General features: G+C 58.0%; 49 protein-coding genes (2 of these 49 cut by a window edge). 35 read left to right on the top strand and 14 right to left on the bottom strand.

All coding sequences use genetic code 11. The features are described 5' to 3' along the window. Positions 1–483, top strand: partial view of a phosphatidylglycerophosphatase C gene (gene yfhb / locus FJW00_RS03765; RefSeq protein ID WP_009088677.1) — the 3' portion only. It extends 156 nt beyond the left edge of the window; the window shows 483 of its 639 coding nt (coding positions 157–639); its start codon lies beyond the left edge, outside the window; the stop codon is at positions 481–483. 52 nt (positions 484–535) lie between these two features. Continuing rightward, a complete protein-coding gene (gene tadA, locus FJW00_RS03760) occupies positions 536–1,027 on the top strand; it encodes a tRNA adenosine(34) deaminase TadA (RefSeq protein ID WP_009088680.1) in 492 nt (163 codons plus the stop codon). On the opposite strand, the gene mltF is transcribed toward tadA, so the two are convergent. After that, complete coding sequence (gene mltF / locus FJW00_RS03755; RefSeq protein ID WP_009088682.1) at positions 1,024–2,490, bottom strand: membrane-bound lytic murein transglycosylase MltF; 1,467 nt, start codon at positions 2,488–2,490, stop codon at positions 1,024–1,026. The two genes, tadA and mltF, sit on opposite strands and share 4 nt — an antisense overlap. A gap of 268 nt (positions 2,491–2,758) precedes the next feature. Here mltF and purL point away from each other — a divergent pair, with 268 nt between their 5' ends. The 6 genes from purL to glnB all read left to right on the top strand — a co-directional run bounded on the left by purL (position 2,759) and on the right by glnB (position 11,162). Next, complete coding sequence (purL, locus tag FJW00_RS03750) at positions 2,759–6,646, top strand: phosphoribosylformylglycinamidine synthase (protein ID WP_058958394.1); 3,888 nt, start codon at positions 2,759–2,761, stop codon at positions 6,644–6,646. Between the two features lie 86 nt (positions 6,647–6,732). After that, on the top strand, positions 6,733–6,990 hold the full coding sequence (locus FJW00_RS03745) for a hypothetical protein (RefSeq protein WP_140923086.1): 258 nt from the start codon (positions 6,733–6,735) through the stop codon (positions 6,988–6,990). Between the two features lie 216 nt (positions 6,991–7,206). Beyond that, on the top strand, positions 7,207–8,634 hold the full coding sequence (locus tag FJW00_RS03740) for a sensor histidine kinase (RefSeq protein WP_009088686.1): 1,428 nt from the start codon (positions 7,207–7,209) through the stop codon (positions 8,632–8,634). Positions 8,635–8,637: 3 nt separating this feature from the next. Then, entirely contained in the window at positions 8,638–9,306 is a 669-nt protein-coding gene (gene qseG, locus FJW00_RS03735; protein WP_009088688.1) for a two-component system QseEF-associated lipoprotein QseG, read from the top strand. Next, entirely contained in the window at positions 9,306–10,640 is a 1,335-nt protein-coding gene (gene glrR / locus FJW00_RS03730) for a two-component system response regulator GlrR (RefSeq protein WP_009088690.1), read from the top strand. The genes qseG and glrR overlap by 1 nt, the downstream gene beginning before the upstream one ends. A 183-nt stretch (positions 10,641–10,823) precedes the next feature. Beyond that, the gene (gene glnB, locus FJW00_RS03725; protein WP_003848647.1) at positions 10,824–11,162 is read left to right on the top strand and encodes a nitrogen regulatory protein P-II; all 339 of its coding nucleotides are present in this window, start codon (positions 10,824–10,826) and stop codon (positions 11,160–11,162) included. 93 nt (positions 11,163–11,255) lie between these two features. On the opposite strand, the gene hmpA is transcribed toward glnB, so the two are convergent. After that, positions 11,256–12,440 (bottom strand): NO-inducible flavohemoprotein, encoded by a 1,185-nt coding sequence (gene hmpA / locus FJW00_RS03720; protein WP_140923085.1) that lies wholly within the window; start codon positions 12,438–12,440, stop codon positions 11,256–11,258. A 324-nt stretch (positions 12,441–12,764) separates the two neighbouring features. On the opposite strand from hmpA, the gene glyA reads away from it, so the two are divergent. Next, a complete protein-coding gene (gene glyA, locus FJW00_RS03715) occupies positions 12,765–14,018 on the top strand; it encodes a serine hydroxymethyltransferase (RefSeq protein ID WP_140923084.1) in 1,254 nt (417 codons plus the stop codon). A gap of 128 nt (positions 14,019–14,146) precedes the next feature. Continuing rightward, complete coding sequence (locus tag FJW00_RS03710) at positions 14,147–15,295, top strand: 3-phenylpropionate MFS transporter (RefSeq protein WP_009088697.1); 1,149 nt, start codon at positions 14,147–14,149, stop codon at positions 15,293–15,295. Here the strand turns inward: FJW00_RS03710 and csiE are convergent. Further along, positions 15,277–16,545: a stationary phase inducible protein CsiE gene (gene csiE / locus FJW00_RS03705; protein ID WP_009088698.1), complete on the bottom strand. Its 1,269-nt coding sequence runs from the start codon at positions 16,543–16,545 to the stop codon at positions 15,277–15,279. The two genes, FJW00_RS03710 and csiE, sit on opposite strands and share 19 nt — an antisense overlap. A 155-nt stretch (positions 16,546–16,700) precedes the next feature. On the opposite strand from csiE, the gene FJW00_RS03700 reads away from it, so the two are divergent. The 3 genes from FJW00_RS03700 to FJW00_RS03690 all read left to right on the top strand — a co-directional run bounded on the left by FJW00_RS03700 (position 16,701) and on the right by FJW00_RS03690 (position 19,515). Beyond that, complete coding sequence (locus FJW00_RS03700; RefSeq protein ID WP_009088701.1) at positions 16,701–17,327, top strand: DUF1007 family protein; 627 nt, start codon at positions 16,701–16,703, stop codon at positions 17,325–17,327. Continuing rightward, the gene (locus tag FJW00_RS03695) at positions 17,318–18,298 is read left to right on the top strand and encodes a nickel/cobalt transporter (RefSeq protein ID WP_046102374.1); all 981 of its coding nucleotides are present in this window, start codon (positions 17,318–17,320) and stop codon (positions 18,296–18,298) included. The genes FJW00_RS03700 and FJW00_RS03695 overlap by 10 nt, the downstream gene beginning before the upstream one ends. Before the next feature lie 203 nt (positions 18,299–18,501). Then, positions 18,502–19,515, top strand: a complete 1,014-nt coding sequence (locus tag FJW00_RS03690) for a TIGR04086 family membrane protein (RefSeq protein ID WP_140923083.1) — start codon at positions 18,502–18,504, stop codon at positions 19,513–19,515. Positions 19,516–19,574: 59 nt separating this feature from the next. Here FJW00_RS03690 and suhB read toward each other — a convergent pair whose 3' ends face one another. Further along, the gene (gene suhB, locus FJW00_RS03685; protein WP_009088706.1) at positions 19,575–20,378 is read right to left on the bottom strand and encodes an inositol-1-monophosphatase; all 804 of its coding nucleotides are present in this window, start codon (positions 20,376–20,378) and stop codon (positions 19,575–19,577) included. A 132-nt stretch (positions 20,379–20,510) separates the two neighbouring features. On the opposite strand from suhB, the gene trmJ reads away from it, so the two are divergent. The 5 genes from trmJ (at position 20,511) to sseB (ending at position 25,399) form a co-directional block, all read left to right on the top strand. Next, entirely contained in the window at positions 20,511–21,248 is a 738-nt protein-coding gene (trmJ, locus tag FJW00_RS03680; protein WP_140923082.1) for a tRNA (cytosine(32)/uridine(32)-2'-O)-methyltransferase TrmJ, read from the top strand. 145 nt (positions 21,249–21,393) lie between these two features. Next, positions 21,394–21,891 (top strand): Fe-S cluster assembly transcriptional regulator IscR, encoded by a 498-nt coding sequence (gene iscR / locus FJW00_RS03675; RefSeq protein WP_009088710.1) that lies wholly within the window; start codon positions 21,394–21,396, stop codon positions 21,889–21,891. Positions 21,892–21,979: 88 nt separating this feature from the next. After that, on the top strand, positions 21,980–23,140 hold the full coding sequence (locus FJW00_RS03670) for an IscS subfamily cysteine desulfurase (RefSeq protein ID WP_140923081.1): 1,161 nt from the start codon (positions 21,980–21,982) through the stop codon (positions 23,138–23,140). Between the two features lie 161 nt (positions 23,141–23,301). After that, positions 23,302–24,588, top strand: a complete 1,287-nt coding sequence (gene pepB / locus FJW00_RS03665) for an aminopeptidase PepB (protein WP_140029711.1) — start codon at positions 23,302–23,304, stop codon at positions 24,586–24,588. 46 nt (positions 24,589–24,634) lie between these two features. Further along, the gene (gene sseB / locus FJW00_RS03660; protein ID WP_009088716.1) at positions 24,635–25,399 is read left to right on the top strand and encodes an enhanced serine sensitivity protein SseB; all 765 of its coding nucleotides are present in this window, start codon (positions 24,635–24,637) and stop codon (positions 25,397–25,399) included. 38 nt (positions 25,400–25,437) lie between these two features. On the opposite strand, the gene sseA is transcribed toward sseB, so the two are convergent. Beyond that, positions 25,438–26,280 carry a 3-mercaptopyruvate sulfurtransferase gene (gene sseA, locus FJW00_RS03655; RefSeq protein ID WP_140923080.1) on the bottom strand — a complete coding sequence of 281 codons (843 nt, stop codon included), beginning with the start codon at positions 26,278–26,280 and terminating at the stop codon, positions 25,438–25,440. Positions 26,281–26,598: 318 nt separating this feature from the next. Here sseA and ndk point away from each other — a divergent pair, with 318 nt between their 5' ends. The 11 genes from ndk to FJW00_RS03600 all read left to right on the top strand — a co-directional run bounded on the left by ndk (position 26,599) and on the right by FJW00_RS03600 (position 39,289). Then, positions 26,599–27,030 carry a nucleoside-diphosphate kinase gene (gene ndk / locus FJW00_RS03650; RefSeq protein WP_003848684.1) on the top strand — a complete coding sequence of 144 codons (432 nt, stop codon included), beginning with the start codon at positions 26,599–26,601 and terminating at the stop codon, positions 27,028–27,030. Positions 27,031–27,216: 186 nt separating this feature from the next. Beyond that, entirely contained in the window at positions 27,217–28,386 is a 1,170-nt protein-coding gene (rlmN, locus tag FJW00_RS03645) for a dual-specificity RNA methyltransferase RlmN (RefSeq protein WP_009088720.1), read from the top strand. Positions 28,387–28,466: 80 nt separating this feature from the next. Then, entirely contained in the window at positions 28,467–29,201 is a 735-nt protein-coding gene (gene pilW, locus FJW00_RS03640; protein WP_058957401.1) for a type IV pilus biogenesis/stability protein PilW, read from the top strand. Next, complete coding sequence (gene rodZ, locus FJW00_RS03635; RefSeq protein WP_009088726.1) at positions 29,191–30,204, top strand: cytoskeleton protein RodZ; 1,014 nt, start codon at positions 29,191–29,193, stop codon at positions 30,202–30,204. The genes pilW and rodZ overlap by 11 nt, the downstream gene beginning before the upstream one ends. 37 nt (positions 30,205–30,241) lie before the next feature. Then, positions 30,242–31,363 carry a flavodoxin-dependent (E)-4-hydroxy-3-methylbut-2-enyl-diphosphate synthase gene (ispG, locus tag FJW00_RS03630; protein ID WP_009088728.1) on the top strand — a complete coding sequence of 374 codons (1,122 nt, stop codon included), beginning with the start codon at positions 30,242–30,244 and terminating at the stop codon, positions 31,361–31,363. 105 nt (positions 31,364–31,468) lie between these two features. Continuing rightward, complete coding sequence (gene hisS / locus FJW00_RS03625; protein ID WP_046102368.1) at positions 31,469–32,746, top strand: histidine--tRNA ligase; 1,278 nt, start codon at positions 31,469–31,471, stop codon at positions 32,744–32,746. 33 nt (positions 32,747–32,779) lie between these two features. Continuing rightward, the gene (locus FJW00_RS03620; RefSeq protein ID WP_009088731.1) at positions 32,780–33,397 is read left to right on the top strand and encodes a YfgM family protein; all 618 of its coding nucleotides are present in this window, start codon (positions 32,780–32,782) and stop codon (positions 33,395–33,397) included. A gap of 19 nt (positions 33,398–33,416) precedes the next feature. Then, positions 33,417–34,598, top strand: coding sequence for an outer membrane protein assembly factor BamB (gene bamB / locus FJW00_RS03615; protein WP_140923079.1), 1,182 nt, complete (start codon positions 33,417–33,419; stop codon positions 34,596–34,598). Positions 34,599–34,772: 174 nt separating this feature from the next. Beyond that, a complete protein-coding gene (gene der, locus FJW00_RS03610; protein WP_046102366.1) occupies positions 34,773–36,263 on the top strand; it encodes a ribosome biogenesis GTPase Der in 1,491 nt (496 codons plus the stop codon). Positions 36,264–36,324: 61 nt separating this feature from the next. After that, complete coding sequence (locus tag FJW00_RS03605; RefSeq protein ID WP_009088737.1) at positions 36,325–36,546, top strand: zinc ribbon domain-containing protein; 222 nt, start codon at positions 36,325–36,327, stop codon at positions 36,544–36,546. A 301-nt stretch (positions 36,547–36,847) separates the two neighbouring features. Next, the gene (locus FJW00_RS03600) at positions 36,848–39,289 is read left to right on the top strand and encodes a glucose/quinate/shikimate family membrane-bound PQQ-dependent dehydrogenase (protein ID WP_140923078.1); all 2,442 of its coding nucleotides are present in this window, start codon (positions 36,848–36,850) and stop codon (positions 39,287–39,289) included. A 270-nt stretch (positions 39,290–39,559) separates the two neighbouring features. On the opposite strand, the gene FJW00_RS03595 is transcribed toward FJW00_RS03600, so the two are convergent. From FJW00_RS03595 to xseA, 3 genes are all read right to left on the bottom strand, one after another. Further along, entirely contained in the window at positions 39,560–39,892 is a 333-nt protein-coding gene (locus tag FJW00_RS03595; RefSeq protein ID WP_140923077.1) for a protealysin inhibitor emfourin, read from the bottom strand. Continuing rightward, positions 39,889–40,902: a M4 family metallopeptidase gene (locus FJW00_RS03590; protein ID WP_009088742.1), complete on the bottom strand. Its 1,014-nt coding sequence runs from the start codon at positions 40,900–40,902 to the stop codon at positions 39,889–39,891. Before FJW00_RS03590 ends, FJW00_RS03595 begins: the two co-directional genes overlap by 4 nt. Before the next feature lie 261 nt (positions 40,903–41,163). Further along, a complete protein-coding gene (xseA, locus tag FJW00_RS03585; RefSeq protein ID WP_140923076.1) occupies positions 41,164–42,537 on the bottom strand; it encodes an exodeoxyribonuclease VII large subunit in 1,374 nt (457 codons plus the stop codon). A gap of 168 nt (positions 42,538–42,705) precedes the next feature. On the opposite strand from xseA, the gene guaB reads away from it, so the two are divergent. The 3 genes from guaB (at position 42,706) to FJW00_RS03570 (ending at position 46,904) form a co-directional block, all read left to right on the top strand. Further along, entirely contained in the window at positions 42,706–44,172 is a 1,467-nt protein-coding gene (gene guaB / locus FJW00_RS03580) for an IMP dehydrogenase (protein ID WP_009088747.1), read from the top strand. A gap of 68 nt (positions 44,173–44,240) precedes the next feature. Continuing rightward, positions 44,241–45,821 (top strand): glutamine-hydrolyzing GMP synthase, encoded by a 1,581-nt coding sequence (guaA, locus tag FJW00_RS03575; RefSeq protein ID WP_009088749.1) that lies wholly within the window; start codon positions 44,241–44,243, stop codon positions 45,819–45,821. Between the two features lie 309 nt (positions 45,822–46,130). Beyond that, on the top strand, positions 46,131–46,904 hold the full coding sequence (locus FJW00_RS03570) for a DUF3750 domain-containing protein (protein WP_140923075.1): 774 nt from the start codon (positions 46,131–46,133) through the stop codon (positions 46,902–46,904). Between the two features lie 32 nt (positions 46,905–46,936). On the opposite strand, the gene FJW00_RS03565 is transcribed toward FJW00_RS03570, so the two are convergent. Beyond that, positions 46,937–47,116 carry a GDFGVC terminal motif YodC-like protein gene (locus FJW00_RS03565; RefSeq protein WP_140923074.1) on the bottom strand — a complete coding sequence of 60 codons (180 nt, stop codon included), beginning with the start codon at positions 47,114–47,116 and terminating at the stop codon, positions 46,937–46,939. 202 nt (positions 47,117–47,318) lie between these two features. Here FJW00_RS03565 and FJW00_RS03560 point away from each other — a divergent pair, with 202 nt between their 5' ends. Then, positions 47,319–47,816, top strand: coding sequence for a helix-turn-helix transcriptional regulator (locus tag FJW00_RS03560; protein WP_140923073.1), 498 nt, complete (start codon positions 47,319–47,321; stop codon positions 47,814–47,816). 3 nt (positions 47,817–47,819) lie between these two features. Here the strand turns inward: FJW00_RS03560 and mgtE are convergent, their stop codons facing one another. From mgtE to ppk1, 5 genes are all read right to left on the bottom strand, one after another. Continuing rightward, positions 47,820–49,253 carry a magnesium transporter gene (gene mgtE / locus FJW00_RS03555; protein WP_140923072.1) on the bottom strand — a complete coding sequence of 478 codons (1,434 nt, stop codon included), beginning with the start codon at positions 49,251–49,253 and terminating at the stop codon, positions 47,820–47,822. A gap of 123 nt (positions 49,254–49,376) precedes the next feature. Next, the gene (locus tag FJW00_RS03550; RefSeq protein WP_033736145.1) at positions 49,377–49,562 is read right to left on the bottom strand and encodes a YfgG family protein; all 186 of its coding nucleotides are present in this window, start codon (positions 49,560–49,562) and stop codon (positions 49,377–49,379) included. Positions 49,563–49,663: 101 nt separating this feature from the next. After that, the gene (gene tehB, locus FJW00_RS03545; RefSeq protein WP_140923071.1) at positions 49,664–50,278 is read right to left on the bottom strand and encodes a tellurite resistance methyltransferase TehB; all 615 of its coding nucleotides are present in this window, start codon (positions 50,276–50,278) and stop codon (positions 49,664–49,666) included. A gap of 41 nt (positions 50,279–50,319) precedes the next feature. Beyond that, the gene (gene ppx / locus FJW00_RS03540) at positions 50,320–51,846 is read right to left on the bottom strand and encodes an exopolyphosphatase (protein WP_009088767.1); all 1,527 of its coding nucleotides are present in this window, start codon (positions 51,844–51,846) and stop codon (positions 50,320–50,322) included. A gap of 5 nt (positions 51,847–51,851) precedes the next feature. Further along, on the bottom strand, positions 51,852–53,912 hold the full coding sequence (gene ppk1, locus FJW00_RS03535; protein ID WP_046102362.1) for a polyphosphate kinase 1: 2,061 nt from the start codon (positions 53,910–53,912) through the stop codon (positions 51,852–51,854). A 150-nt stretch (positions 53,913–54,062) separates the two neighbouring features. Here ppk1 and FJW00_RS03530 point away from each other — a divergent pair, with 150 nt between their 5' ends. After that, positions 54,063–56,150: an ABC transporter permease subunit gene (locus FJW00_RS03530; RefSeq protein ID WP_009088769.1), complete on the top strand. Its 2,088-nt coding sequence runs from the start codon at positions 54,063–54,065 to the stop codon at positions 56,148–56,150. Beyond that, on the top strand, positions 56,147–57,671 hold the 5' portion of the coding sequence (gene pstA / locus FJW00_RS03525; RefSeq protein ID WP_140923070.1) for a phosphate ABC transporter permease PstA. Its footprint extends 110 nt past the window's final position; only the first 1,525 of its 1,635 coding nucleotides appear in the window; its start codon is at positions 56,147–56,149; its stop codon lies beyond the right edge, outside the window. The genes FJW00_RS03530 and pstA overlap by 4 nt, the downstream gene beginning before the upstream one ends.

The following is a 57,671-nucleotide window of genomic DNA, read 5'->3' as shown; positions in this document are numbered from 1 at the left end:
CTGCTGTTTAAAGGCCGGGCGGCCCGCTGGCCCATGAGCCTGCTGCTCTGGTCGATTACCTTTGGCCGTTCAGAGCAGACATTGCTGCGTCTTGAGGCGGAGTTTGCCCGGTGGTTTCGCCAGCGGGTTACCGCCTTTCCGGTGGTGCAGCAGCGCCTGACCGACTACCTCGGCAGTGATGATGCCGACGTCTGGCTGATCACCGGATCGCCTCAGTCGCTGGTGGAGCAGGTCTACTATGACTCCGCCTTTCTGCCGCGCGTGAAGCTGATTGCCAGTCAGATGCGGCGCGGCTGGGGGGGACGGGTGCTGGCCATGCGCTGCCTCGGCCATGAGAAAGTCGCCCAGCTCGAAGAGAAAATCGGCACGCCGTTGCAGCTCTACAGCGGCTACAGCGACAGCAAACAGGATAACCCGCTGCTGTTTTTCTGCCAGCATCGCTGGCGCGTGACACCGGCAGGTGAGCTGCAACAGCTGGAATAAGTTTCGGCACCCGTTATAATGCGCCGCTTTTCTGTCGCCCGGAGTGGTCTGCATGAAACAACAAGATGAATACTGGATGCGCCATGCGCTCAGCCTGGCACGCCGGGCCTGGGAGCAGGGCGAAGTGCCGGTGGGGGCGGTGCTGGTGCAGAATGACCGGGTGATCGGCGAAGGCTGGAACCGGCCCATTGGCCAGCACGATCCCACCGCCCATGCGGAGATCATGGCTCTGCGTCAGGGCGGCAAGGTGCTGGAAAATTACCGTCTGCTGGAAACCACCCTCTATGTGACGCTGGAACCCTGCGTCATGTGCGCCGGGGCGATGGTGCACAGCCGGATCACCCGGCTGGTCTATGGCGCGCACGATCTGAAAAGCGGGGCGGCGGGTTCGCTGCTGGATGTGCTGGGTCACCCCGGTATGAACCATCAGGTTGAGTTAGCGAGCGGCGTGCTGGCGGAGGAGTGTGCTGCGATGCTGAGCGACTTCTTTCGTATGCGGCGCGAAGAGAAAAAAGCGTTGCGTCAGGCGCAACGCCAGAGTTAGTTCATGGCGATCTTCGGTTCCACCGCCGGATAGCCTTTGGCCAGTTCGGCCTCGGCTGCTGCCTCCGCCGCCTGGCGTGCCAGGCGCTTCTCCTGCTCCTGCAGATAGCCCACCAGACTGATCTGATACTTGCGGATGTTCTCCACATAGTTATAGGCCTCATGCCCGCGCGCATAGCCGTAGGTCGTCTGGGCGTAGTAGCGTTTCTGGCTCAGCATCGGTAACCGCAGCTTCACATCTGCCCAGCTGTCCGGATTGCCACCCTGACGGGCCGTGAGTTTCCGCACATCCAGCATATGGGCGTAGCCCATGTTGTAGGCGGCCAGCGCAAACCAGATGCGCTCATCTTCCGGGATGGTCTGTGGCACTTTCGACATCATATCCTGCAGATACTGACTGCCACCGCGAATGCTCTGTTCAGGGTCGGTGCGGTCGCCCACATCCAGGCTCTCTGCGGTATTGCGCGTCAGCATCATCATGCCGCGCACGCCGGTAGGGGAGGTGGCCTGAGGATTCCAGTGTGACTCCTGATAGGAGATCGCCGCCAGCAGCCGCCAGTCAATGCTGGTGGCGTACTTCTCAAACAGCGGCTTGATGTCGGGCAGCGTGTTGTCGATCGCGCGCAGGAAGGTGCGGGTATCGACATAATCGAAGGTGCCGACGTGGCCGAGATACTTCTCCTCCAGTCGCGCCATCGCGCCTTCTTCACCCATGCCATTAAAGAAGTCGAGCATCGCGGCATTCAGGCTGTCATCGTCGCTGTGCCGCACATACCAGGTGACCGGCTCCTCATCAGTCACGTCGAACGCCACCGCCAGCTGCGGGTAGATACGCTGCAGCAGGGCGATGGTGACGGAGTCACCAATGGTGTAGTCGAGCTTGCCGTCTGCCACCGCTTCCAGCAGGGCTTTCGGGCTCTGGTCAGTGGAGATGGCCCAGTCCAGATCGGGGAACTGATTGGAACGGGCACTCTTCAGCGTGGAGAGGTAAGCCGAACCGGACGCGACCGTTAACCGCCCCTTTAAGTCACCGAGGTTTTTGGGGCGAGGCTTATCCACGCGGTAGACCAGCTGCTGCGATACGTTGTAGTAACCCGGCCCGGTCTGATAACGGGTCAGGCGTTCGCTGTTGTAATTCAGGCCAGCGGCCAGCAAATCGGCTTTGCCATCATCCAGGTCATCGAACAGATCGCTCAGGTTAGGGCGCACCGTGACCTTGAGCTTGACGCCCAGATAATCAGCAAAACGTTTTGCCAGCTCATAATCCATACCGGCCGGAGATTGATTGACGGTGTAGTAAGTCAGGGGGGAATTGATGGTGCTGACGCGCAGCACTCCCCGTGATTTAATCTGTGAAATCGTGTCCTGCCCACCCCCATACCAGGGAATGGATGGCCACAGCGCTAACGCTAACAGCACGGCAACCAGACCGATAAACAGATAATTAAATTTTAGGCGTTTCAAATAGTTATCTCTCGCTGGCTCTAAGGCCTCTGTCTTTTAAAGGCAGTATTTGTCTTCTTTGAACTCCCAGAGCGAGGGGCATTTTGCGCAACAAAATGACGCTGAGCAACTTTTATAGCAGCTTTTGCGCAAATTTCAGGCAAATCCGTGTCGCCAAAAATTGTGCGCAAACGGTTTCGTCGCGAAGGCGCTTTCTCTATAATACGCCCCGTTTTCCCTGTTGCGCCCAATCAAGCGTCGCCCGGCGCCCTGACGAGAGACTTATGTAATGGAAATTCTGCGTGGTTCGCCCGCCCTGTCGGCATTTCGTGTAAACAAACTGCTGACCCGCTTTCAGGACGCTCATCTGCCGGTGAGTGATATTTACGCCGAGTACATCCATTTTGCTGATGTCAGCACGCCGTTAAGCGCAGACGAACAGAGCCGTCTGCAGCGCCTGCTGAAATATGGTCCCTCTCTTGCTGAACATGCCCCGCAGGGCCGTCTGCTGCTGGTGACCCCGCGTCCCGGTACGATTTCGCCCTGGTCATCCAAAGCCACCGACATCGCCCACAACTGCGGCCTGCCGCAGGTTCGCCGCCTCGAACGCGGCCTGGCCTTTTATGTGCAGGCCCCGCAGCTGACCGAAACGCAGTGGCAGGCGCTGAGCACGCTGCTGCATGACCGGATGATGGAAACGGTCTTCAGCGATCTGGCGCAGGCTGAGCAATTATTCGCGCACCATACGCCGCAGCCAGTGAAGAGTGTCGATCTGCTGGGTGAGGGCCGTCAGGCGCTGGTTCAGGCGAACACCACGCTGGGTCTGGCGCTGGCGGATGATGAAATCGACTACCTGGTGACGGCCTTTACCGCGCTGGGGCGCAACCCCAACGATATCGAACTTTATATGTTTGCTCAGGCGAACTCTGAGCACTGCCGCCACAAGATCTTCAACGCCGACTGGATTATCGACGGTGAGAAACAGCCGAAATCGCTGTTTAAGATGATCAAAAACACGATGGAGCAGACGCCGGACTACGTGCTCTCTGCGTATAAAGATAACGCTGCCGTGATGGAAGGTTCCGAAGTGGGCCGCTTCTTCGCTGACGCCGGAGAGAGCGAATACCGCTGGCATCAGGAAGCGGCGCACATCCTGATGAAGGTGGAAACACACAACCACCCGACGGCCATCTCACCGTGGCCAGGCGCAGCGACCGGTTCCGGTGGCGAAATCCGTGATGAAGGCGCAACCGGACGCGGCTCCAAGCCGAAAGCGGGCCTGGTCGGCTTCTCCGTTTCTAACCTGCGCATCCCGGGCTTTGAGCAGCCGTGGGAAGAGGACTTCGGTAAACCGGCTCGCATCGTCAGCGCGCTGGAGATCATGACCGACGGTCCTCTGGGCGGGGCGGCGTTTAACAACGAATTTGGTCGTCCGGCTCTGAATGGCTACTTCCGTACCTACGAAGAGCAGGTCACCAGCCACAACGGCACCGAACTGCGCGGCTATCACAAGCCGATTATGCTGGCAGGCGGCATCGGTAATATCCGTGCCGACCATGTGCAGAAAGGCGAAATTAGCGTCGGTGCCAAACTGGTGGTGCTGGGCGGCCCGGCCATGAACATCGGGCTGGGCGGCGGTGCCGCGTCATCAATGGCCTCGGGCCAATCTGATGCTGACCTCGACTTCGCCTCCGTTCAGCGCGATAACCCGGAGATGGAGCGCCGCTGCCAGGAAGTGATCGACCGCTGCTGGCAGCTGGGCGATGAGAACCCGATTCTGTTTATCCACGACGTGGGCGCGGGTGGCCTCTCCAATGCGATGCCAGAGCTGGTCAGCGACGGCGGCCGCGGCGGCCGCTTTAATCTGCGTGACATCCTGAGCGATGAGCCGGGTATGAGCCCGCTGGAAGTGTGGTGCAACGAATCACAGGAACGTTATGTGATGGCGGTGGCCCCGGATCAGCTGGCGCAGTTTGAAGCGATCTGCCAGCGCGAACGCGCCCCGTTTGCGGTGATTGGTGAAGCGACCGAAGAGCTGCACCTGAGCCTGGAAGATTCGCATTTTAATAATAAGCCGATCGACATGCCGCTTGACGTTCTGCTCGGCAAAACGCCGAAGATGACGCGGGATGTGGTGACGCAGCAGGCGCAGGGCAACGCGCTGCAGCGTGACGGCATTACCCTGGTTGATGCGGTCAATCGTGTCCTGCATCTGCCAGCCGTGGCGGAAAAAACCTTCCTGATCACCATCGGTGACCGCAGCGTGACCGGCATGGTGGCGCGCGATCAGATGGTCGGACCGTGGCAGATCCCGGTCGCCAACTGTGCCGTGACCACCGCCAGCCTCGACAGCTATCACGGTGAAGCCTTTGCCCTCGGCGAACGTTCGCCGGTTGCACTGCTCGACTTCGCCGCCTCGGGCCGCCTGGCCGTGGGTGAAGCGCTGACCAACCTGGCGGCAACCCAGATTGGCTCGCTGAAGCGCGTGAAGCTTTCGGCAAACTGGATGTCTGCAGCCGGTCATCCGGGTGAAGATGCCGGTTTATATGCGGCGGTGAAAGCGGTCGGCGAAGAGCTCTGTCCGGCGCTGGGGATCACTATCCCGGTCGGTAAAGATTCGATGTCGATGAAAACCCGCTGGCAGGAAGGCACCGAACAGCGTGAGATGACCTCTCCGCTGTCGCTGGTAATTACCGCGTTTGCCCGGGTCGAAGATGTGCGCCGCACCGTTACGCCGCAGTTGCAGGCCGACCGGGATAACCTGCTGCTGCTGATCGATCTCGGCAATGGGGCAAATACCCTCGGCGCAACCGCGCTGTCTCAGGTCTATCGTCAGCTTGGCGACAAGCCTGCGGACGTGCGCGATGCCACTCAGCTGGCAGGCTTCTTTAACGCCATTCAGGCGCTGGTGGCTGAGCAGAAACTGCTGGCTTACCACGACCGTTCAGACGGGGGCCTGCTGGTGACCCTGGCCGAGATGGCCTTTGCCGGTCACTGCGGCATCGACGTTGACATCGCCGCGCTGGGTAACGATGCGCTGGCCGCACTGTTTACCGAAGAGCTGGGCGCCGTGATCCAGATTAACGCCGCCGATCGTGCTGCGGTGGAGCAGATCCTTGCCGATCACGGCCTTGCCGCCTCAACGCATCTGCTGGGCAGCGCGCAACCGGGCGACCGCTTCGTGATCCGTGCCGGTGAGAGTGCCGTCTACAGCGAAAGCCGGACCACGCTGCGGACCTGGTGGGCAGAAACCACCTGGCAGATGCAGCGCCTGCGTGACAACCCGGCATGCGCCGATCAGGAGCATGAGGCGAAGAAAAACGACAGCGACCCAGGCCTGAACGTTAATCTGACCTTCGATCCGCAGGAAGATGTGGCGGCACCGATGATCGCCACGGGTGCGCGTCCACGGGTCGCCGTGCTGCGTGAGCAGGGGGTCAACTCCCATGTGGAAATGGCTGCGGCTTTCGACCGGGCCGGATTCACCGCCATTGATGTGCACATGAGCGACCTGCTGGCCGGTCGTCGCGGTCTGGAAGAGTTCCAGGCGCTGGTTGCCTGTGGTGGCTTCTCCTACGGTGACGTGCTGGGCGCTGGCGAGGGCTGGGCGAAATCGATTCTGTTCAACCCGCGCGTGCGTGATGAGTTCGAAACCTTCTTCCACCGTCCGCAGACCCTGGCGCTGGGCGTCTGTAACGGATGCCAGATGATGTCGAATCTGCGTGAGCTGATCCCGGGCAGCGATCTCTGGCCGCGCTTTGTGCGTAACCAGTCTGAGCGCTTCGAAGCCCGCTTCAGCCTGGTCGAAGTGGCCGCCAGTCCGTCACTGCTGCTGGACGGCATGGCCGGCTCGCACATGCCTATCGCGGTTTCCCACGGTGAAGGCTTCGTTGAGGTGCGTGATGCGGCGCATCTGGCCGCGCTGGAATCGAAAGGTCTGGTGGCGCTGCGCTTCGTGGATAACTTCGGCAAGGTGACCGAAACCTATCCGGCTAACCCGAACGGCTCGCCAAACGGTATCACGGCCGTGACGAACGAAAGTGGTCGCGTCACCATCATGATGCCGCATCCGGAGCGCGTATTCCGTACCGTCAGCAACTCCTGGCATCCGGCAGAGTGGGGCGAAGACAGCCCGTGGATGCGTATTTTCCGCAACGCGCGCAGACAGCTGGGTTAATTTCATCCGCTGCATTAAAGAGGAGGCCTCCGGGCCTCCTCTTTTTTTGCCCCCTGTTGGCAAAAGGCGACAGAGCGATAAGGGCAATGTCGCTTTCTGGTGACATCTATCCTGCTGATTTTATTAGATTGCTTAACAGAGGTGATTTTGTGTCGCTTTCGGACGACACTCCGCCCCTGTCATCATCAGACTTTTCGCACGGGGAGGCGGGCCAGGGCAGGCAATATGCTGAAAAATATAATCATTTATTTTCTGGCACGGAACTTGCTATAATCCTGCAGCTGCTCATTCACCTGTTTATGATTGCCCCGCCTGGCGGAAAAGAGCTCATAAAGCCCGAATGACGCACCAAACGGAGCCTGCCGTCCAACTGACCGATAATCGCTTGCGTTATCAAACACCGGACGTAACGTTGAGTAAGGCTCCACCCATTCTTACACGAGGCATTGCGCGTCGTGTCCACGGCAGGCCACTGAGCCTGCCGTTTTCTTTTCTTCCTCTTTCTTCCGTCAGCAGAGTCCGCTAGCATCCTGTCAGCACTCTTTTAAGGAAGCGGCCGCGTGAAAAAATGGCGTTTATTTCCCCGTTCTCTGCGTCAGCTGGTGCTGATGGCTTTCGTGCTGGTGTTGCTGCCTTTACTGGTGCTGGCCTGGCAGGCGTGGGAAAGTCTCTCTGCGCTAAGCGAGCAGGCCGCTGACACCAACCGCAATACGTTTACCGATGTTCGCCGCAGTGAGGCGATGGCGCGCACGGCGGTGGAGCTGGAGCGAAGCTATCGTCAGTATTGCGTGCTGGACGATGCCTCACTGGCCCGCCTCTATCAGACCCAGCACACCCGCTACAGTCAGATGCTGAGTTCGCACAGCGCCAGCCTGCCGGAACTGCCCGTCTTTCAGACGCTGCAGGCCACCCTGCCGCTGCTGACGCCACTGAAATGTGATAATGGCAATCCGGTGCCGGTTGCCGCAGAGGCGCTGGATCGCTTTTCAGCCACCAACGCGCAGATGGTGCAGGACACGCGTGAAGTGGTGTTTGCGCGCGGCTTACAGCTGCAGCGCGAAATTGCCGATCGTGGCCAGTTTTTCGGCTGGCAGGCGCTGATTCTGTTTATCATCAGCCTCGCGCTGATGACGCTGTTCACCGGCATGATTATCGGACCGGTCAAGCGTATCGAGCGGATGATCAACCGGCTGGGGGAAGGGCGGGAGCTGGGGAACAGCGTGAAGTTTCGTGGCCCGCGCGAGCTGCGGTCGCTGGGACAGCGCATCGTCTGGCTGAGCGAACGGCTGGCCTGGCTGGAAACGCAGCGCCATGAATTTCTGCGCCATATCTCTCATGAACTGAAAACGCCGCTGGCCAGCCTGCGCGAAGGCACGGAGCTGCTGGCGGATGAGGTGGCTGGCTCGCTGAATGCCGATCAGAAAGAGGTGGTCGCTATCCTCGACGGCAGCAGTCGCCATCTGCAGCGCCTGATTGAACAGCTGCTTGATTACAACCGCAAACTGGCCGATGGCCCGATTCGGCTGGAGCCGGTCAGCGTAGTGGATGCGGTCGGGTCGGTGGTGAACGCGCATGCACTCTCGGCCCATGCCAGAATGATGCAGACGGTGGTCGACCTTAAAGTCAGCCACTGTCTTGCTGAACCCACGCTTCTGGTGCGGGTCATCGATAACCTCTACTCGAACGCCGTGAACTACGGCAGCGAATCCGGTACCATCTGGCTGCGCAGTCAGCAGCAGGGGGATCGGATCTGGATTGATGTCGCCAACAGCGGCACGCCGATCCCGCCGGAGGAGCAGGCCATGATTTTTGAGCCGTTCTATCAGGGCAGCCAGCAGCGTAAAGGGCCGGTCAAGGGCAGCGGACTGGGTCTGAGCATTGCCAAAGATTGCCTGCGCCGGATGCAGGGCGACCTGACGCTGGTTGCCTGCGAACAGGCGGATGTCTGTTTTCGAATTGAACTGAACACCACAGCCGGGAACGTCTGACTGATGAAATATTTACCCGCTTTGCTGCTGAGCACGCTGGCGACGCTGCTGCTCAGCGGATGCACCACCGCACCGGCCACCTCCTCTCTGCCGTCTGGTCATCAGGTGGCGGAGCCGGAGGTGACGGTCGCTGACTACCTGGCGACCCGCTGTAACGATCTGTGGCCGATAGAGAAGAGCGCGGCGCTGAGCAATCCCCTCTACTGGATGCGGGCGATTGACTGCGCGGAACGCCTCTCTCCCGCCGAAGCGAGAGCCGAAGCCCACCGCTGGCCGGCAGAGAGCTGGTCGCGCGCGTTCAAGCAGGGCGTGCTGATGGCCAATGGCAACGTGACCCCCGTAGAGCGCCGTGACTATGTGGCAACCCTGGATCGCTACAACAGTGATTTTCCGCCGTCCGTGCGCCCGCTGATTCAGCTGTGGCGCAGTAACCAGACCGCGCAGCTTGACCTGAGCGAAGCGCGCACCCGCTATGCGCATCTGCAACAGAGCAGCGACCTTCAGCAGGAGACGCTCCGCCAGCAGATGGTTAAACAGCAGCAGCAGCTCAGCGATACCCAGCATAAGCTGGAGCGGCTGACGGACATTGAGCGTCAGCTCTCCTCGCGCAAAGCCCCGGATGTCTCTGAAAACGGCCATGGCACCGCGCTGCCACAGGATGAGGAGCAATAATGGTCAGACAAGCGGCAAAACTGCTGCTGGTGGATGACGATCCCAGCCTGCTGAAGCTGCTGGGCATGCGTCTGAGCAGCGAAGGCTATCAGGTCACCACCGCAGCCAGTGGACCAGAGGCGCTGCGCCTGCTGCAGAAAGAGAAGATTGAGCTGGTGATCAGCGATCTGCGTATGGATGAGATGGATGGCCTGGCGCTGTTTGGCGAGATTCAGAAACGCCATACCGGTCTGCCGGTGATTATCCTGACCGCACATGGATCGATTCCGGATGCGGTTTCCGCTACGCAGCAGGGAGTATTCAGCTTCCTGACCAAGCCGGTCGATCGCGATGCGCTCTATAAAGCGATTGATGAGGCGCTGGCTCAGCAGGCGCCGGTCAGTGATGACCGCTGGCGGGAGGCGATTGTGACCCGCAGCCCGCTGATGTTAAGGCTGCTGGAGCAGGCCCACATGGTGGCGCAGTCGGACGTCAGCGTGCTGATTAACGGACAGAGCGGCACCGGTAAAGAGATGCTGGCGCAGGCGATCCACGCCGCCAGCCCGCGCAACGGCAAGCCGTTTGTCGCCATTAACTGCGGCGCGCTGCCGGAGCAGCTGCTGGAGTCGGAGCTGTTCGGTCACGCCAAAGGTGCCTTTACCGGCGCGGTCAGCGCCCGCGAAGGGCTGTTCAAAACCGCGGGCGGCGGCACGCTTTTCCTGGATGAGATTGGAGACATGCCGCAACCCTTGCAGGTCAAGCTGCTGCGGGTGTTGCAGGAGCGTAAGGTCAGGCCGCTGGGCAGCGATCATGACAGCGAGATCGACGTGCGCATTATCTCCGCCACCCACCGCGATCTGCCGAAGGCGATGGAGAAAAAAGAGTTTCGCGAGGATCTCTTCTATCGTCTCAATGTGGTGAACCTGAAAATTCCGGCGCTGCATGAGCGCACCGAAGATATTCCGCTGCTGGCTAATCATCTGCTGCGTCAGGCTGCGGAGCGCCATAAACCGCAGGTGCGCAGTTTTTCAGTCGATGCGATGAAGCGTCTGATGGCCGCCAGCTGGCCTGGCAACGTGCGTCAGCTGGTTAACGTGATTGAGCAGTGCGTGGCGCTGAGCTCATCGCCGGTCATCAGCGATGCGCTGGTGGAGCAGGCGCTGAGCGGAGAAAACAGTGCGCTGCCCACCTTTGCCGAGGCGCGCAATCAGTTTGAGCTGAACTATCTGCGTAAGCTGCTGCAGATGACGAAGGGCAACGTGACCAACGCCGCGCGACTGGCTGGACGCAACCGCACGGAGTTCTATAAGCTGCTCTCCCGTCATGAGCTGGATGCCAGTGATTTCAAAGAGTAGGGCAGGCTGAGACGGGCGAGCGGCAGGTTGCCTGCTGAGGCCCGGATCGTGGCCGGACAGTCTCCCGGCGCTGACAGCGCTTGCGGCAACCTGAAGAATCCCGGATATTAGCGCCCGACAGCGCCAGCAACATTTATACTTGATAAACCCTCTGACCATGGAGGGAGTGAAAAAGGGTCTGACATGAAAAAGATTGATGCGATTATCAAACCATTCAAGCTCGATGATGTTCGTGAAGCCTTAGCGGAAGTGGGCATCACCGGGATGACCGTGAGTGAGGTTAAAGGCTTTGGTCGCCAGAAAGGGCACACCGAGCTGTATCGCGGCGCAGAGTATATGGTCGACTTTTTGCCGAAAGTGAAGATCGAGATGGTGGTGGGCGACGATATCGTTGATACCTGCGTCGAGACCATTATGCGCACGGCGCAGACCGGCAAAATCGGTGACGGTAAAATCTTTGTCTTTGACGTTGCGCGCGTGGTGCGAATCCGTACCGGCGAAGAGGATGAAGAGGCAATCTGATGCCCTGCTGCGCCTTGCGTGTATCCGCTGCTGCCAGCATTACCCTGCATCGTTCAACAGATTAAGCCCGCACTGCGGGCTTTTTTACGCTCATTACATGCCTTTATGCGGGCCAAACAGTTCGTAATGAATGCGTGTGTCTGCCACGCCGGCATCCCGCAGCTGCGCCACCACGTGCTCCATAAAAGCCAGCGGACCGCAGAGATAGAAGTGGGTGGCGGGTGAGGTCAGCCGTACAGAGAGGGCGGTGAGATCCATCACGCCCTGAGCATCATAGTGTCCGGCATCCTCAGCTGCGGGCTCGCGATACCAGACCCGGTGGGTGAAATCGGCCAGCTGTGCGCCTGTCGCGGCCACTTCATTGCGAAACGCATGCTGTCTGCCGTTCTCTGCCGCGTGCAGCCAGCTGACCGGCGCGCGATGATAACCGGCGGCCAGCGCATGCAGCATCGCCAGCATCGGCGTCTGACCCACGCCCGCGGAGATCAGCGCCACCGGCGTAGCAGGCGTCACCTCAAGGAAGAAATCCCCGTGCGGCGCGGTCAGCTGCAGCACATCACCTTCGCAGGCATGCTGATGCAGCCAGCCGGAGACGCTGCCCGCGGCTTCACGTTTCACCGCGATACGGTAATCTCTGCCGTTGCTGAGGTGAGTAAGCGAATACTGACGGATCTGACGATGGTCGAAACAGGCGGGCTGCAGATGAACGGTCAGATACTGACCCGGTTTAAAGGCGGCTACCGGTCCCCCGCCAACCGGCGTCAGGGTAAAGCTTTTGATCACCTCGCTCTGCTGTTCAATCGCGCTGATGCGAAACGCACGGGTGCCGCGCCAGCCACCGCGCTGGTTCTCTGTCGCCTGATAAATCTCCTCCTCACGCTGGATGAACAGATCCGCCAGCACGCCATAGGCCCGTCCCCACGCGGCCAGCGCCTCTTCACCCGGATTCAGCAGCTCGCGCAGCGTTGCCAGCAGATTCTCCCCGACGATAGCGTACTGCGCAGGCTGAATATTCAGGCTGGTGTGCTTCTGCGCAATCTTCTCTACGGCGGGCAGCAGCACGGCCAGATTCTCCAGATTCGCGCCATAGGCGCAGATAGCGTTAAACAGGGCTTCGCGCTGAGCACCGTTGCGCTGATTGTTCATGTTGAAAACGTTTTTCAGCTCCGGGTGGCGGGTCAGCATGCGTTCGTAAAAGTGCACGGTCAGCTTCGGACCGCAGGCGGCGACGGCAGGGAGGGTCGATTTAACAGCGGCGATTGTCTGTGCATCAAGCATATCAGTGACCTCATTTTAAAGTTGCATTTTAAATGCATCTTAATACCGTCTCGCTTCTGCTGTAAACCCGCCGGTCAGTTTTCACCGGCTGCCGGTGGCAACTTTTCCGTGCATCCGGAAAAAAGCGCCTGTTATCAGACGCGGAATCGGCGGGCCGGAGAGGGGAGAAAAGGTGTAAAAAAGCAGTGCCACCCGCCAGCCAATCGTTTGCGTAAAAAGAGGCGGTTCACCCTACCTTCACCTGTTAAAACGGTTTACACTGTGGGCCTTCGCTCCCAGAGGGGGCAAATACCGTCAGAAAGTTAGCTGAGTCAGGAGATCCGGATGTTAAAGCGTGATATGAACATTGCCGATTATGATGCCGAGTTGTGGCAGGCGATGGAGCAGGAGAAAGTGCGTCAGGAAGAGCACATTGAACTGATTGCTTCTGAAAACTACACCAGCCCGCGTGTTATGCAGGCGCAGGGTTCTCAGCTCACCAACAAATACGCTGAAGGCTATCCGGGTAAACGCTACTACGGCGGTTGTGAATACGTTGATATCGTTGAGCAGTTGGCGATCGATCGCGCAAAAGCGCTGTTTGGTGCCGACTACGCTAACGTGCAGCCTCACTCCGGCTCACAGGCAAACTTCGCCGTCTACACCGCGCTGCTGCAGCCGGGCGACACCATCCTTGGGATGAATCTGGCGCACGGTGGACACCTGACTCACGGCTCACCGGTTAACCTCTCCGGCAAACTCTATAACGTGGTTGCTTACGGCATCGATAAAACCGGTAAAATCGACTATGACGAGCTGGCTGAACTGGCACATACCCACAAGCCAAAAATGATCGTGGGCGGCTTCTCTGCCTACTCCGGCGTCTGCGACTGGGCAAAAATGCGTGAAATCGCCGACAGCGTTGGTGCCTGGCTGTTCGTCGACATGGCGCACGTTGCCGGTCTGGTCGCGGCTGAGGTCTATCCGAGCCCGGTTCCGCATGCGCACATCGTCACCTCCACCACCCACAAAACCCTGGCGGGTCCGCGTGGCGGCATCATTCTGGCGAAGAACGGCGACGAAGATTTCTACAAAAAGCTCAACTCTGCGGTCTTCCCGGGCGGTCAGGGTGGTCCTCTGATGCACGTTATCGCCGGTAAAGCGGTAGCCTTCAAAGAGGCGATGGAGCCGGAGTTCAAAACCTACCAGCAGCAGGTGGCAAAAAACGCCAAAGCGATGGTAGAGGTGCTGATTGAGCGCGGTTACGACATCGTCTCTGGCGGAACCCATAACCATCTGTTCCTGATCGATCTGGTGAGCAAAAACATGACCGGTAAAGAAGCGGATGCCGCACTGGGCCGTGCCAACATCACCGTCAACAAAAACAGCGTGCCAAACGATCCGAAGAGCCCGTTTGTCACCTCGGGTATCCGTATCGGTACCCCGGCCGTCACGCGTCGTGGCTTTAAAGAAGCAGACGTGCGTGAACTGGCAGGCTGGATCGCGGACGTGCTGGACAACGTCAACGACGAAGCGACCATTGAGCGCACGAAGCAGAAAGTGCTGGAAATCTGCGGTCGTCTGCCGGTCTACGCTTAATCGCTAACCTGTTGTAAGACACCACAAAAAGGATGGCATCTGCCATCCTTTTTTATTGCCTGTCCGGTGGCGCTCTGCCAGAGTAGCGCCCACCTGTGCTGCAAGGCAGCAAACCTGCTGGAGGGAATATGGCAATTGGCTCCGCCAGATGGCTCGGACTGGGCTACTTCACTTACTTCTTCTGTTACGGCATCTACCTGCCATTCTGGGGCGTGTGGCTGAAAGGCACCGGTCTGGATGCAGAAAAAATCGGCCTGCTGCTGGGCTGTGGCATGGTGGCGCGCTTTGTCGGCAGCCTGCTTATCGCGTCTCAGGTCAGAAATCCTGCCCGGCTGATTACGGCGCTGCGCCTGCTGGCCCTGATGACCTGCCTGTTCATCATCGGATTCTGGGTGGGTGAGCAGTGGATGTGGCTGATGGCGGTGATGATTGGCTTCAACCTCTTTTTCTCCCCGCTGGTGCCGCTCAGCGATGCGCTGGCCGCCACCTGGACACGGCAGATTGGTCTGGCTTATGGACCGGTGCGACTGTGGGGATCGCTGGCCTTTGTGCTCAGCTCGGCGTTAACCGGTGTGCTGGTCAGCGCCTGGACCTCCCAGGCGATTCTGCTGCTGCTGTCGCTGGGCGCGGTCAGTATGCTGGCCGGCATGATGCTCACCCCCGTCACGCAGCCACAGGGCGATGAGCGCCAGGGTGCCGCAGGTGGAGGCTGGCAGGCGTGGCGGGCGCTGCTGCGTGAGAACGCCGTCTGGCGGTTCATGCTCTGCGTGACGCTGCTGCAGGGGGCGCACGCCGCCTATTACGGCTTCAGTGCTATCTGGTGGCAGGAGAGCGGCTACTCCGCCTCGACGGTGGGCTATCTCTGGTCGCTGGGCGTGGTGGCGGAAGTCGTGGTCTTTGCCCTGAGCAACCGCCTGTTCCGTCGCTGGAGCGCCCGGGATCTGCTGCTGCTTTCAGGCATCTGCGCGCTAATCCGCTGGAGCCTGATGGGAGCCACTACCACACTGCCGCTGCTGATAGTGGCGCAGATCCTCCACTGTGGCAGCTTCACCGTCTGTCATCTGGCGGCGATGCGCTTTATTGCGGCGCGGCAGGGAGCCGAAGTGATCCGGCTGCAGTCGCTCTACTCCGCCCTGGCAATGGGCGGCGGGATAGCGGTAATGACCATGATCTGTGGCGTGCTGTTTACCCATCTGCAGGGCCACCTTTTCTGGGTCATGGCGCTGGTGGCGCTGCCCGCCCTGTTCCTTCGTCCCGGCTACGACTCCAGTAAATAACGAATACGCTGCTGATGGTGTAACGTCAGCGGCAGTTCGGCGTGCACCAGCGGCGGCGAGAAGAGAGGCAGCGAAGTAGGGTAGGGCGAGATGATGATATCGACATCACGCGGTGCGCCCTCCTGCTGAAACTGTCTGATATCCTGATAGGTAATATTGATCGGCAGCAGCGTGATCTCGCGGATCTGCTGCTCCACATCCTGCTCCAGCTGCGTATCATCCCCCGTCAGAATCAGCACCTGCTTCTCCTGCAACGCACTCTCCTGCATCAGCCAGGCACCGAAGATAATGGTCATTAAACTCACTTCTTCCGGCGTAAAAGCGACACTGTAGTGCTGTTCAAACGGCTGTAAGGCCTGCTGGGTGGTGCGCAGCAGACGGGGATAGAGGCGGCTGACATCCAGCGCGACGCTGTTGTCGATGCCGATATGGAAGTGGGTGCGCTCCAGCGCCTGGGCCAGATGCGGGTAGAGCTGGTTCAGCAATCCGTCGCGGTCAGCAAAGGTAACACCGGCGCACTGTTCGAAGTCATTGATCAACTGCTGCGTCGCCGTCATTAACTGCTGCTCGGCAGGATGATGAATGGCATGGGTCAGCGGCGTATGGATCTGGCTGAAGAGCAGCGTCCAGAAATCCGCTTCGCTGATCGGCGGGGCCAGGTGACAGCGTTTGCGCCAGTGGTGAATCACATCCTCGGCGGCCTGCCGCTCTGCCTTATGCAGCAGCCAGTGACGCTGCGCCTCACTGAACAGCACCGGCTGGCGCTCGCATAAGCCATATTTCATAAAAATCTGCAGAAAAAGGCGGTCACGCTCGCTGAAATCCCGCTTCAGGCGCAGGCCGCAGTGCTGGATCAGTGCCTGCAGATTGGTCTCATCCCACAATGCTTTCTCAATCTTCATCACCTTCAGGCGCTGGCGCAGCGGGGCGGCAAAATGCGCGCAGACAAACTCCTGCGACAGACGCAGACTGCGCCGCAGGTTGTGCAGCAGACAGAGTCGCCGATTCAGCTCTGTGCCATGAAGACGAAAACTGCCGTCCACCATCTGGTGCAATTCCAGCTGGTGATATCGCTGTATCTCATGACCGACATCCGCGATATCCTGTCGGGCAACGGCAGGATCGACGCCATTAAGCTGGCAGACTTTCTCAAGTGTGAGCGCGGATGATGGCAGAAACAGCAGCAATAAAAGGTGGCACTGACGCTGTGAACGGGTGAAGAGTGGTGCCAAAGGGGTAGCAGAACTCATCAATCAGATTTCCAGCAGGCTATTTTGAGCTAAGAATAGTCAACCGCGTCAGCGCCTGTGCGCTTTGCGCGGTTTATTTGCCGGAGGTTTAAGGCGGGTCACAAAATTTTGTTACTTATAGATTCTTTTCATCGGGAACGTTACTTTATAACATTATGAAACGCGCACTTCTGACCTTACTGATGGCACTAAGTCCGGCTGTCGTGGCTCACCCTCACAGTTTCATCGACATGAAAACCGCGCTGGTGGCACAGGGTGACACCTTTACCGGTTTAAAGATGACCTGGACCATGGATGAAATCACCTCCGCCGATCTGCTTTATGATGCAGGCGACGCCAGACCGGGCAGCGTGGTGTGGAAAAAGCTGGCGGCGGGCGTGATGGCGAACGTTCTTGGTCAGCACTACTTTTCTGAAGTCTGGCATAACAAACAGCGGGTAAAGTTTTTGAATCTGCCAACGGAATACAATCTGTCACGAAATGGCCACAAGGCGGTGCTCGAATTTATTCTGCCGCTGGCGGAGCCGCCGACGCTGACCGGACAGCACTTTGAGATCCTGACCTTCGATCCCACCTACTTCGTCGATATGTTCTATGACAATCCCGGCGCCTTAACGCTGCCGCCTGCACTGCAGGGGCGCTGCCGCTTTACCCTGACGACACCGAAACCCAATGATTCGCTGAAGCAGTATGCGCTGTCGCTGGATAAAGCCGATGCCCCCGCAGAGGAGATGGATCTGGGCCGCCAGTTTGCTCAGACGGTGGGGCTGACATGTCAGTAATGTCCACACCGGGGCGGGGATCGCGGCTCTGGCCACTCTGGCTGATGGCGGCGCTGCTGCTGAGCGGCGGACTGCTGGTCTGGATCTACTGGTCACAGATTCTGCTGCAGAGCGTCTTGTGGCAGAAAGATCTGCACCGGCAGATGACGCAACTGTTGCAGCAGGTGGCTGAGCAACCCCATCAGGCGGGTCTGTCGCTGGTGATTTTCAGCCTGCTGTATGGCGTGCTGCATGCGCTGGGGCCGGGCCACGGAAAAGTGGTGATCGCCACCTTTCTGGCGACCCATCCTGCCAGAGTGAAAACCAGTATCAGGCTGACGCTGCTCGCCTCACTGTTGCAGGGCTCGGTGGCTATCGGGCTGGTGACGGTGATGCTGGTCATACTGCAAACCTCGTCGCGGCAGCTGCACCTCAGCAGTTTCTGGCTGGAGAAGGGCAGCTATCTGCTGGTGATCGGTCTGGGTGTGCTGATGGGCTATCGGGCGCTGCGTGCCCTGTGGCGGGCTTTGCGTCCCCGGCCTGCGCCACTGTTTCGCGCTTTCCAGCCCCATCATCAGCATGATGCGCAGTGTGGATGCGGACATGCGCACCTGCCAACACCGCAGCAGATGCAGGGAAGTGTCAGCCTGAAAACTCAGCTGCTGGTCGTGGTGTCGATGGGATTACGCCCCTGTTCCGGCGCGATCATGATGCTGCTGTTTGCCAAAGTGATCGGCGTGTATGGCTGGGGCGTGATCTCGGCTGCGGTGATGGCGCTCGGCACGGCCCTCACCATTTCCGCCATAGGCGTGCTGGTTCAGCAGGCGCGCTCGGTGGCGCAACGGCTGGCGCAGCCCCGCGAAACGGCGGGCAGCGCGCGGCTGCTTATCCCGCTGCTGACCCTGACCGGCAGTCTGATTTTAATCGTCGCGGGTCTCGCCCTGTGGCAATCAGCCCAGCTGACGCTGGGCGGTGGTATCCGGCCTTTCTGAATTAAAAACGCAGCGGGAATAAAATAGCCGCTGCGTTCTTCTCTTCGCTAATCCGCTTTAAATTCACATCTTTATTATTTTCTCACGCCGCTTTAGTGGAGAAGTGACTATTTCCTGTCTACGCTGTTAATACCAAATCGGCACGTCGCCGTCGGGATGATAAAAGATCAAAGCAGCTTTCTTTTTTGCGAGGAGTATATTTCATGGCTGATACCCGTATTAATAATGGTTATACCGAAACGCTGGCGACCGGGCCCGCAGGATTACCGTTAAAGCGTATTTCCTGGAGCGCCGTATTTGCCGGTGTTATCTGCGCGCTTATCGTTCACATCATTCTGACGCTGCTGGGAACGGCGATCGGTGCCACCACCATTGATCCGATGAAAGAACAGAATCCTCTGGATGGCCTTGGTACGGGCGCACTGGTCTGGACGGCGATTGAGATGCTGGTTGCCATTGCGGCGGGTAGCTATGTGGCAGGACGTCTGGCGCAGCGCGAAGGCGCAATGCACGGTTTGCTGATGTTTGGCCTTAGCACAATTTTCACTATTTACCTGGCGGTTACGCTGGCTTCCAGTGTATTAGGCGGCGCGATGAATATTGTAGGCTCCGGCTTCCAGGCGCTGGGTAATGGTATTTCCGCAGCGGCACCTTCGGTAACGCAAATGGCAAAAGAGAAGCTGCAGGAAAATAATATTAATCTGGATAACCTGCAGAGCGAACTGGAAACCACGCTGCGTCAGACCGGTAAGCCGGAATTACAGCCAGAGAATTTAAAACAGGATGCGAATAACGAAGCGCAGAATGCAGAGAATCAGGCGAACAATACCGCAAACCATCCGCAGACGGCCGATATCGATCTGGCTAACTGGTTAAAAGGTGTGATGGATCGTCATTCTGATACGCTGCAGGCCGCTGATCGTGATGCGCTGAAAAATATTATCAAGGCGCGTACCGGTAAAAGCGATGAGGAAGTGGATCAGATCGTAGCCAAAACCGAGCAGAGCTATCAGCAGGCTGTCCAGAAGTATCAGGAACTGAAACAGCAGGCTGAGCAGAAAGCGCGTGAAGCCGGCGAAAAAGCGGCCGCCGCCACTGCAAAAGCGAGCTGGTATGCCCTGATTCTGCTGATCATCGAAGCCGTGCTGGCGGGTGTGATGGGCATGGTGGGTCGTCGCACTCAGCCTCGTCAGGTGCTGGCGCACGAACGTCGCTAATCCCCTGTAACAGGCAATAAAAAAGGCGGCTGAGAAGCCGCCTTTTTTCTGTCTGAAACTTAGCGTTTTAACGCTTCGCTCAGCTCATCACGCATGGAGGAGAGCATCGCTTTCACCACGCGCGGGTTACCGGCAACGATATTACCGGAGTGCATATAGCCATGGTTACCGGTGAAGTCTGTCACCAGACCGCCCGCTTCACGAACCAGCAGTTCTCCCGCCGCAAAGTCCCACGGCTTCAGGCCGATTTCAAAGTAACCGTCCACGCGACCGGCGGCCACGTAGGCCAGATCCAGCGCAGCTGAACCGGTGCGGCGGAAATCGGCGCACTGCGTAAAGAGTTTGGTCAGGATGTTCATGTAAGCCGGTGCATGCTGCTTCATCTTGAACGGGAAGCCGGTTGCCAGCACGGTGCCATCCAGATCGCGGGCAATGCTGCCGCGCAGACGATAGCCGTTCAGCTGGGCGCCCTGACCGCGTGAAGAGGTGAAGAGCTCATTGCGCATCGGATCGTAAACGACCGCGACTTCAGTGCGGCCTTTGATGCGCACAGCGATAGAGACAGCGAAGTGGGGCAGACGTTTGATGAAGTTTGAGGTGCCATCCAGCGGATCGATAACCCATTGAACGTCCTGATCTTCGCCCGCCAGCTCACCGCTTTCTTCGGTGATGATGGTGTGTTTCGGGTAAGATTTACGAATGATTTCGATAATCAGGCGTTCTGCTTCACGGTCAACATTGGTTACGAAGTCGTTGCTGCCTTTCTGGCTGGCTTCGACGGCGTCCGGGGTTTCATAATATTTGGCAATTAAATTTCCGGCCTTGCGCGCTGCGCGCACGGCAATGTTGAGCATTGGATGCATCGGTATCTCTCGCTGGATGTTAAAGAACGGGGAAAACGGCGCGGAGTATAGCAGTGTGTTCGGTAAATGTCCTGCTTTATGTTAGGATTCTCCCCACTGATTTTACTGACCCGTTTCTGAGTATCCCTAATCATGCTGCAAAATATTCGTATCGTTCTGGTTGAGACCTCTCACACCGGTAACATGGGCTCCGTTGCGCGCGCCATGAAAACCATGGGCTTAACCAACCTCTATCTGGTGAATCCGCTGGTCAAGCCCGACTCACAGGCCATCTCACTCGCGGCGGGTGCCAGCGACGTTATCGGCGACGCGAAAATCGTCGACTCGCTGGATGAGGCGATCGCCGGCTGCAGCCTGGTCGTGGGCACCAGCGCACGGTCCCGCTCACTGCCATGGCCAATGCTGGATGCGCGTGAGTGCGGCGTGAAAAGTGTGGAAGAGGGCCAGCAGGCACCGGTCGCGCTGGTCTTTGGGCGTGAGCGCGTCGGCCTGACCAACGAAGAGTTGCAGAAGTGTCACTATCACGTCGCGATTCAGGCGAATCCGGAGTACAGCTCGCTGAATCTGGCGATGGCGGTGCAGATTATCGCCTATGAAGTGCGCATGGCATGGTTACAGTCGCAGGAGCAGACCAGCCCGCCACCGAAGTATGAAGAATCGCCTTATCCGCTGGTCGACGACCTGGAGCGCTTCTATCAGCATATGGAACAGATGATGCTGAACAGCGGCTTTATCCGTGAAGCCAATCCGGGTCAGGTGATGAGCAAACTGCGCCGTCTTTATACCCGCGCGCGTCCGGAACGGGATGAACTCAACATTCTGCGCGGCATGCTTTCCTCCTTTGAAAAGCCAAAAAGCGATAAAAAATAACGGGTTAATAGTTGACTGAATTACCAGGTTAAATAGTTGAGTGTTTTACCAGGTTAAATAGTTGACCAATTTACTCGGGAATGTCAGACTTCAGAGCATCTGTTGCTAATCCTCCGATAACCGGACGCTATTGAGGTCGTATGCTATGAGACTGACATCCAAAGGACGTTATGCCGTTACCGCAATGCTGGACGTTGCCCTTCACTCCCATGAAGGCCCGGTCCCGCTGGCTGATATTTCAGAGCGTCAGGGCATTTCGCTCTCCTATCTGGAGCAGTTATTCTCGCGGCTGCGCAAAAACGATCTGGTCTCCAGCGTCCGGGGACCGGGCGGCGGTTATCTGCTGGGCAAAGCGTCCAATACCATCTCTGTCGGTGAAGTGATCACCGCCGTGGATGAGTCTGTTGATGCAACGAAGTGCCAGGGGAAAGAGGGCTGCCAGGGCGGCGAACGTTGCCTGACCCACGTATTGTGGCGCGACCTGAGCGTGCGCATCAGTGACTTCCTGAATAACATCACGCTGGCTGAGCTGGTGAACAATCAGGAGATCCTGGATGTCGCCGACCGGCAGAATGCGATTGATAATCGCCGCTTCCAGAGCCCGCGTACTCAGGAAATCAACATCAATCAGCGCGCCTCGTAATCCCCCCTGTTGCGGCCCTTACTGCTAACGCGGTCAGGGCCGAATCTGCTATAAAGACGTATGATTTTTTATACGGAGCTGTAGCGCAATGAAATTACCGATTTACCTGGATTACGCCGCCACCACGCCGGCCGATCCGCGTGTGGCCAGCAAAATGATGCAGTTTCTGACGCTGGATGGCACGTTCGGTAACCCGGCCTCGCGATCGCACCGTTTTGGCTGGCAGTCTGAAGAAGCGGTCGATGTTGCGCGTAATCAGATCGCCGAACTGGTCAATGCCGATCCGCGTGAAATCGTCTTTACCTCAGGCGCCACCGAATCTGACAACCTCGCGATCAAAGGTGCGGCCCACGCCCATCAGGCGCGCGGCAAACATATCATCACCAGCCGGACCGAACACAAAGCGGTACTCGACAGCTGTCAGCAGCTGGAACGTGAAGGCTTTGAGGTCACCTGGCTTACGCCTGGCAATGACGGCATTATCTCCCCTGACCAGCTGCGGGCGGCGCTGCGCGACGACACCATTCTGGTCACCCTGATGCACGTCAATAATGAAACCGGCGTGGTTCAGGATATCGCCGCCTTTGGTGAACTCTGCCGCGAACGTGAGATTCTGTTTCATGTGGATGCGACCCAGAGCGTCGGCAAGCTGCCCATCGACCTCAGCCAGTTACCGGTCGATTTGATGTCCTTTTCTGCTCACAAACTCTATGGCCCGAAAGGCATCGGCGCGCTCTATGTGCGGCGGAAACCGCGCGTGCAGATCGCCGCCCAGATCCACGGTGGCGGGCACGAGCGCGGTATGCGATCCGGCACCCTGCCGGTTCATCAGATTGTCGGGATGGGGGAAGCCTTTCGCATCGCAGCTGAAGAGCGCGAAACCGAGATGGCGCGTCTGCAGGCGCTGCGTGAGCGTCTGTGGCAGGGCATCAGCGCACTTCCGGGCGTAACCCTTAACGGCCATCCTCAGCAGAGCGCACCGAATATTCTCAACGTCAGTTTCGCTGACGTTGAGGGTGAGTCATTGATCATGGCGCTGAAAGATCTGGCGCTCTCTTCCGGCTCGGCCTGTACCTCCGCCAGCCTGGAGCCTTCCTATGTTCTGCGGGCGCTGGGGCTGAGTGAAGAGCTGGCGCACAGTTCGCTGCGCTTTTCGCTGGGACGCTTCACCACCGATGAAGAGATCGACTACGCCATCGCGCTGGTGCAGAAATCCGTGACGCGTCTGCGGGCATTAATGAAATCCTGACACCCGGTCAGAATCCGGAAACGGCACCTGTCATTGCACTTCGCTGGCATCACCCGACGGAATCTGTTATCAGGTCTGTCTGCGGATTGCATTTAACATCTTATTAAAGCCGTTATAACAATCAGGCTGGATGAAACAGATAACGATTATGGAGCTTTTCGATGACCACACAACCGATGAACATCACGCTTAGCAGCCAGCCCGCCGATGCGCGCTGGGGCGAAAAAGCGATTCTCAGCAGCAACGACAGCGGCATGACGCTGCATCTGACCGGCGCGGATGCGCTGAATACCATTCAGCGTGCGGCGCACAAAATCGACAGCCAGGGGATCCGCCACGTGGCGCTCACCGGCGAAGGCTGGCACCTTGAGCAGTGCTGGGCATTCTGGCAGGGCTTCCGTGGCCCGAAAGGGCAGCGTCAGGTGGAGTGGCCGGCGCTGGGCGAACATGAGCAGGCGGAGTTTGACCGTCGTCTGAAAGCGATCGACTGGGTTCGCAACGTCATCAACCTGCCTGCAGAAGATCTGGGGCCGGAACAGCTGGCACACATGGCGATCGATCTGATCAGTGAAGTAGGCGGCAGCGCCGTCAGCTATCGCATCACTAAAGGTGACGATCTGCGCGAGCAGGGCTACATGGGTCTGCACACCGTAGGACGCGGCTCGAATCGCCCGCCGGTTTTCCTGGCGCTGGATTACAACCCGAGCGGTGATGAGAGTGCGCCGGTCTATGCCTGTCTGGTCGGTAAAGGCATCACTTTTGATACCGGCGGCTACAGCCTGAAGCAGAGCAGCTTCATGGATTCGATGAAGTCAGATATGGGCGGAGCGGCGACCGTCACCGGCGCGCTGGCGCTGGCGATTTCCCGTGGCCTCAACAAGCGAGTCAAACTCTACCTCTGCTGTGCCGACAACATGGTCAGCAGCAACGCCTTTAAACTGGGCGATATCATTCGCTATCGCAACGGTAAATCAGTGGAAGTGATGAACACCGATGCGGAAGGACGTCTGGTTCTGGCCGACGGCCTGATCGATGCCAGCGAACAGAATCCGACGCTGCTGATCGACGCTGCCACCCTGACCGGCGCAGCCAAAACGGCGCTGGGTAACGATTACCATGCGCTGTTTACCTTTGACGACGTGATGGCACAGTCGCTGATGGGCAGCGCGGTGAGCGAGAATGAACCTTTCTGGCGTCTGCCGCTGGCAGAATTCCATCGCAGCCACCTGCCGTCTAACTTCGCTGACCTTAACAATATCGCCAGCCCTTCCCATGCGGCGGGTGCCAGCAGTGCGGCAGCATTCCTGTCCCACTTCGTCAGCCACTATCAGCAGGGCTGGCTGCACATCGACTGCTCTGCGACCTATCGCAAAGGCGCGGTCGATCAGTGGGCCGCAGGCGCAACCGGCCTGGGCGTGCGCACTATCGCCAACCTGTTACTGAAATAAGCTGACCCCAGCGGTGGCCGATGCCACCGCGATGCAGAGAGCAACTATGAACCGTCTTGAAGAGGTGCTGAAGCTGGCCGCAACTGAGCCAGCCCATCGGCCCGAATTTTTTCAACTGCTGCTGGAGTCCGATGTCTGGGTACCGGGTGAAAGCACCCAGCCACAGCTCGATGCCAGTACGCCGGTTGATCTGCAGCACTGGGAAAAAGAGGATGGCAGCAGCATCATTCCTTTTTTCACGTCAGAACAGGCGATGAGCGAAGCCGTCACGGGTGAACAGGCCTGGCTGCGTCTGCCGGTGCGGACGCTGTTTGAGATTACGCGCGGCGAAACGCTGTTTCTCAATCCAAAACTCCCATCCGGCAAAGAGTTTACCCCGGCAGAGATTACGCATCTGCTGGCGGAGCAGGGCAGTGCGCTGAGTCAGCAGACCGTGCTGGAAGGCGGGCACGCCCTGCTGCTCTCTGAGGTGGCCGAGCCGCCTGCGCAGATGATCGACTCGCTGACGCAGCTGTTCAGCAAGCACAAGGAGGTGCGGCGCGCCTTTGTTGCCAGCATTCGTGAGCAGGCCGACGAAGCGCCTAATCTGCTGATTGGAATTGAAGCGGACAGCAACATTGAGGCGATCATTCAGGCGGCGGGCAGCGTGGCAACGGATACGCTGCCGGACGATGCGCCGATTGATATCTGCGAAGTTACCCTGCAGGACCGCGGTATCAGCCACTTCTTTACCGCGCATATCACGCCCTTTTATGAACGTCGCTGGGGCAGTTTCCTGCGTGACTTCAAGGGCAGCGAGCGGATTATCTGACGCAGTTAAAAACAGGCGGCTCATGGGCCGCCTGTTTTTTATTTCGCAATCGGTAAGTCGTCGCGACTGCCCCATTCACCCCAGGAGCCGTCATACAGCGTGACATCCCGCGCCCCCAGCGCCGTCAGCGCCAGGATCACCACCACCGCCGTGACGCCAGAGCCGCAGCTGGCCACTACCGGTTTGCTGATATCGACGCCGGCGTCAGCAAACAGCTGGCGCAGCGCCGCCTCCGGCTTCAGTTCTCCCTGCTCTACCAGGCTGTTCCACGGCACGTTCAGACTGTTGGGAATATGCCCGCGATGTAATCCCGGACGCGGCTCGTCCACTTCCGCGTTGAAGCGATTGGCCGCACGTGCATCCACGATCTGTGCGCCGCCTTCATGGCTGATCAGCAGCACATCCGTCAGACGTTTCACCCGGCTTTCATCCGCCTGAGCCTCAAACTCGCCTTCCGGCAGGCTGACCTCGCCGGTTTCCAGCGCAAAGCCCGCTGCTTTCCAGCCCTGCAGTCCGCCCGCCAGGATCGACACCTGCGCGACACCAAAGGTCTTCAGCATCCACCAGGCGCGTGGCGCGGAGAAGAGATTGCCTTCGTCATAGACCACCAGGTGTTTATCGCTGCTGACGCCCAGCTCGCGCATCGCCACGGCAAAGCGTTCGGCGCGCGGCAGCATATGGGGATAGGGGCTGGTGTGATCGGACAGCGCTTCGATATCGAAGTAAGGAGCGTCGGGTAAGTGTCCCGCCAGATATTCAGCCTGAATATCACGCACGGCCTCCATGCCGGGTGGCAACATGCGCGCATCCAGTACCTGAAGCCGCTCATCATTATAGTGCTCTTGTAACCAGTCGGCGGACACAAACAGTGGCGTCGTCATAACAACCTCATCTCTGCAATCTGTGATAGCAGTGTCGGGGAATGTGGAGACCATCTCAAGCGATGCGTTAATAAAATGGGGCAGGGGAGGAGAAAAAGCCTGGCGTGCTGCTCAGGAATCGTCCGTCAGGCCAGTAGCACCGGCGCTTTTTCAGGCAAAATCATAATGAAGACGCCTCTGCGTCGACTCAGATCAAGAATTTTCAACAAATTAGGGATCTCTGATAGGCAATGCCGCACTCAGCCCCTATAATCGGCGCCGTTTATTGGCCGGGGGCTGCGCCGCCGGTTTCTTCAGGACGTCAAGACAGAGGTCATCATGGCAATCGAACGTACTTTTTCTATCATCAAGCCAAACGCCGTCGCTAAAAATGTGATTGGTGCTATCTACAACCGTTTTGAAAGCGCTGGCTTCAAAATCGTTGGTGCAAAAATGCTGCAGCTGAGCAAAGAGCAGGCTGAAGGTTTTTACGCTGAGCACCAGGGCAAGCCATTCTTTGATGGTCTGGTTGAATTCATGACCTCTGGCCCGGTTGTCGTTTCTGTACTGGAAGGTGAAAATGCCGTTCAGCGTCACCGTGACCTGATGGGTGCGACTAACCCGGCAAACGCACTGGCTGGCACCCTGCGTGCTGACTACGCAGACAGCTTCACCGAAAACGCCACGCACGGTTCAGATTCTGCTGAATCCGCTGCCCGCGAAATCGCCTATTTCTTCGGCGAAAACGAAATCTGCCCACGTACCCGTTAATCGCCTGGCGATAAACAGCAGGTCGGCTTTACAAAAATCTGCCTGAGGGAGCCACTCCCGCCTGTTATCAGGCCGCAGATGTTGTACAATATTGCGCCTTCATTGACTTCGCTTAATGAAGGCGCAATTTTTTTCACCTATCCCTGAACAGCGCCATAACGTGTAACAACGAGGCCAGAGAATATTATGTCCGAACAGATTGTGACGTCCGCGTCCGCATCCCCCATTGTCGTTTCCCCTAAAAGCCAGAAAATCAACCTGCTGGATCTCAACCGTCAGCAGATGCGCGAGTTTTTCCAGTCGCTGGGCGAAAAGCCGTTCCGTGCCGATCAGGTCATGAAGTGGATTTACCACTACTGCTGCGACGATTTCGAGCAGATGACCGACATCAACAAAAAGCTGCGTAACCGGCTGATGGAGCTGACGGAGATCCGCGCACCGGAAGTGGCTGAAGAGATGCGCTCCACTGACGGCACCATTAAATGGGCCATCCGCGTGGGCGATCAGCTGGTGGAAACGGTCTATATCCCGGAAGGCGACCGCGCCACGCTGTGTGTTTCTTCGCAGGTGGGGTGTGCGCTGGAGTGTAAATTCTGTTCGACCGCACAGCAGGGTTTTAACCGTAACCTGCGGGTGTCAGAAATTATTGGTCAGGTGTGGCGTGCGGCGAAAATCGTCGGCGCAGCAAAAATCACCGGCCAGCGTCCTATCACCAACGTGGTGATGATGGGCATGGGTGAGCCGTTGCTCAACCTCAATAATGTGGTTCCGGCAATGGAGATCATGCTGGATGACTTCGGCTTTGGTCTCTCCAAACGTCGTGTGACCCTCTCTACTTCAGGTGTGGTGCCTGCACTGGACAAACTGGGCGATATGATTGATGTGGCGCTGGCCATTTCACTGCACGCGCCTAACGACAAGCTGCGTGATGATATTGTTCCGATCAACAAAAAGTACAATATCGAAACCTTCCTGGCAGCGGTGAAACGCTACATTGGCAAATCTAACGCCAACCAGGGACGCGTGACCATTGAGTACGTCCTGCTGGATCATGTCAATGACAGTACCGACGATGCGCATGAGCTTGCCGCATTACTGAAAGAAACACCGTGTAAAATCAACCTGATTCCGTGGAACCCCTTCCCGGGTGCACCTTATGGCCGCAGCTCAAACAGCCGCATCGACCGCTTCTCCAAGGTGCTGATGGACTACGGTTTTACCACCATTGTGCGTAAAACCCGTGGCGACGATATTGATGCCGCCTGTGGTCAGTTAGCGGGTGAGGTGATCGACCGCACCAAGCGTACGCTGCGTAAAAAAATGGCGGGTGAAGCCATCTCTGTGAAGGCGCTCTAGAAGCGTGACAGAGAACGTTTCCTGACGTGAAGACGCGTGGCAGGCTGCAGCCTGTCAATGTCAGGCAGAGGGAAACGATCGTGCGTAACGGATTACCCGCCAGTGTACTGGCGCTGTTTGTTGTAAGCGGGTGTGTCAGCCAGCCGCACTCATCCGGTGCTGAAGAGGTGCGTCTGCAGTTAGGGATGCACTATCTGGCGGCGGGTGATTATGCCGCTGCTGAGCGAAACTTTCTGCGCGCGCAGGCCGCCGCGCCAGAGGATTACCGGGTCTCGCTTGCGCTGGCACGACTGGCGCAACAGCAGGGCAATCAGACAGCAGCCCAGGCAGGGTTTATACTGGCACAGCAGCAGGCCCCGGATAATGGTTTTGTTGCTAACAATTACGGTGCGTTTCTCTGCGCTTTAGGGCAGTATGACGAAGCGCATCAACAGTTTAGTCGGGCAGAAACCGCTCCGTCGTCTGATGCACGCAACGACGCGCTTGAACTGGCAGGTTTTTGTTACCTGCAGGCGGGGGATGTTGTTGCCGCCCGCAGGACGTTACGCCGGGCCATTGAAGCCGACAGGCGAAAAGCTGATTCGCTGCTGGCGGAGGCTGAAAAGCAGATGGCTGAAAACCATCTGGCGAGGGTGCAGATTTTGCTCGACGTTTACCAGCTACAGTTGCCCGAAACGGCACGCAGTCTGGCGTTACACTTACGTTTCGCCGCGCTACAGGGAAATGCCGCAGACGTTTCACGTTATGGCGACCAGTTAGCGCGACGTTTTCCGCAATCGATACAGTACCAGCGTTATTTAGCTAATGAATACTGAAGCCACTCAAGAAAACTCTGCATTACATTCAACAGGTGATCGCCTGCGTCTGGCCCGTGAGCAGATGGGGCTGTCACAGCAGAACGTCGCTGAACGTCTGTGTCTGAAACTCTCTACCGTGCGTGACATCGAAGAGGACAAATCGCCTGCCGATTTAGCCTCGACGTTCCTGCGCGGTTACATCCGCTCTTATGCGCGTCTGGTGCACATTCCTGAAGAGGAACTGCTGCCGATGATGGCGAAACAGACGCCGGTCCGGGCGGCAAAAATCGAGCCGATGCAAAGTTTCTCCCTGGGCAAGCGCCGCAAGAAACGCGACGGCTGGTTAATGATTTTTACCTGGCTGGTGGTGTTCGTGGTGATTGGCCTGACCGGCGCCTGGTGGTGGCAGAATCACAAAGCGTCGCAGGACGATCTGGTGCCGATGACCGACCAGAACGGCAGCAGCGGCGATAGCGGCCAGTCGATTCCGCTGGGTGAGACCAGCGGTGACAGCGCGGCGCCAGCCGCGCCTGACGAAAGTAATACGGCCGCCAGCGACAACAGCGCGACCAGCACGCCAGCCACCTCTGCGCCGGCTGCCAGCACGACCACTACCCCAGCCACGACGCAGACCGACAGCAGCAATGCTGTCGTGTCACCGAGCCAGGCGCCGCAGGACACCACATCGGCAGCACCGGCCACGACTAATCCTGCAACCAGCACGACACCACAGATGCCGGTCGGCGCTGCCGCAGTCAGTGAACCGGCGGCCGACCCGAATGCGGTGGTCATGAACTTCACCGCCGACTGCTGGCTGGAAGTGAGCGATGCCACCGGCAAAAAACTGTTCAGCGGCATTCAGCGTAGTGGTGGTAAACTGAGCCTCGCGGGCACACCTCCGTATCGTCTGAAAATTGGCGCGCCGTCCGCGGTTCAGGTGCAATATCAGAATCAGCCCGTTGATTTAAGTCGTTTTATCCGTAATAACCAGGTTGCTCGCCTGACGTTGGGTGCGCAATAACAGCGTATCGCGTACCGGGCAATTGTGGAGAAGAAATATGCATAACGAAGCACCCATTATCCGTCGTAAATCCAGACGCATTTACGTCGGCAAGGTGCCGGTCGGTGACGGCGCACCTATTGCCGTCCAGTCGATGACCAACACCCGCACCACTGACGTGGAAGCGACGGTAAATCAGATCAAAGCCCTTGAGCGCGTCGGTGTCGACATCGTTCGTGTCTCGGTGCCGACCATGGATGCCGCAGAAGCGTTCAGGCTGATCAAACAGCAGGTGAACGTGCCGCTGGTTGCAGACATCCATTTTGACTACCGCATCGCCCTGAAAGTCGCCGAATATGGCGTTGACTGCCTGCGCATCAATCCCGGTAATATCGGGAACAATGAGCGTATCCGTATGGTGGTTGACTGCGCGCGCGACAACAATATTCCGATCCGGATTGGCGTTAACGCCGGTTCTCTGGAAAAAGATCTGCAGGAAAAGTATGGCGAGCCGACGCCGCAGGCGTTGCTGGAATCGGCCATGCGTCACGTCGATCACCTCGACCGTCTTAACTTCGACCAGTTTAAAGTCAGTGTAAAAGCCTCTGACGTCTTCCTGGCAGTGGAATCTTATCGCCTGCTGGCAAAACAGATCGATCAGCCTCTGCATCTCGGGATCACCGAAGCGGGCGGGGCGCGCGCTGGCGCAGTCAAATCGGCGATTGGGCTGGGTCTGCTGCTGTCAGAAGGGATCGGCGACACGCTGCGTATCTCGCTGGCGGCCGATCCGGTTGAAGAGGTCAAAGTCGGCTTCGATATTCTGAAATCACTGCGCATCCGTTCGCGCGGGATTAACTTCATCGCCTGCCCGACCTGTTCACGTCAGGAGTTTGACGTGATTGGCACCGTCAACGCGCTGGAGCAGCGTCTGGAAGATCTCATTACGCCGATGGATGTCTCCATTATCGGCTGTGTGGTCAACGGACCGGGCGAAGCGACGCTCTCGACCCTGGGCGTAACCGGTGGCAGCAAGAAGAGTGGTTTCTACGAAGATGGCGTGCGTCAGCGCGATCGTCTCGATAACCATGACATGATCGATCAGCTGGAAGCGCGCATTCGTGCCAAAGCGTCGATGCTGGATGCCAGCCGCCGGATTGACGTGCAGCAGCTGGAAAAATAATGGCGTGCGCAGCCTGCGTGCGTGACTTTTTTGACTGAACCTGTGCGGTTTCATCCTCATAAGGTATGATGCCGGACAGGTTTTTTTGCATTAAGAGATTTTAACGTGGCGAAGAATATTCAGGCGATTCGCGGGATGAACGACTACCTGCCTGCGGATACCGCTCTCTGGCAACGGATTGAAGGCGTACTCAAGCAGACGCTGGCGAGCTACGGCTACAGCGAAATTCGCTTGCCGCTGGTGGAGCAGACCCCACTGTTTAAACGCGCCATCGGTGAAGTCACCGATGTGGTTGAAAAAGAGATGTACACCTTCGAGGACCGCAATGGCGAAAGCCTGACGCTGCGTCCGGAAGGAACCGCAGGCTGCGTGCGAGCCGGTATTGAGCACGGTTTACTCTACAATCAGGAGCAGCGCCTGTGGTACATGGGGCCGATGTTCCGCTATGAGCGTCCGCAGAAGGGCCGTTATCGCCAGTTTTACCAGATCGGCGTCGAAGTGTTTGGTCTGCAGGGACCGGACATCGATGCGGAGCTGATTATGCTCAACGCCCGCTGGTGGAAAGCGTTAGGCATTGCCGACCACGTTCGCCTGGAACTGAACTCCATCGGCTCACTGGAAGCGCGTGCGCACTACCGCGACGCACTGGTCGCCTTCCTCGAACAGCACAAAGAGGTGCTGGATGAGGATTGCAAACGCCGCATGTACAGCAACCCGATGCGCGTTCTCGACAGTAAAAATCCCGATATTCAGCAGCTGCTGAATGATGCGCCGCAGCTCGGCGACTATCTTGATGACGAATCACGCGACCATTTCAGCGGCCTGTGTGCCCTGCTGGATGACGCGGGCATCCGCTACACCGTCAATCAGCGTCTGGTGCGCGGCCTGGATTACTACAATCGCACCGTGATTGAGTGGGTCACCGACAGCCTGGGTTCACAGGGTACCGTGTGCGGCGGCGGTCGCTATGACGGCCTGGTAGAGCAGCTCGGTGGACGTGCCACCCCTGCGGTGGGCTTCGCGATGGGCATGGAGCGTCTGGTGCTGCTGGTTCAGGCGGTGAATCCGGAATTTGAACCGACGAGCAATGTGGATGTCTATGTTATCGCTTCCGGTCAGGGCGTGCAGTCCGCTGCGATGCAGCTGGCTGAGAAATTGCGCGATGAAGCGCCAGAGCTGAGGCTGATGACTAACTTTGGCGGCGGCAACTTCAGGAAGCAGTTTGCCCGCGCTGACAAGTGGGGCGCTCGCGTCGCGCTGGTGCTGGGCGAGGATGAAGTCAAAGCCGGTCAGGTCGTGGTGAAAGATCTGCGCCGTGGCGAGCAGCAAACGCTGGATCAGGCAGAGGCTGCTGCTGTATTGCGCACGCTGTTACAGGCGTAACACAGCACCAACCATAGAAAGGAGAAGGATTGCGTGGAAGTGTATAGCAATGAGAACGAGCAGACCGAAGCGCTGCGCAACTTTTTTACCAGCAATGGTAAGGCGTTAGCCATTGGCGTAGTCATCGGTATTGCTGCGCTGGGTGGCTGGCGTTACTGGAGCAGTCATCAGGACGATACTGCGAAAACGGTATCGGCCCAATATCAGCAGCTGACCACCGCCATGCAGGCGGGCAAACCTGAGACGCTGGAAGCGGTCAACCGGTTTGCCAGCGAAAACAGCAACACTTATGGTGCGCTGGCGGCGATGGATCTGGCGAAGCAGTATGTGGATGCCGGTCAGCTTGATAAAGCCGCAGCACTGCTGCAAAACGGACTGAAAGATACCAAAGATGCCAATCTGCAGGCGGTCATTAACCTGCGTCTGGCTCGCATTCAACTGCAACAGAATCAAGCGGATGCGGCGCTTAAAACCCTTGACGGTGTGAAGGGTGATGGCTGGACAGCCATTGTGGCCGATATTCGCGGCGAAGCGCTGCTGGCCAAAGGCGACAAGCAGGGCGCGCGCGATGCCTGGAGTAAAGGGGTGGAATCTGACGCCTCTCCGGCATTGAAGCAAATGATGCAGATGAAGATGAATAACTTAAGCTAAGCCAGTCAAGAGAGAGCGCATGGAATTACGTAAATACCTGCTGCCGGGACTGATTTCAGTCACTTTGCTCAGCGGTTGTTCGCTGTTTAGCGGCGAAGAAGATGTAGTGAAAATGGCCCCGCTGCCGAAGGTGGAAAATCAGTTTACGCCAGAGAAAGTGTGGAGCACCTCGGTCGGCGATGGCGTGGGTGATTTCTACTCCAATCTGCATCCTGCCTGGCAGGACAATACGGTCTTTGCAGCCGACCGCTTTGGTATCGTGAAAGCGCTGGATGCCGCAGACGGTAAAGAAAAATGGAAAGTCGATCTCTCTGAGAAAACCGGCTTCTTCTCGAAAAATCGCTCAGCCCTGTTATCGGGCGGCCTGACGGCGGATGGCGATCGGATCTATGTCGGCAGCGAGCGCGGTCAGGTTTATGCCCTGAACAGCAGCGATGGCAGCCTGGCCTGGCAGACGAAAGTCGCCGGTGAAGCGCTGTCACGTCCGGTGGTCAGCGATGGCCTGGTGCTGATCCATACCAGCAACGGCATGTTGCAGGGGCTGGACCAGAGCAGCGGGGCAGTGAAGTGGAGCGTTAACCTGGATATGCCTGCGCTATCACTGCGCGGTGAATCGGCTCCGGCTGTTGCGTTTGGCGGGGCCATTGTCGGTGGTGACAACGGCCGCGTCAGTGCCGTCGTGATGAACCAGGGGCAACTGATCTGGCAGCAGCGTATTTCTCAGGTCAGCGGCGCAACCGAAATCGATCGTCTGAACGATGTCGATACGACCCCGGTTATCGTCAACGGCGTGGTTTACGCGCTGGCGTACAACGGTGACCTGACGGCGCTGGATCTGCGTTCCGGCCAGATTCTGTGGAAACGCGAAATCGGCGGCGTGAAAGATCTGATTGTTGATGCAGGCCGCATCTATCTGGTCGATCAGGATGACCGTGTGATTGCCCTGAACGCGGACGGTGGCGTCGCTATCTGGCGTCAGAGCGATCTGCTGCATCGCAACCTGACTTCACCGGTGCTCTACAACGGCTATCTGGTGGTCGGCGACAGCGAAGGGTATCTGCACTGGCTGAACACCACTGACGGTCGTTTTGTCGCGCAGCAGAAGCTGGACAGTTCCGGTTTCCAGACCGAGCCCGTGGTCGCCAGCGACAAGCTGCTGATCCAGTCGAAAGATGGTGAGGTTTATGCGATTACCCGTTAACGGGTAAACGTCCGGCAGGTGAAATCCTCCGTTCCGACGGCTCCTGATTTAATCAGGGGCCGTTTCGTTTTTAGTCAGGCATGGTATTCTTTGCGCCTTAAGCCTGAACTTAACGGCCAGAGCCGTTATAATCACGCCATTCGGGCGATTCATTTTTTATTGAGGCATTTTGTTATGGTACCTGTGGTCGCGCTGGTTGGGCGTCCCAATGTGGGAAAATCTACGCTATTTAACCGCTTAACCCGCACTCGTGATGCGCTGGTAGCGGATTTTCCCGGACTGACTCGCGATCGCAAATATGGTCGCGCCGAAGTGGAAGGGCGCGAATTTATTGTTATTGATACCGGTGGTATCGACGGCACCGAAGAGGGTGTTGAAACGCGGATGGCTGAGCAGTCACTGCTGGCGATTGAAGAAGCGGATGTCGTACTGTTTATGGTTGACGCACGTGCGGGCATGATGGCCGCCGATCAGCAAATCGCTAAACATCTGCGTTCCCGCCAGAAAGCCACTTTCCTGGTGGCGAACAAAACTGACGGGCTCGATCCGGATCAGGCGGTTATCGACTTCTACTCACTCGGCCTGGGCGAGATCCACGCCATTGCGGCGTCGCACGGTCGCGGTGTCACCAGCCTGATTGAAACGGCGCTGCTGCCGTGGATGGAGACGGTTGAGCCGGTCGAACTGACCGAAGAAGAAGAGAACCAGGCTTACTGGGCGGCGCTGGACGCCGAAGAGATCGCTGAGCAGGAAGCCGCCGGGGAAGAAGAAAACTTCGACCCGACAGGTTTACCTATCAAGCTGGCCATCGTGGGGCGTCCTAATGTAGGTAAGTCAACGCTTACTAACCGTATCCTCGGTGAAGACCGCGTGGTGGTCTACGATATGCCCGGCACCACCCGCGACAGTATCTATATTCCGATGGAGCGTGACGGACGTGATTACGTACTGATCGACACCGCCGGGGTGCGTAAGCGCGCCAAGATTTCTGACACCGTAGAGAAATTCTCGGTGATCAAGACGCTGCAGGCGATTGAAGATGCCAACGTGGTGATGCTGGTCATCGACGCCCACGCCGGTATCTCGGATCAGGATCTCTCCCTGCTGGGCTTTATTCTCAACAGTGGCCGCTCGCTGGTGATTGTGGTTAACAAATGGGATGGCCTGTCGCAGGAAGTGCGTGACGAAGTGAAAGAGACGCTGGACTTCCGTCTGGGCTTTATCGATTTCGCCCGCATCCACTTTATCTCTGCGCTGCACGGCAGCGGCGTGGGTAACCTGTTTGAATCGATCACTGAAGCCTATGACTGTTCGACCCGGCGCGTAAACACCTCGCTGCTGACGCGCATCATGAACATGGCGGCAGACGATCACCAGCCACCCCTGGTGCGCGGCCGTCGCGTTAAGCTTAAGTATGCCCATGCCGGTGGTTACAACCCGCCCATCGTGGTCATCCACGGGAATCAGGTGAAAGATCTGCCAGATTCTTACAAGCGCTACCTGATGAACTATTTCCGCAAATCCCTGAATGTGATGGGAACGCCAATCCGTATTCAGTTCAAAGAGGGTGAGAACCCTTATGAAGGCAAGCGTAACCTGCTGACGCCGACGCAGCAGCGTAAACGTAAGCGTTTGATGGCGCATATGAAAAAGAATAAGCGTTAACGAGAAGAGGGCCATGAGGCCCTCTTTTTTTTGTGCTGAACACGCTGCTCAGGAGGAGAAAGTGACTATTCACTGCGAAAAATGTCAGCAGCCACTGCGGCTCAGCGACGGCGAATTTATCTGTGACCGCTGCAGTGCGCACTATCCGGCGCAGCCCGTCTGTCCGGACTGTCACCAGCCACTGACGGTACTGAAAGCCTGCGGTGCGGTCGACTATTTTTGTCAACATGGCCATGGATTGATCTCGCGCAGGCGGGTGCAGTTTCAGCCGTCCACACCGTAAGATTTGGCTATGATTAAACGCACCGGTGAACCCGACCCGCCCGCCGTTTTGTAGCAAAAATGCTATTACGTCGTAACAAATGAGTTGTATATGTTCACTCGGTTATGTACCAGGTGGTACAATCCTGCCGCGTCGTGGGAGGGGCCAGCCACATCTGTAGGCTTCCGGCCCTCAGATTCTTACGGACGCGGGTCTGTTTATAATTGATTTGAAACAGAACGGGGCTCTGCGCAGAACGTTTAAGGCGCGGAGTCCGGACGGTACCTGTCCGGACGTTCTGTTTATTCAGGAGAGATAGTTTATGGCTGAAACATCCTCCCGCTCCGCCAGGGGGTTGGGAATCGCATCCGTGCTGCTCGGACTGGTGCTGCTTGCTACCGGTCTGTTCTTTGCAATCGGTGGCGGCAAACTGGTTGCGCTTGGCGGCAGCTGGTACTTTTTGATTGCGGGGATCGTCATCGTACTTTCCGCAATTCAGTTCTTCCGCCGCAAATCGTCGGCAGCGGTTCTTTTCCTGCTGGTCTTTATCGGCACGCTGATCTGGTCGCTGTTTGATGCCGGGCTGGATTTCTGGCCGCTGGTCTCACGCCTGATGGTGCCAGCCGGACTGACACTGCTGGCCTTCCTGATCTGGCCTTCACTGCGTAAGCATGAAGGTAAGCCCTCACTGGCAAAACCTTCCTATACCTTCTCCGCACTGCTGGCCGCAGGCATGGTGGTCACGCTGGTGCAGATGTTCCAGCCGCATCCTACCGTGGCCGGTAATGGTGAAGAGCTGCCGCTGATTCCGGTCGATAAAACCAAACAGCAGAAAGACTGGGATAACTACGGCAATACGCCGCAGGGCAGCCGCTTTGTGGCACTGGACCAGATTACCCGCGACAACGTGAAGGATCTGAAAGTTGCCTGGACCTTTCGCACCGGTGACACCCCGATCAGCCCGACCGGTAACGGCGCAGAAGATCAGCAGACGCCGTTGCAGATTGGCAACACGATTTATCTCTGCACCCCACACAATAATGTGATTGCGGTGGAAGCGAACAGCGGTAAGCAGATCTGGAAACGCGAAATCAATGCGCAGGCTGAAGTCTGGCCGCGCTGCCGTGGTCTGGCTTACTTTGACGCGACGAAACCGCTGCAACAGCCGGACAAGCCGGGGTCAGTTCCGGTAACGGCCGTTACCCTGCCTGCCGGTGACACCTGTCAGCGTCGTATTCTGATGAACACCATCGACGCGCGTCTGATTGCCATCAACGCCGACAACGGTGAGTTCTGTGAAGACTTTGGCGATCACGGCATTGTCGATCTGAAAGCCGGCATCGGTAAGGCGCCAGACCCGCAGTATCAGCTGACCTCAGCCCCTACGCTGGCAGGCACCACTGTCGTGGTTGGCGGACGCGTGGCGGATAACGTACAGACCGATATGCCGGGCGGCGTGCTGCGTGGATTCGACGTTATTACCGGCAAGATGCGCTGGGCGTTTGACCCGGGCAACGTTGACCCGAATGCGATCCTGATGCCGGGCAAGGAGTATACCCGCAGTACGCCAAACTCCTGGGCACCGATGTCATACGATCCGACCATGAACACCGTGTTCATTCCGATGGGCAGCTCCTCTGTTGACCTCTGGGGCGCGAACCGTACCCCACTGGATCACAAATATGGCGCATCCGTGCTGGCGCTGGATGCCACCACCGGTAAAGAGAAGTGGGTCTATCAGACCGTGCACAACGATCTGTGGGACTTTGACCTGCCGATGCAGCCAAGCCTGATCGACTTCCCGCAAAAAGATGGCAGCACCACGCCAGCGGTGGTGATCGGCGGTAAAACCGGCATGATCTTTGTGCTCGACCGGATGACCGGTAAGCCTTTGACCAAAGTCGAAGAGCTGCCGATGCCGCAGGGCCATATCCCGAACGAGCAGTACACCAAAACCCAGCCATACTCGACCGGCATGCCGCAGATTGGCAACCAGACGCTGAAAGAGTCTGACATGTGGGGAGCGACGCCGTTTGATCAGCTGGCCTGCCGTGTTGCTTTTAAATCGATGCGTTATAACGGCCTGTTCACCGTACCGGACACCGACAAGTCGCTGAGCTTCCCGGGCTCGCTGGGTGGAATGAACTGGGGCAGCATGTCGACTGACCCTAACAATCATCTGCTGTTCGTTAACGATATGCGTCTCGGCCTGTGGGTGCAGATGATCCCGGCTGACACCAACAGCATTTCACGTGGCAGCAACGGTGGCGAAGCGATCAACACCGGTATGGGTGCAGTACCGCTGAAAGGCACGCCGTACGCCGTAAACAAAAACCGCTTCATGTCTCCGCTGGGCATCCCTTGTCAGAAGCCGCCATTTGGTACGCTGTCGGCGATCGACATGAAAACCCAGAAAATCGTCTGGCAGGTGCCGGTCGGTACCGTGCAGGACACCGGACCGTTTGGTATCAAAATGGGCGTGAAAATGCCAATTGGTATGCCGACGCTGGGCGGAACGCTGGCAACGCAGGGTGGCCTGGTCTTCATCGCTGGTACCCAGGATTACTATCTGCGCGCCTTTGATTCTTCAACTGGCAAAGAGGTGTGGAAAGCGCGCCTGCCGGTCGGCAGTCAGGGTGGCCCGATGAGCTACATCTCACCGAAAGATGGTAAGCAGTACATCCTCATCTCAGCAGGTGGCGCACGTCAGTCACCGGATCGCGGTGATTACGTGATTGCTTACGCGCTGCCAGACAGCAAGTAATATCGCAAAAGGAAAAGGGCCGACAATGTCGGCCCTTTTTTTTGAAAAAGATCTGGCCGTTTCGCTGTAAGAGCGGGCATGCTCAGGCAACACGGTCAGATCGGAAAGTCGCAAAACCGTCATCCATGACGGCTCGGCCCGCGCCGTCCCTGACGCGGGACGCTTTCCTCCTCTGACCGTGTTACCTTCGCTAAAGGCTCATTCGTTGCTGCCAGATTCACATTGGATTATCAGCTCTCTCAGGGCCGACATTGTCGGCCCTTTTTTTGCTTATTTGCCGTCGCGCCACAGCGCCTGCAATTCGGGAGGGGCGACCTGTTCCGGGATCAGCAGCACAATGGTGCCGACCTCACGGCGGGTCGCGTACTGGATCTGAATGCGAAAATAGCGCTGATCGCTACTGCCCACCTGCGCGGCTTTCTCCTCGGGTTCACCCAGCGGCATCGCCTGTTCCAGCGCATGGCAGACGCGCTGTTTTTCAGGCGGTGGCAGATCGCCCAGCATAAAGCGACGCTCGGCGCGCAGCCCCGGAATAAAGGCCATGCCGCCTTCACGCGCGACGATGACAGTGGCGTCATCGGTGAGTTCGGGCAGTTCACTCATAGCACGCCAACCTCCTTCCACGCCTGTTCAATGGCACGGCCGACCGACGAATTAAAACGCTTTTCACCATGCTGAACGGTGAAGCGGGCAAAGGTCTTAAAGTCCGCATCCTGAGGCAGCTCGTCGTCACACAGGGTGTCATACCAGGCGTAGCCTGCCTGCTCCCAGGCAAAGCCGCCCAGCGCGGTGGCCGCCAGATAAAATGCCCGGTTAGGAATACCGGAGTTGATGTGAACTCCGCCATTATCTTCACGGGTTTTCACATAGTCATCCATGTGCGCCGGTTGCGGATCTTTACCCAGCATCGGGTCATCGTAGGCGGTGCCGGGTTCAGACATTGAACGCAAACCGCGCCCATTGATGCCGCTTGCCAGCAGGCCTTCACCGATAATCCAGTCCGCCTCTTCGGCGCGCTGTTTCTTGCTGTACTGTTTGACCAGGGAGCCAAAGACGTCAGACAGGGACTCATTCAGTGCGCCCGCCTGCTCAAAGTAGATCAATCCGGCTTCATTTTCCGTGACGCCATGCGCGAGTTCATGTGCCACCACATCAATCGCAATGGTAAAGCGATTAAAAATTTCGCCGTCACCGTCACCAAATACCATCTGCTGACCGTTCCAGAAGGCGTTCTGATATTTTTCCCCGTAATGGACGGTACCGAGCAGCTTCAGCCCCTGATTATCCAGCGAGTTACGCTGATAAGCCTGCCAGAAAAAGTCATAGGTCACGCCGAGGTAGTCCCAGGCTTCTTCAGCCGCCACATCATCGCTGGCGGGCTGGCCCTCCTGTCGAATCAGCTTACCGGGCAGGGTTTCTCTGCCCTGGGCATCATAAATTTCCCGGTCCACATGGCCGCCCGCAGCCGTTTTAGCCACGGCGGGCTTTTGCCAGTGTTCTGCCATCAGGTGCTGAACGTGGGTGAGGGTGCGACGCGCCTGCGCCTGCTGGTGACCGGAACCGTGAGCAATGATCTTACGAAGGATATAGGGAGGAATAACGCAGTAAGCCATCTGAAACTCCTTGGCAGCTGAGAAAGAGGTACCGGAGAGTATAGACCCGTCAGGCAGACAACTTTGACAGGCCATCTGAAACTCCCTGGCAGCAGAGATGTACCGGAGAGTACAGACCCGTCAGGCAGACCACGTTGACAGGCTATCTGAAACGCTCTGGCAGCAGAGATGTACCAGAAAGTATAGACCGGTCACGGCGAATGCACGCGGTAAATGAGACCAGCCATAACTGGAAAGGAAGGGCGATGAGAGCGGAACGGGTCAGGAGGCGGTTTTGCGGCGACGCTTTTTCTCAGGCAGTAACTGTGTGACCTGGCTTTCGACCCAGCCATCATCCAGGCGGGTGCGCAGCAGGTCGCCGCTCTGCAGCTGCACCGTTTTTTTCACCACCTGTCCGGTGGTGTCGGTCGTGACGCTGAATCCGCGTGCCAGCGTGGCCAGGGGACTGACGCCCTCCAGCTGCGCTACCATCTGACCAAACTGCTGTTTTCCGCTGCTCAGGTGAGTGGTCATACTCTGCTGCAGGCGGTAGTGCCAGCTTTGCAGCTGCTTCTGCGCTTCGAACAGGCGCTGCTGCGGCTGTTGGACACTGAGCCGGTGCTGCAGGCGATCCTGCTGACGGGCAGCGTGACGCAGGCGGGTTTCCATCGCATCACCCAGACGCTGCTGCAGGCGAAAGAGGGCAGTCTGCTGGCGGGCCAGACGCAGCTGCGGATGCTGCTGCTGCAGGCGATGCTCCAGGCGGCTGTAAAGCCGCTGCTGGCGCGCCAGATAGTAATCCATCGCCATCTCCAGCCGCTGCTGCTGCGACTGCAGCTGACGCAGCAATTCAAGCTGATTGCGGCTGACAATTTCTGCTGCGGCCGACGGTGTGGGCGCGCGTAAATCTGCGACGAAGTCGGCAATGGTGACGTCGGTTTCGTGTCCGACTGCGCTGACGATAGGAATGCAGCTGGCAAAAATCGCGCGCGCTACCCGTTCGTCGTTAAAGCTCCACAAATCTTCCAGCGAACCGCCGCCGCGCCCGACAATTAACACGTCGCATTCATTGCGCAGGTTAGCGACTTCAATCGCCCGGACGATAGCCGCAGGCGCATCGACACCCTGCACGACAGTAGGATAGATGACCACGGGCAGGGAGGGATCGCGGCGATGCAGCACGCGTAACACATCGTGCAGGGCGGCGCCGGTCGCCGAGGTGATCACCCCGACCTGACGCGCCGGTTCCGGCAGCGGCTGCTTATGCTGCGGGTCGAACAATCCTTCGGTCGACAGTTTTGCCTTCAGCAGTTCAAACTGCTGCTGCAACAGCCCTTCGCCCGCCGGATGCATACTCTCGGCAATCAGCTGATAGTCGCCACGAGGCTCGTAAAGGGTGATGCTGGCGCGTACCAGCACCTGCTGGCCGTGCTGCGGACGAAAAGTGACGCGACGATTGCTGTTGCGGAACATGGCGCAGCGCACCTGAGCGCCATCATCCTTCAGCGTGAAGTACCAGTGACCGGAAGCCGGCTGAGTGAAATTGGAGATCTCGGCGCTGATCCAGACCAGGCCCATCTCTTTCTCCAGCAGCTGACGCACTGTCGTATTGAGACGGCTGACGGTAAAAATATTGGCGTTGGATGGCAGCGACATGTGACGAAGATCAAATTCCAAATCAGCAGGTTAATTCACCGATACTACAGGGCTGTCAGTGCGGATCAAGAGTTTTTCGTAAATAATAGTGGAGGCAATCGATTACGGCCTGTATAATGCCGCGGCAATATTTTATCTAATCTCAATCACCCGAGGTGGAGTATTGCCATGTTAAGAATCGCTAAAGAAGCACTCACTTTTGACGACGTTCTGCTCGTTCCTGCTCACTCCACCGTCCTGCCTAATACGGCCGATCTCAGCACACAGCTGACCAAAAACATCCGTTTAAACATTCCTATGCTTTCCGCTGCCATGGACACCGTGACCGAAGCGGGTCTGGCAATTGCGCTGGCACAGGAAGGCGGCCTTGGCTTCATCCATAAAAATATGTCGATTGAACGCCAGGCGGACGAAGTGCGCAAGGTGAAGAAACATGAGAGCGGCGTCGTTACTGAACCGCAGACCGTACTGCCGACCACCCCACTGGCTGACGTCAAAGCGCTGACCGAGCGCAACGGCTTTGCAGGCTATCCGGTAGTTAACCGCGACAATGAGCTGGTCGGGATCATCACCGGTCGTGACGTGCGCTTTGTGACCGATCTCTCTCAGCCTGTTTCTGCGGTCATGACCCCGAAAGATCGTCTGGTGACGGTGAAAGAGGGTGAAGCGCGTGATGTCGTGCTGCACAAAATGCATGAAAAACGCGTAGAGAAAGCGCTGGTCGTGGATGACAGCTTCCATCTGCTGGGCATGATCACCGTTAAAGACTTCCAGAAAGCCGAACGTAAGCCTAACGCCTGTAAAGATGCGCAGGGCCGTCTGCGTGTGGGTGCCGCTGTCGGTGCCGGTGCAGGCAACGAAGAGCGTATCGATGCGCTGGTTGCTGCGGGCGTTGACGTGCTGCTGATTGACTCCTCTCACGGTCACTCTGAAGGCGTGCTCTCCCGTATCCGTGAAACCCGTGCTAAATATCCGGACCTCGAAATTGTCGGCGGTAACGTCGCTACCGGTGCCGGCGCACTGGCACTGGTTGAGGCCGGCGTCAGCGCGGTCAAAGTCGGTATCGGCCCTGGCTCTATCTGTACTACCCGTATCGTCACCGGTGTCGGTGTTCCGCAGATCACCGCCGTCTCTGACGCTGTAACCGCACTGGAAGGCACCGGTATTCCGGTCATCGCCGATGGCGGTATCCGTTTCTCCGGTGATATCGCAAAAGCGATCGCGGCGGGAGCCTCCTGTGTCATGGTGGGTTCAATGCTGGCGGGCACCGAAGAGTCTCCGGGCGAGATCGAACTCTACCAGGGTCGTGCATTCAAATCCTATCGCGGCATGGGGTCACTGGGCGCGATGTCCAAAGGCTCTTCAGACCGTTACTTCCAGACCGATAACGCCGCAGACAAACTGGTGCCGGAAGGCATCGAAGGCCGTGTGGCTTATAAAGGCCGTCTGAAAGAGATCGTCCATCAGCAGATGGGTGGACTGCGTTCTTGCATGGGCCTGACCGGTTGCCCGACCATTGATGACCTGCGCACTAAAGCGGAGTTTGTCCGCATCAGCGGCGCTGGCATCAATGAGAGTCACGTACATGATGTGACCATCACTAAAGAGTCACCGAACTACCGTATGGGCTCGTAATTCCGATTTCCCGCCCGGCTTAAGCCGGGCGCTTTTATTTATTAAGTCACCGTTCTGGAACCCCCTCAATGACGACGGAAAATATCCATAAGCATCGCATTCTGATTCTCGATTTCGGCTCGCAATATACTCAGCTGGTGGCACGCCGCGTGCGCGAGCTTGGCGTTTACTGTGAACTCTGGGCATGGGATGTGAGCGAAGAGCAGATTCGCCAGTTCAACCCAAGCGGCATCATCCTTTCCGGTGGCCCGGAGAGCACCACCGAACTGAACAGCCCGCGAGCGCCGGAATATGTCTTTAATGCTGGCGTGCCGGTCCTGGGCGTCTGCTACGGTATGCAGACCATGGCGATGCAGCTGGGCGGCGCCGTTGCCGGTTCAAACGAACGCGAGTTCGGTTATGCGCAGGTTGAAGTGACCACGCCAAGCGCTCTGGTTCGCGACATCGAAGATGCGATCAGCGCGGCCGGTAAACCGCTGCTGGATGTCTGGATGAGCCACGGCGATAAAGTCACCGCTATCCCGGCTGACTTCGTAACCGTTGCCAGCACTGAAACCTGTCCGTTTGCCATCATGGCGAACGAAGAGAAGCGTTTCTACGGCGTGCAGTTCCACCCGGAAGTGACCCATACCCGTCAGGGCCTGCGGATGCTTGAGCGCTTCATCATCGATATTTGTGAATGTGAAGCCCTGTGGACGCCAGCCAAAATCATCGAAGATGCGGTAGAACGTCTGCGTGAGCAGGTAGGAAATGACAAAGTTATCCTCGGTCTGTCTGGCGGTGTGGATTCATCGGTAACGGCGATGCTGCTGCACCGTGCCATTGGCGACCGTCTGACCTGCGTGTTTGTGGATAACGGTCTGCTGCGCCTGAACGAAGCGCAGCAGGTGATGGATATGTTTGGCGATCACTTTGGTCTCAACATCGTCCATGTCCCGGCTGAGCAGCGTTTCCTGGACGCACTGGCGGGTATTGACGAACCTGAAGCCAAGCGTAAAACCATTGGTCGCGTCTTTGTGGAAGTGTTTGACGAAGAAGCGCTGAAGCTGGAAGACGTTAAGTGGCTGGCGCAGGGCACTATCTATCCGGACGTGATTGAGTCGGCGGCATCAGCCACCGGTAAAGCGCACGTCATCAAGTCGCACCACAACGTTGGCGGCCTGCCGAAAGAGATGAAGATGGGCCTGGTTGAGCCGCTGAAAGAGCTGTTCAAAGACGAAGTGCGTAAGATTGGTCTGGAGCTGGGCCTGCCGTACGACATGCTGTTCCGCCATCCGTTCCCTGGCCCGGGCTTGGGCGTACGCGTGCTGGGCGAAGTGAAGAAAGAGTATTGCGATCTGCTGCGTCGTGCCGATGCTATCTTCATCGAAGAGCTGCACAAAGCGGATCTCTACAACAAAGTCAGCCAGGCGTTCACCGTCTTCCTGCCGGTTCGCTCGGTCGGTGTGATGGGCGATGGCCGTAAATATGACTGGGTGGTTTCACTGCGCGCGGTGGAAACCATCGACTTTATGACCGCTCACTGGGCGCATCTGCCGTATGATTTCCTGGGCCGCGTCTCTAACCGCATCATCAATGAAATCAACGGGATCTCCCGCGTGGTGTATGACATCAGCGGTAAGCCACCGGCGACGATTGAGTGGGAATAACCGGCCTGTAGCCGGTTAACCCTGACGAGGTTCAAGCCCGCTTCTCAGCGGGCTTTTTTCTGCCCTGACTGCACGCCGATCCGCCGTTTTAACCTTTCAGCACATCCGCACCCGAACCTGGCGATTTTCTGTTCACTTTGCCGCAAATTGCGCTATTCTGCTGGTCAGCAAAAGCACGTCGGGTTTCCTGTCTGACGCCCGCTTTTGACTCGCCGCTTTTACCGATTATCCATATCTCAAAGCCGCCGCTTACGGAAACTGCCTTCTCTCCAGGCGTTTCCTGATTCTGACGCCACCAGGAATGTTGTCATGCTCTCACTCAAAGTGTTCAGCCTGTTTTTTGTTGTCGTATTGCTGCTCTCTCTGGGAGCCAGTATCGCCCAGGCGACCCGTCACAGCGAAAGCGCAGAGCGGGGCGGCTGGTGGTCGGCGCGACGCGATTCAGCCGGTATTGCGCCCGACCCGCGCGCCTTCGCTAATCTGGCTATCGTACAGGTCTATGCCGCGCCCACCTATGGCTGGAAAGGGCGGGTCGCGGTGCATCCCTGGATCATCTTCAAACGTGCCGGTGAAACGCACTACAATCGCTATGAAGTGATCAGCTGGGGCAGTGGCGATAAAGTGCGTCACAATACCAATCTTCCCGATGGCTACTGGTATGGTGCAAAACCGCGGCTGCTGGTGAACCATCGCGGACCCGAGGCAGAAGCGATGATCCCGCAGATTGAAGCGGCTATTCAATCCTATCCCTGGCCGACGACCTATCACGCGTGGCCGGGGCCCAACAGCAATACTTTCCTGGCGCACATTGGTCGCGAAGTCCCGGCCTTAAAACTCGATTTGCCTGCCAATGCCCTGGGCAAAGATTACCGGCCACTGTGGCGTCCGGTCGGGCTGCCGCCATCCGGGCGAGGGCTGCAGGTATCGGTTCTGGGTGTGGCGGGCGTCACGCTGGGAGCGGAAGAGGGGTTCGAAGTGAATCTGCTGGGTCTGAACATGGGCCTCGACTTTACCCCGTTCCGCCTGCGGTTGCCGTTTATTGGCGGGTTGGGTAACGACAACCTGCAGCAGGATAAGCCCTGATCGTCTGGCCCCGCTAACGGGGCCGGTTTGCCTCAGCACACGCCAAAATCGCCCTCTTCGTGATAGAGGTTGACGCTCTCTGCCTTCACTTCAATCTCTTTTTTGGTCGCATCATCCACCCGTGCGCAATACAGGGTGTTACCTTCAACGCGCAATACCTGCATTTTAGGGCCACCGGTTTTCGACTGAACAAAATCCTCTGCTTTAAACATATTCTCTCCGTCGTGAGTCGTGATTGCTGCCAGCATCGCGCTGACATTTTTTGCGTAACGTTTTCCAGTTTAGATCCTGACCGTTTTACTGTGTGAAAAAGTCTGCGCATCCTCAGCCGTACAACAATATTTTTTATGGTTGTCAGTTGACAACTTATTAATCCGACAGGAGGATAGGGAAGACGTGCATAAGGAGAGGCATATGGAATATTGTTTTACATTACGGTTCAGCCTGCCGGAAGGGCATGCGCCGGCAGATGAGATGATGGAAGTGCTGGCCGCAGCCGGCTGTGACGATGCGCTGATCGGTCTGGGGATGCCAGGGCGAATCGCACTGGAGTTTACCCGGGAGTCAGGCTCCGCGACGGAGGCACTGGCAGAGGCAGAAGCGGCGGTCCTGCGCGCGATACCGGGTGCCACGCTGGTGGAAGCGGCGCCTGACTTTGTGGGACTGACTGATGTAGCCGAGCTGATCGGCATGTCGCGCCAGAACATGCGCAAGCTGATGCTCAGCCACCGCCCGCCATTTCCGCTGCCGGTGCATGACGGCAAAACCGCCATCTGGCACCTGGCGGATGTGCTGGAGTGGCTGAACCAGCGCGGTAACTATGCGCTGCCGGAGGCGACCCGGGAACTGGCCCAGGTGACGCGCCAGCGTAATCTCAGCGGGTCACTGCAACGCTACGGTCTGCACGCCTGAGGGTCAGTGCGTGGTCAGAAACAGCGTCGCCAGTCCCAGGAAGATAAAGAATCCGCCGGTGTCGGTGATGGCGGTAATCAGAACGCTGGAGCCGACGGCCGGATCGCGCTTCAGTCTGGTCATCACCAGCGGTACCAGCACGCCCATCAGCGCCGCCAGCAGCAGATTAAGCGCCATGGCCAGCATCATGACGCCGCCCAGCGCCATATTGTCATACATCAGCCAGGTGATGCCGCCCATGATGCCGCCCCAGAAGAGGCCGTTGATCAGTGCCACGCCCAGTTCACGGACAATCAGAAACGAGAAGTTACCCGGCTCCACCTGATGCAGCGCCAGTGCGCGCACAATCATGGTGATCGTCTGGTTACCGGTATTGCCGCCGATCCCGGCCACAATTGGCATCAGTGTCGCGAGGGCGACGATTTGCGAAATGGTCCCTTCAAACAGCCCGATAACGCGTGAGGCAACAAAGGCGGTACAGAGGTTGATCGCCAGCCAGGCCCAGCGTTTACGGACAGACTTATGCACCGGGGCAAAGACATCCTCTTCCTGACTGATACCGCCCATCTTACGGATATTGCTTTCGTTTTCGGCGTTGACCAGGTCGATGATATCTTCAATGCTCACACGGCCAATCAGTTTGCCTTTTGCATCGGTAACGGCGGCAGAGATGAGGTTATAACGTTCAAAGGCGCTGGCGGCGTCTTCAGCCTTGTCATTAAGCTGGAAGGTGGTAGGGCGTGCGTTCATCACCTCGCTCACCAGCGTTTTGGGCTTATTCAGCAGGATATCGGTCAGCAGCAGTTCACCCAGCAGCTGATTATCTTTATTCGTGATGAAGAGTTTATCGGTGCCGCCCGGCATACTTTTGCGCTTGCGCAGGAAACGCTGCACCGTCGCCAGCGTGACATCTTCTCGCACCGTCAGGATGTTGAAATCCATCACCCTGGCGACGCGGTCGCGGTCAAACTGCACCATGCTGAGCATCCGGGCGCGCAGGCCAGGTTCCACGGTGGCCAGCAGGCGTCCGGTCAGGTCACGCGGCAGATAGCGCGCCAGCCAGACCTGATCGTCGATATCCAGCGGCTGGATGGCGCGCAGGATATCGCGGTCGCTCATCTCCTCCGTGAGGCTGGCCCAGACCGTTTCTGACGCTTCAACCAGCACGTGACCGCGCCGCTCGTTTGGCACCAGCCGCCACAGCGCCTGGCGCTCCTCTTCCGGCAGGGCTTCGAGAATATCGGCAAGGTCAGCGGCATGCAGCTGAAGAATATCCTGTTCCAGCGCTTCACGCTGGGCCGCATTTTCACGTTGCTGTTCAGGCGGGCGATCGCCGGATTTCTCCAGCAGGGCATCAACCAGATCGTGTTCATTGAGCAGCAGCGTCAGAATGCGATGACGGGTTTCACTTAAATGTTGAGAGTGAGAGGCAGACACATTGGATCCCTTTAGTCTGAAAGCACCAGCACGAAGTGTAGCGTTTCGCCTGAAAAAGGGATGCAAAAAAGCGTCCGATCGGTCGGATAACGTTTTAAATTCAGTTCAGAAGGGGACTGTGCGTTAGCGGGTATCGCCTGATGTCACTGTAACCGGTCCAGGCGTCGCTTTCTGTTGCTGATGATGTTCGAAGGCAGCAGGCAGGATGAAAATCAGGCGACTAAAGAGAATGATAAAACTGATCAGCAACACGATGCGGGTCATGGTGCCGGTTTTCTGACGTCTTCGGGGAGAAATAGCGCTGTTCACGCGGGGTGGTTCCTGTAGTGACCCTCATCGGGGCGATTGCAATATTTAGTCACAGTCGCCCGATGAAATCAATCGCTGTTGAAAAAAACAGCAGATAATGATCAGTAACTCGCTTTCTGCGCCAGCAGCGTGGCAAAGCGGCAGGTGATGCGCTGGCCGTTTTCATCTTTACGGTGCAGCTGGCCGGGATGCTCGTTGTACTTCACGATGTGCCAGTTGCGATAGTAGTGACTGAGTTCACCCGATTTAAACGCAAAAGAGAAATCAGCCGGGCAGGGCATATCGTCCGTGTTCATCGCCGCGACAATCAGGTTAAAGCCATATTTCACCGTGCAGGCCTGCATGTCCGCAATCAGCTGTGGAATGGTCTGCGGCTGCAGAAACATCATCACCACGGTCGACAGCACAAAGTCATAGCCGCCATTGAAGCGCGTCGTGTTCAGGTCATGCTGCGCGGTGTGGATACCGCTGAGGTTTTCCTGCGTCACAATCTCCTGCAGGCGCGCCAGACTTTGTGGATTGTGATCCCACGCCGTTACGTCAAATCCCTGCTGATTCAGAAACAGCGTGTTACGGCCCACGCCACAGCCAAGATCCAGCGCCTTGCCGACGGTGAGCTGGGGCAGAGCCGCAACCACTTCAGAGTGAGGCGGAGTCAGGCCATAGGTTTCGACGAAGTAGTTTGCGCCTGAAAGCAGTGTGGTTGGTTGTGTCATAGTCATCAGTTCAGTTAAAAGGGCGCCAGGCGCCCGTAAGGTCAGGCTTCTTCTTTAAGGATCAGTTTCCATCCCGTCACGTCATTCCAGTAAACCTGCTCACGTTCGAGATCGAGCTGAACCAGGTTGTTCTGACTGAAATAGCCTGCCGGGAAGGTCAGCGTCCAGTGGCCGTCATCACACTTCAGGCTTAACGCATCCGGGCGCGTCGTGGCCTGGCGCTGATTATTGAGCAGCGTACCCAGGCGCAGCAGGAAAATCAGCGGGATAAACTGCTTTTTCTTGAACAGCGTGACGCGCGGCAGCTCATCGAGTTTAATCGCTTTGCGATGGAATCTGACCAGCGCAGCCAGCAGCATCTGCTGATCCTGATTGAAACCGGGCAGGTTGGTGTTTTGCAGGATGTAGGCGGAATGGCGCTGCAGCGCGCTATGGTTAATGGTCAGGCCCACTTCATGCAGCATGGCCGCCCACTTCAGCAGCGCAGCCAGTTGCGGATTGGCCAGCTTAGGATTCTGCTCGCTCCACTGCACATAAAGCTGCTCGGTGGTGTCAAGTACGCGTCGCGCCTGATCGCTGTCGATGGCGTAGTGATTCGCCAGACTCTGTGCAGTGCGGCTGCGAATATCCTGATGGCGGAAGCGGCCTTCCATCTCATAGAGCACGCCTTCACGCAGCGCACCGTCAGAGAGGCGCAGCTCGCGGATCGCCAGCGCATCAAAGACGCCACAGAGAATTGCCAGTCCCGGCACGAAGACGTTTTTGCGCTCTTCAGAGAGGCCCGGCAGGCTCAGTGCCGCAAAGGATTTATGCTTCATCACCTCGTCATAGAGCTTGTCGAGACGCTCAGGGGTGATCAGCTTCTCTTTCTCATCCATCGCCTGCAGCACTTCACAGGCGGCTTTGATGGTTCCGGACGCCCCCAGCGCATATTTCCAGCCATGCAGACGATACTGCCACGCCAGCGTTTCCAGCTTCTGCGCGGCCGCTAAACGGGCACGACGGAAGTTTTCACGGCTTATTTCCCCCTTAGGGAAATAGAGCTGGGCGAAACTGACGCAGCCCATGCGGCGGCTCTCAACCAGCTGCGGTTCAAAATCCTCGCCAATCACCAGCTCGGTTGAGCCGCCGCCGATGTCGATCACCAGCTTGCGGCCTTTTTCCGGCTGCGTATGCTCCACGCCCATAAAGATCAGGCGCGCTTCTTCATGACCTGAAATCACCTCGATCGGGTAGGGGATTACCTCAGCCGCCCGCTGCAGGAAGGTTTCGGCGTTTACCGCCTCACGCAGCGTATGGGTGCCGACAATCGTCACGTTGCTCGGGCTGAACCCCTGCAGGCGCTCGGCGAACAGCGCCAGACAGGCTAAGCCGCGCTCCATCGCCTCTTCGCTGAGTTTGTGCTGAGCATCCAGCCCGTCAGCCAGATGGACGCGCTGCTTCAGGCGACCCAGCACCTGCATCGCACCGTCGACGACCCGCGCAATCACCATATGGAAACTGTTCGAGCCCAGGTCAATCGCCGCAAACTCCTGGGGTTTAGGCGTACTTTTATGAGAAATTGGCATAGGATTTAGTCAGGTTGTTCCAGTTTCTTGATGTAATCATAGATGGCCAGCTGCGAGCGCACTTTACGGCGATTGCCTCGCTGGACGTAATGGTTACTCAGCTCTTTGTCGACGATGCGGGCTTTCACCGTATCACTCAACTGAATGGCAATAATGTCGAGTATGCGCTGCCGGATGCGTGGATCGAGAATCGCCACCGCCACCTCGATACGGTAATCAATATTACGCGTCATCCAGTCAGCGGAGGAGAGGAACACCTTCTTATCGCCGCCATTCTCAAAAATATAGACGCGATCGTGTTCCAGATAGCGGTCAACAATACTGATGACGCGAATGTTCTCGCTGATCCCCGGCAGATCCGGGATCAGTGAGCACATGCCACGCACCAGCAGATTGACTTTTACCCCTACGCTGGAGGCTGTATAAAGCCGATCAACCAGCCCTTTGTCCACCAGATTGTTTATTTTCAGAGTAATGCCGGAGGGCTTCTGCTGCTGGGCATTGGCGATTTCGGTGTCGATCAGTTCATACAGCATCCGGCGTGAGTTCTGCGGAGACACCATCAGGTGATCGAACGTTACGGGCCGGTAGGGGTTCTCAATAAAGTTGAACACCCGACGCACTTCGTTGGTGATACGCGCATCGGCGGTCAGCAGGGAGTAGTCCGTGTAGAGCCGGGCGGTCTTCTCGTTAAAGTTGCCGGTGCCGATGTGGGCATAGCGCACAATCTCTTCCCCTTCACGGCGTGAAATCAGGAACAGCTTGGCGTGGATTTTCAGGCCAGGGGCGGAGAAAATCACATGCACACCGGCTTCGGTCAGGCGTTTAGCCCAGTAGATGTTGGCTTCTTCATCGAAGCGCGCCTGCAGCTCAACCACTACGGTGACCTTCTTACCGTTATAGGCGGCGTGGATCATCGCATCCATGATGCGCGAGTGTTTAGCGACGCGGTAAATATTGATTTTGATCGCCAGCACGCTCGGGTCAAACGACGCCTGACGCAGCAGCTCCAGCACATGCTCAAAGGTGTGATAAGGATAATAGAGCAGCACGTCGCGGTCGCGGATCGCATCAAAGCCGTTGCGGTAGCCGTCGAAGCCAATGTGGCGGATCTGCGGCAGCGGACGATTTATCAGGTTGTTTTTGCCGACGTTCGGGAAGCCGATGAAATCTTTAAAGTTGTGATAGCGGCCGCCGGGCAGAATCGAATCGAAGTTAGAGATAGAGAGCTTGTGGCACAGCAGTTCAACCATCGCCTCCGGCATATCGCGCTGATAGACGAATCGCACCGGCTCTGCCGTCAGTCGCTGCTTCAGGCTGGAGGACATCAGCTCCAGCAGGCTCGACTCCATCTCCGTCACCAGATCGTACTCGGCGTCACGCGTCATTTTCATGGAATAGGCGTTGAGCGCGTCGTAGTCGTAAAAGCCTTTGAAAATATCATCCAGGCAGTAACGTAAAATGTTGTCGAGCAGGATCATCGGCTTACGGCGACGCGGTGGCTCCGCCGGAAGATTGATAAAGCGCGGCACCTTGTCGGACGGGATCTCCAGCAGCGCATAGCGGATGTCGTCACCCCGGATAATCTCGACCGCCAGGTAGGTGTAGTCATCTTTAAGAAATTCAGTCAGGTCGGTTTCATGGGTGATCAGAATCGGCGAGATGTGCTGACGCAGCTCATGCTTAAAGTAGTGACGCAGCCACGCCTGCTGATTGGGCGACAGCTGACGTTCGTTGATCAGGAAGATCTGGTTGCGCGCCATCTCCAGCAGCAGCTCGTTATAGAGGGCATCGAACTCCTGATCGGACTTCATCACCCGCTGCTGAATTTTCTTAAACAGATGACGTGGCGTACTGGCGGAACCCTGCTCTTCACCAATCAGAATACGGCGTTTCAGGTCGGCAAAACGCACTTTATAGAATTCATCGAGGTTGTTGGAGTAGATACCCAGAAAGCGCATCCGCTCAATCAGTGGATTGCTTTTATCTGCCGCTTCCTGCAAAACCCGTTCATTAAAGGATAACCAGCTCAATTCTTTTTCAATATAAAGCTTTACCTGACCCATTCTCACTCCATTTAGCGGTTGCAGGACTGAAGATCCAGTGTCCCTGAACATTATGGCGAGAGTATGGCAGCGTTGTCCAACGCCAGGAGTTGTCTTATCAACCCGCTACGGGCAACATAGCGGCTTATTTCAGCCTGCTGCCGGAACCGCATGAGCGTAAACCACATTCCTGTCCAATTCAGCGATCGTAAGCGTCGTGCCATTGACCGCCTGACGCGGCGGCTGGTCACCTGCTGCGGCGTGGCGATCCTGCTGCTAATGCTGCTGCTGTTCTGCTGGCTGATTGGAGTGGTACTGCCGCTGTTTACGGCGCCGGGTCTGCAAATCGCCTCCAGCCAGCAACTCTGGGATCGTGCGCCTGCATTAGCGATGGGCAATCAGGGCAAGGTCGGCTGGCGTATCAGCGATCGCGGCGCGGCGCGCTTTATTCCGCTGGATGGGCAGCCCGCAGAACCGGCACTGGCGCTGACGCCACCACCGGGTGCGATTGTGCAGAGTGCCGACGGGCAGACGCTGCTGCTCAATATTGAGGGAGCACTGACGCTGCTGCAGCCCACAGCCGACCAGCAGTGGCGCTTTCCGCTGGGCGACAAACCCTTTCATTTACCCGCTGGCGCGGTGACGAAGATGGCGCTGGCAACCCGCCATGCCGATCAATGGCGTATCGCGGCGCTCACCCAGGCCGGACTTCAGGTGCTGACGATCGGCACCGATCGTCAGGCTGCTATTCTCTCGCTGCCTCAGCGTCAGCTTGATCTGCTGGCGCTTTCACCGACAGGCGATCTGCTCTACACCACGGAAGGCAATCTGCTGCGCGTCTGGCAGCTCGGTGATGCACAGGCCTCATTACGCGAAACGCACACCCTGCCGCAGCCGCCGCAAAGCCTGCACCTGCTGGTGGGCGGTGCAAGCCTGCTGATTCAGGATCGCAGCGGCGTGACACAGTGGTTTGCTGTGGCCGGCGAGCAGGGGCCGCGCCTCCAGCGCATAAAGACCTTCGCGCAGAGCGACGGTGAGACGCTTCTGGTGACGGAGCCGCACCGTCGCGTGTTCGCCACACTCAGCAGGCAGGGGCTGCTGCGGCTGTTCGCCAGCAAGCAGAGCGGCCCGATACTGGAGCGTCAGCTGGCGCCCGGCATCGTACAGGCGCAGTTTTCACCCCGCGGCGACAGCCTGCTGATTGAGCGGCCCGGACACTGGCAGATGCTGCGGCTCGATAACCCGTGGCCCGACGTCACGTGGCGTAATTTCTGGCAGAAAATCTGGTATGAGAACTATCCCGCGCCGGACTGGGTCTGGCAGTCGACCGCCGCGGGCGACGGCTATCAGGCAAAGTTCAGTCTGGTGCCGATGGTGACGGGCACGCTGAAAGCGGCCGGGTTAGCGCTGCTGTTTGCCACGCCGCTGGCGCTGGCCGCCGCCATGTACACCGCGTGGTTTATGGCCCCCGGCCTGCGACGCTGGGTGAAACCGGCGATTGAGATGATGGGGGCGCTGCCGAGTGTGGTGGTCGGGCTGATTGCCGGCCTCTGGCTGGCGCCGCATATTGGTCAGGCCCTGCTGGGGGTGCTGCTGCTGCCGCTCACCCTGGCGGGCGCGCTGCTGCTGTGCGGGGTATTCAGCGCCCGCTTACCGCCGCGCTGGCGTCAGCCCGGTCGCGAGGTGCTGATTCTGCTACCGCTGCTGCTGTCAGTGACGCTGCTGACGCTGTGGCTACCCGCTCGGTTTATGCCGGATGCCGGCGACTGGCTGCCGCATTATGAGCAGCGAAATCTGCTGGTGGCCGCACTGGCGATGGGCTTTGCGCTGGTGCCGCTGATCTTTACCCTCTCGGAAGATGCGCTGTTCAGCGTCCCCGCGGCGCTGGGACAGGGCTCGCTGGCGCTGGGCGCGACGCCGTGGCAGACGCTGACCCGCGTGGTGCTGCCCGGTGCCTCTGCCGGTATTTTTGCCGCGCTGATGGTCGGTCTGGGGCGCGCCGTGGGAGAAACCATGATTCTGCTGATGGCGACCGGCAACACCCCGCAAAGTGAAGGGGGCCTGTTCAGCGGCCTGCGCGCGCTGTCCGCCAATATCGCTATCGAGATGCCGGAAGCGGCGGCGGGCAGTGCTCACTACCGGGTGCTGTTTCTCAGCGCTCTGCTGCTGCTGCTGTTTACGCTGGTTATCAACACTATTGCAGAGCTGATCCGGCAGCGGCTGCGTCAGCGATACAGTCAGCAGGAGGAGCAGGCATGAAGGTGATGCGCCAGAACGATCGCTGGCGGTGGTTAACCGCCGGCGCGGTAGCCGTCTGCCTGCTCGCCTTTACGCTGCTGATTGGTTTGCTGGCCTGGCAGGGGGTGCGTGCCTTCTGGCCGCAGCGCGTTGACCTTTACAGCTTCAGCCAGCCGGACGGCGGCGAAACGCGCCTGCTGGGTGAAACGCTGGAGCATCAGCGGCACTTTCCCGCCCCGGTCGATGAGCAGGGCAACCAGGGGGAGAAGGTTCATCGCTATCTGATTAAGACCGGTAACCGGGAGTGGGACGCACCCGATTTCCGCGTGGTTTACAGCCGTCAGGCGGCGCAGGTCACTCAGCCCGCCGATGTCATGGTGCTGCAGCGGCGCGGCCACGGTCAGGCCTATGGCTGGTTTGTCGGGCTGCGTGAAGACAATGAAGAGTTAACCGCCAGAGACCCGGATGCGCTGCTGCATCAACGGCTCGGGCAGGTGCAGACCCTGGTGCGCCAGGCCAGCCAGATCCGTCGGGTCGATATGGCGCGTCTCAACAGCCAGCGGGAGCAGTTAGACGAGCAGGCGGAGGCTCGACGGGCCGCCGGACGCTTTGATCTGCAGACCGAGTCGGAATTTCAGGCCAATCAGGCCGCCCTGCAGCGCCGTTTCAATCAGCTGAGTGAGACGCTGGCCTCTCTGCAGCAGCAGAGTCAGCGCGATCTGCTGATCCTGCGGGATGTGCACGGCACCGAACATGCGATTCCGCTGACCGACATTGTGGACAGCTGGAAGCCCAATGCGATGACGGCAGGCGGCAAAATGCTGCATTTCCTGCATCAGCTGTGGCGCTTCGTCAGCGACTCCCCTGCGGAGGGCGAGAGTGAATCGGGCGCGTTTCCGGCCATTTTCGGCACCGTGCTGATGGTGCTGCTGATGTCGGTGGTGGTGATGCCGCTGGGTGTGATCGCGGCAATCTGGCTGCATGAATATGCCGGACGTCATGCGCTGACCCGGCTGGTGCGGATCGCGGTGGTCAATCTGGCGGGCGTCCCCTCGATTGTCTATGGCGTCTTTGGCCTGGGCTTTTTCGTCTGGCTGGTGGGCGGCACGATCGACCAGCTCTTCTTCGCCAGCGCACTGCCCAATCCGACGTTTGGCACGCCAGGGCTGCTGTGGGCCTCACTGACGCTGGCGTTACTGACGCTGCCGGTGGTCATTGTCGCGACCGAAGAGGGGCTGTCCCGTATTCCCAACAGTCTGCGACAGGGTTCGCTGGCGCTGGGCGCAACGCAGGCGGAAACCCTGTGGAATGTGGTGCTGCCTATGGCGGTGCCTGCGATGCTGACCGGCCTGATCCTGGCGGTGGCGCGGGCGGCCGGGGAAACCGCACCGCTGATGCTGGTGGGGGTAGTAAAAATGGTGCCGGAGCTGCCGGTAGACGCGGTGTTTCCTTATCTTCATCTGGATCGCAAGTTTATGCATCTGGGCTTCCAGATTTACGATCTGGCGTTTCAGAGCCCGAATATTGAAGCTGACCGGCCGC

This window comes from Pantoea anthophila, assembly GCF_006494375.1.
Taxonomy (GTDB): Bacteria; Pseudomonadota; Gammaproteobacteria; order Enterobacterales; family Enterobacteriaceae; genus Pantoea; species Pantoea anthophila.
The sequence above is the reverse complement of the archived record's forward strand: the minus strand, read 5'-3'. Positions and strand labels throughout refer to the sequence as shown.

Coding starts and splice junctions, on each gene's coding strand:
- tadA (WP_009088680.1), top strand. CDS start 536: ATGAAACAACAAGATGAATACTGGATGCGCCATGCGCTCAGCCTGGCA.
- purL (WP_058958394.1), top strand. CDS start 2,759: ATGGAAATTCTGCGTGGTTCGCCCGCCCTGTCGGCATTTCGTGTAAAC.
- FJW00_RS03745 (WP_140923086.1), top strand. CDS start 6,733: ATGTCGCTTTCTGGTGACATCTATCCTGCTGATTTTATTAGATTGCTT.
- qseG (WP_009088688.1), top strand. CDS start 8,638: ATGAAATATTTACCCGCTTTGCTGCTGAGCACGCTGGCGACGCTGCTG.
- glrR (WP_009088690.1), top strand. CDS start 9,306: ATGGTCAGACAAGCGGCAAAACTGCTGCTGGTGGATGACGATCCCAGC.
- glnB (WP_003848647.1), top strand. CDS start 10,824: ATGAAAAAGATTGATGCGATTATCAAACCATTCAAGCTCGATGATGTT.
- hmpA (WP_140923085.1), bottom strand. CDS start 12,440: ATGCTTGATGCACAGACAATCGCCGCTGTTAAATCGACCCTCCCTGCC.
- glyA (WP_140923084.1), top strand. CDS start 12,765: ATGTTAAAGCGTGATATGAACATTGCCGATTATGATGCCGAGTTGTGG.
- FJW00_RS03710 (WP_009088697.1), top strand. CDS start 14,147: ATGGCAATTGGCTCCGCCAGATGGCTCGGACTGGGCTACTTCACTTAC.
- csiE (WP_009088698.1), bottom strand. CDS start 16,545: ATGAGTTCTGCTACCCCTTTGGCACCACTCTTCACCCGTTCACAGCGT.
- FJW00_RS03700 (WP_009088701.1), top strand. CDS start 16,701: ATGAAACGCGCACTTCTGACCTTACTGATGGCACTAAGTCCGGCTGTC.
- FJW00_RS03695 (WP_046102374.1), top strand. CDS start 17,318: ATGTCAGTAATGTCCACACCGGGGCGGGGATCGCGGCTCTGGCCACTC.
- FJW00_RS03690 (WP_140923083.1), top strand. CDS start 18,502: ATGGCTGATACCCGTATTAATAATGGTTATACCGAAACGCTGGCGACC.
- suhB (WP_009088706.1), bottom strand. CDS start 20,378: ATGCATCCAATGCTCAACATTGCCGTGCGCGCAGCGCGCAAGGCCGGA.
- trmJ (WP_140923082.1), top strand. CDS start 20,511: ATGCTGCAAAATATTCGTATCGTTCTGGTTGAGACCTCTCACACCGGT.
- iscR (WP_009088710.1), top strand. CDS start 21,394: ATGAGACTGACATCCAAAGGACGTTATGCCGTTACCGCAATGCTGGAC.
- FJW00_RS03670 (WP_140923081.1), top strand. CDS start 21,980: ATGAAATTACCGATTTACCTGGATTACGCCGCCACCACGCCGGCCGAT.
- pepB (WP_140029711.1), top strand. CDS start 23,302: ATGACCACACAACCGATGAACATCACGCTTAGCAGCCAGCCCGCCGAT.
- sseB (WP_009088716.1), top strand. CDS start 24,635: ATGAACCGTCTTGAAGAGGTGCTGAAGCTGGCCGCAACTGAGCCAGCC.
- sseA (WP_140923080.1), bottom strand. CDS start 26,280: ATGACGACGCCACTGTTTGTGTCCGCCGACTGGTTACAAGAGCACTAT.
- ndk (WP_003848684.1), top strand. CDS start 26,599: ATGGCAATCGAACGTACTTTTTCTATCATCAAGCCAAACGCCGTCGCT.
- rlmN (WP_009088720.1), top strand. CDS start 27,217: ATGTCCGAACAGATTGTGACGTCCGCGTCCGCATCCCCCATTGTCGTT.
- rodZ (WP_009088726.1), top strand. CDS start 29,191: ATGAATACTGAAGCCACTCAAGAAAACTCTGCATTACATTCAACAGGT.
- ispG (WP_009088728.1), top strand. CDS start 30,242: ATGCATAACGAAGCACCCATTATCCGTCGTAAATCCAGACGCATTTAC.
- bamB (WP_140923079.1), top strand. CDS start 33,417: ATGGAATTACGTAAATACCTGCTGCCGGGACTGATTTCAGTCACTTTG.
- der (WP_046102366.1), top strand. CDS start 34,773: ATGGTACCTGTGGTCGCGCTGGTTGGGCGTCCCAATGTGGGAAAATCT.
- FJW00_RS03600 (WP_140923078.1), top strand. CDS start 36,848: ATGGCTGAAACATCCTCCCGCTCCGCCAGGGGGTTGGGAATCGCATCC.
- FJW00_RS03595 (WP_140923077.1), bottom strand. CDS start 39,892: ATGAGTGAACTGCCCGAACTCACCGATGACGCCACTGTCATCGTCGCG.
- FJW00_RS03590 (WP_009088742.1), bottom strand. CDS start 40,902: ATGGCTTACTGCGTTATTCCTCCCTATATCCTTCGTAAGATCATTGCT.
- xseA (WP_140923076.1), bottom strand. CDS start 42,537: ATGTCGCTGCCATCCAACGCCAATATTTTTACCGTCAGCCGTCTCAAT.
- guaB (WP_009088747.1), top strand. CDS start 42,706: ATGTTAAGAATCGCTAAAGAAGCACTCACTTTTGACGACGTTCTGCTC.
- guaA (WP_009088749.1), top strand. CDS start 44,241: ATGACGACGGAAAATATCCATAAGCATCGCATTCTGATTCTCGATTTC.
- FJW00_RS03570 (WP_140923075.1), top strand. CDS start 46,131: ATGCTCTCACTCAAAGTGTTCAGCCTGTTTTTTGTTGTCGTATTGCTG.
- FJW00_RS03565 (WP_140923074.1), bottom strand. CDS start 47,116: ATGTTTAAAGCAGAGGATTTTGTTCAGTCGAAAACCGGTGGCCCTAAA.
- FJW00_RS03560 (WP_140923073.1), top strand. CDS start 47,319: ATGGAATATTGTTTTACATTACGGTTCAGCCTGCCGGAAGGGCATGCG.
- tehB (WP_140923071.1), bottom strand. CDS start 50,278: ATGACACAACCAACCACACTGCTTTCAGGCGCAAACTACTTCGTCGAA.
- ppx (WP_009088767.1), bottom strand. CDS start 51,846: ATGCCAATTTCTCATAAAAGTACGCCTAAACCCCAGGAGTTTGCGGCG.
- ppk1 (WP_046102362.1), bottom strand. CDS start 53,912: ATGGGTCAGGTAAAGCTTTATATTGAAAAAGAATTGAGCTGGTTATCC.
- FJW00_RS03530 (WP_009088769.1), top strand. CDS start 54,063: ATGAGCGTAAACCACATTCCTGTCCAATTCAGCGATCGTAAGCGTCGT.